Genomic DNA, 47,813 nt, shown 5'->3' on the forward strand with positions numbered 1-47,813 from the left:
ACCAATCCAGCGCGTGATAGCACCGCAGATGGTTGTTAGAGCGCGACAGTACAGCGTTTTATGAAATAAGTTCTAATTCCCTCTTTCATCCCACCATCTGGTAACCTTGCCACAAATCTCACGCTGTCGTAGAATGGAAAAAGTAACTGATTGAAGCCTACGGGCAAGGAACACACATCATATGGCTATTCGACGTATTCTGCGGATTGACGATGCTGAGGACCGTAAGATCCTCAAGATGCAATGTCGCCCGGTCAAGTCGCCAGATCGCAATCTCAAGCAACTGGTGGCCGACATGTTTGAGACCATGCGCGCTGCCCACGGAGTCGGGCTGGCCGCGCCCCAAATTGGCATTCCCATCCAGCTTTGTATTATTGAAATCCCTGCCGAATATGAGGAGCTTGCCGACGGCAGTGTGGTTGAAGTGGCACCAGCCGAACCATACGTGTTGATTAACCCGCGCATTGTCAAGATGAGCGGGGAAGAGGTTATGCGCGACGAAGGGTGCCTCAGTCTCCCCGGTTGGTACGGGATGGTGCCGCGTCAGACATGGGTGACGGTGGAATTTCAGGATCTAAACGGCAAGCATCATCGCTTGCGCCGTGCCGGTGATTTATTGGGTTGGGCCATTCAGCACGAAGTTGATCATCTCAACGGTATCCTCTTCACGGAACGGATCCGCGATCTGAGCACATTGCGTGATATTACGAAGGAGCGTGACGCGCAACCGGTTGACTAGGCTCCATAGCCGCGGTAATGTCACGTGACACTTGGCCCGGTCTAAACCGATATGCAAACACCTGATCTGGTACAGACTGCGCTCTTCTTTGCTACCCAAGCTCACAACGGCCAGGTGCGCCCTGGCAGCACCTGGCCGTACCTCGTGCATCTATGCGACGTTGCCCTGGAAGTGGCGACAACGCTGATGATTGAGCCAGGGCACGATACGACGCTGGCGCTTTGCTGTGCGCTTTTGCACGATGTGCTTGAGGATACTGATACTGACGAGGCAACATTGACTCAGTTCTTCGGTTCGGCGATCACGGCGGGAGTGCGGGCACTTACAAAAGACCTGACTCTCCCCCAGGCCGAACGGATGGCCGACAGCCTGCGCCGTATCCAGCAACAACCGCACGAGGTCTGGCTGGTGAAGCTGGCCGACCGGATCAGCAATCTATCAACACCACCGCCTGACCATTGGTCGAGGGAGCGGATCGCTGCGTATCGTGCCGAAGCTGAACTTATTCTCGCCGCCCTTGGTTCGGCCAGCCCACATCTGTCTGCACGACTCCGCAGTCGAATTGAACGGTATGGTGCATCCTCTGTAGTTCCGGATTGACAGTGAGAGCCATACAGTGGGAAAGGATGTCGTATGCGGATTGCTGTAGGGAGTGATGAACGGACTTACCTAACCGACGCGCTCATCACCGAGCTTAAACAGCGTGGTCATGATTTGATCTTGTTTGGGCCACTTGCCGGCACATCTGACCCGTGGCCCGATGTGGGGCGGGCAGTTGGTGAAGCTGTGGCCGCCGGGCAGGCCGATCAGGGTATCGTGTGCTGCTACACCGGTACCGGGGTGAGCATCGCCGCCAACAAAGTACCCGGTATCCGTGCAGCCCTCTGTCACGATGCACAGACGGCAGCAGGAGCGCGAAAATGGAACGATGCGAATGTGCTGGCACTGAGTCTGCGTACCACAACGCCTGAACTGGTGCGCGAAATTCTCGATGCCTGGTTCGCTACCGAATGCCCACCAGAGGAACAGGGCACTATTGACCGGCTACGAGCGTTCGATAAGTTATAAACTGCGCTCCCCTCTTGTTCTGAGAACCATGATCAACCAAGTAGCACCTGTACCTGTGGTATAGTACAAAAGGATGCACGTGACACGAGAAGACCCCGGTTGATGTACCGGGGTTTTTGTATGAATGAGGCAAGGAACAATGGAGCAGACGATGCAAGGAAAAACGGTGATTGTCACCGGTGCTAATTCGGGTATTGGTTACGTTACGGCACGCGAACTGGCTGCGATGGGAGCGCACGTGATCATGGTTTGCCGTTCACAGAGCAAGGGTGAAGCGGCCCGGCAACGGATCATGCAAGAAGCTAAAGGAGCACCAGAACCAGAGCTGGTACTGGCCGATTTTGCCTCACTGGCATCAGTACGCCGTGCTGCCGGTGACATTCTGGAGCGCTGCCCACGGATCGATGTCCTGGTTAACAATGCCGGTCTGTTTGTATCAGAACCCCTGGCCAGCGCCGACGGTTACGAAATGACCTTTGCCGTTAATCATCTGGCACCGTTCCTGCTCACCAACCTGTTGCTCGAACGGATCATCGCCAGTGCGCCGGCCCGTATCATCAACGTTTCTTCTTTCGCGCATGTCGCCGGCAGAATCGCAATCCCTCAGATCGCTTCTCCTCAGCGCCCCAACATTGCCCAGGCTTACAGTGACTCCAAGCTGTGCAACATTCTGTTCACAAACGAACTGGCCCGTCGCTTGCAGGGCAGTGGGGTGACTGCAAACAGCCTGCACCCCGGCGCAGTCGCCACCAATTTTGCCGCCGACGCTCGTGGCCTGTTTGCCTTCTTCTTCCGCCTTGCCCGCCCTTTCATGATCTCGCCGGAACAGGGAGCAGCGACCTCGATTTACCTGGCTTCATCACCTGAAGTTGTGGGGATCAGTGGGCAGTATTTTGTGCGCAAGAAGCCTGTCAAACCATCAGCAGCAGCGCAAGATACAGCCCTGGCGAAGAGGTTGTGGGAGTTCAGCGAACAACTGGTGCGCGAGAAGGTAGCAGCGTGATGGGATCGCATTAGACCGCACGATATTGCGCAGATTACCAGATCGCGGCAATAGCGCACAGAATAACGGGTTGGTGAAGGATTACTTTCACTCATACGAACGTTGTTCACCTTAGCCCAGACGCCTGGCGATCAGGCGATTCAACGATGTTTCAACAATTGGGGCAACGGTACACCCTGCGACCCACGCCTGCCGGTGCGTACGACAGATGGGAAAGCGTGGCTTCCCCACGTCAAACGACGCATCACGGGCAATCCGACCTCGAACACCGTATCCACGCCGGCGCGTGATACCACGGTGTGCCCGACGGCAACGCCGTTCTTATGTCCGCAGTCACTGCCGGTGTGATGGTATACTTGCGAGCGATGACTTCTATACAAACCAGATTGGATATTACCCAGAGCGACAGCGGAGTGTGAATGAGCGTAAGTTACCCATTTCCGGTACACAGGCAGAAGTGAGAGCTACGCTGTTGCCTGTCTGTCAAATGCGATGGTGTTTAATATTGCAGCCTTCTCCAATACGCTCCACTTCCAAACCGTTTGATATGGAACTATCAACAAAAAGCATGATGGCTTTGGTAACATGATAGTAATCATACTGATCTAAAATGAGCAAGGAATTTTTACCGCGCAGTTCAACATGGGTGATGGTCGATCCGCTTTATGACGTCGATACTAAACGCGGCCAAGCTATCTATATTTACAGATAGGGTTATGCCGGAATTTTATCAGCACGATCTGAAGCCGATATACCACGTCACGCTATGCTACAATAAACATCGCAGCGACCTCCGTTAAACCGGAAAGCATCATAGCCTATGCAGAGTCAACCTTACAACGTATTGGTCATTGATGATGATCCTAATGTGCGCGATATTCTAAGCAGTCTGCTCAAACGTGAACGCTGTGTCGTCCGCACTGCAGCATCAGGGCACAGCGGCATTGCAGCTACCAGGTCTGAGTTACCCGATCTCATCCTGCTTGATGTCATGATGCCCGATCTCGATGGGTTCAGTGTCTGCCGCATGTTGCGTGAAGATCCGCTGACGGCTGAAGTTCCCATTATTATGATTACCGCACTTGATGATCGGGCTTCGCGGCTGGAAGGGGTAAAAGCCGGGGCTGATGAGTTTTTATCCAAGCCGGTCGAATTGAGCGAGTTGCGCCTGCGGGTGCGCACGATGCAGCGGATCAACCGCTACCGCCGATTAATTGAAGAGCGAGAGCGCGCAGCAGCTCAGGAGCGTCTCCTGACCGAACAGGCCCGGCAGGCAGCCCAGGCGATTGCCGAAGCGTATGATCAAACCCTGATCGGCTGGTCACGTGCCCTTGATCTCCGGGACAAAGAGACAGAGGGGCATTCACAACGGGTCGCTCAACTTACGCTGGCTGTGGCACAGGCACTCAATATTCCCCCAGAAGAGCAGCTCAATATGTGGCGAGGTGCGATGCTCCATGATATTGGCAAAATTGGCGTACCTGACGCCATTTTGCACAAGCAGGGACCACTCACCGAAGAGGAATGGGAGATTATGCGTCGTCATACAACCTATGCCTACGAGTTACTCTACCCGATTGCTTACCTGCGCCCCGCACTGGACATTCCATACTGCCATCATGAAAAGTGGGATGGTACTGGCTACCCACGAGGCTTACGCGGCGAACAGATTCCATTGGCGGCCCGTATCTTTACACTGGTTGATGTTTGGGATGCGCTAACAAATGATCGACCGTATCGCAACGCATGGAGTCGTGAGCAAGCTTGGCAATACATTTATAATCAAAAGGGTAAACATTTTGATCCGCAACTGGTTGATCTTTTTCTCTCCATTGCTGCACCTGACTTGACGAAGGGAATGGAACGCCAGGTTTCCGGAGGGAAAGAAGATTAGCGGTTATCCCTTGACTTCAGGACAGAGCACACCACTGCTCACACCTTCTCTACTTTTCAGATGTGATGTGAAAGCCCCCATCCTACCCGCCCCGTTGGGGGCGGGAATTACCGGTGTGGGGCCTTTCCCGCATGCGCGAGTTTGTTCAAAGTTGCATTATAGCACCAGAAGCAGGCAAGATGTGCGGTTTCAGGTGGTAGACGAGCCGGATATGTGCACTTTCGGGGTATCTGCCGGTGCCACACGGGGGTAAAGCACGAGAGTCATTCCTGAATAGCGTGGATACGACTCCGATTACGCCAGGGTTGACATTCGCCGGTAGAGGCACGGCGTGCCGTGCCTCACTGAACTGATGTTGTTTACTGAGCCGGGGCAAGAAAATCGACGGCAACGTACCCTTCTAGGCCATCAGGGGTGCGTACCGGTCGCCAGACAAAATCAGCACCGACAACATCATCGCCGATCTGCTCAACGCGGGTACCATCAGGAAGCGTGGCAATCGGCTGATTATTGCGATTGGGTTGAGGACGGAGGAAGAGACCCTGACCGCCGGTATTGACAATCACAAAGAAACGCGGAGCGGGTGTTGGGGCTGCAGTAGGAGCTAAGGTGCCGGTACCACTTTGGGCATCAGTAGCAGTCGTAGGTTGTTCAAGTATAGGGGCAGTAGGAACACCTATGGGCGCTTCCCGACGATCACCCCGTAGCAGAGACAGCGACAAGATAAAAATCAGGACGATGAGAACAAGACCACCAATCAGGTACATCCAACCCCGTTGCTGTAACCACCGAATCAAAATCTGGGCAAAATTACCGCTGTATGTAGTACCACTGACAGCAGATGTCGGTCGCCAGCGCGGCGCAGACGCTGTTGCGTCCAGACGTTCAGTACGTGCTGTATCACGTCGCTGAGCTGCATCACCTGGTCGAGGTTCAGCACTTCTGGTCTGCCGTTCTGGATTTTCTCTCATGAACGTCTCCTCCATTTGCCTCATCGCCGACATATGATAGCACATCTTTGTCTGGCAACTCAGCCTGTCCGGCTGATCGATGCGCGGCAGGCTACGACGCTAGATCGTACAGTTGACGATCCAAATACTCCAGGAGCGGATGCAGGTAGGGGGTAACTCCTTTATAATCAAGGATCGCCGGATCGAGCTGTCGGAGGAGCTGAGCCATGGCAGCCGTCCACTGCGGATCGCTAGTCAGTTGTGCTAGCGATACCACGTAGGTACGCACTGTAAACAAGACTACCGGATGGCGAGCCATCCGAACAAGCGTCTGTCGCTCCACACGGTAAAAGACACGTTCACCGGCATTATCTGCAGTTACTGTGCTCTTTTGCCGATCGAGAGAACCGAGCCGCGGCGAAAGATCAAGATCGGGAAGCACCGCCAGTGACCAGTTACGCCGCCAGACCGGACGCTGCGGTTGCAGTCGACTTATCAATTGAACAGTTGATTGGGTCAGTTGCGCGATGAAACCGGGCACCGGCCCGTGAATAGCGGATAGCGGTAACCCCATCTTATCAGAGAGACACCAGCGGTTGGGAAAGCAGAGCTGACCGGCAATGAGTGGATGCCCAGAGGTTTCATTGACCGCTATCAGCAGCAAATCTTCCTGAACCTGGCGACCGAGCCAATCGATTGGCCATAGGCCAAGATCATTACCAATCCGAATTGATGACACCTGATTAGTCAGCCGATTTTCCCACTCCAGTTCTGAACCACGTCGTCGCAGCACGAACCAATCAGGATAGAAACGATGTAGCTCAGCTAATCCCCATTCCAGCAGTTCCCACTGTGCCGGCAGAGTCTCAGGGTATGCCTGCACGTAGTATGAGTGATCGGCAGCTAACAATGCCCGTTTCAGCATCAATTCAGCATGATAGTGATCAGGATCGACATGAAAAACCGGTGCGCCGTGCAGAGGGTATGCACCAACGCGCAACACCTGCGGCGAAGGAATAACGAAAGGATCAAACGGCCATGCTTCAATCATGATTTACCCCGGCAGCAGCCCAGGCAGCCAACGCTCGAATATGGTTAGGAGTAGTCCGGCAGCAACCACCGATCAGCCGTGCTCCCACAGTGTACCATTGCCTGGCCTGGGCCACAAAATCGTCAATCTCAGTCGTACCAATCCAACATTGCCCAACCGGATCATAGACTTCGCCCGAATTAGGATAGACCACTATCGGCTTGTCGGTAACAGCCCGTACAGCGCGGATGAGATCGGGAAGGAAGCGAGGAGCTGTACAGTTAACCCCAATTGCGGCCACCTGGGGATGGGCTGCAATCTCAGCAGCACATTCGGCAATTGGTTCTCCCTGAGCAGTGTGAGTACTATCGCGAGCACTGAAACTAATCCACGCGGTCAGGTGTGGGAATTCGGGCAGGAGTGCAACTAATGCCCGTGCTTCGTCGAGACAGGGAATCGTTTCACACGCAAAGAGATCGGGTTGGGCAGCTGCCAAAGCAGCCATGCGAGGTCGATGAAACTCAATCAATTCAGCTACAGATAAGCTGTAGTTGCCGCGATATTCCGAGCCATCGTGTAAAAATGCACCATACGGGCCTACCGAGGCTGCAACCAGTGGTCGTAGCCGCCCGCCTCGATTCGCCGGGTCAGCCCAAAACTGATCGCGTGCAGCTTGTGCCAATGTGACCGAGCGCTGTAAGAGCAAAATTGCCTGATCATGAGCGATTCCACGCGCCATAAAACCGGGAATCGTTGCCTGATAACTCGCAGTAATGGCAATATCAGCACCATCCGCAAAATAGTCGGCGTGCACAGCCTGAATCAACGATGGATTTTCGATCAACACCTTCGCCGACCAAAGCGGATCGGCAAGATCGCAACCACGCCGCTCCAGCTCCGTAGCCAATGCTCCATCGAGGATCAGGAGTGGGCGTTGGGCAAGGGCAGCAGTTATCGGATTTGGTGAACTCATCTTGAGCATCTCTTCGGCAAGGAACAAATTTCGTGAATCGCTTACTCCGCTGTAGCTTCGTTGCAAGATTGGTAGCGGCTCCAACCTGGTTAGTCAGACCAGCCCTACGCCGATAGTAAGCGCCTGGTCCAGGGTTCAGTTCGGGTTACAAGTCCTGCCCAACCGGATAACGAATGGTAAGTACATTACTTATCTTACCTGTGTAACACCAAATCTTGCTCAACAATGTGCATTTCTCAGATGTGAGCCTCGTGCTGAAACGCTACCAGGTGTAGCACCGGCAAGTCGTTAGTGGATTGTCGTTTGTGTGGCAGTAGGGGCTCCACTGTACTAACGCTGTCGTCCAGCAGTGTATCATTCAGATACAGCATCAAGGTGATAGTCGGCTAGTGCATCGCGAGCTCTACTTTAGTATAGCTATCTACCCTCATCATTCCAGGGTAAATGTTCAATCACAACGAGATAATGTCTGAGCAACGCCGAGGTTTAACTCCTTAACTTATCATACCACAAGACACTTATCTGGGGTAAAAGATGTTTTAAGAAGAGCAAGAAATAGTGAAGGAAGGATGGTGTACGAGAATTGTTGGGTAGTGAAGCTAGATTCACAGGTCACTGTCGTGAAACATGCCGTAATCCGTACAGCATACAAAACTTTACCACTTCATACCAGGCCATGGTAGCACAAAGAAACAGCCCCAACCAGTCATCCCGCCAGCCGCCGAGCTGAACGTAGCGGCGCCAAAACTCGCGGGTCGGCGCACCGATCAGATTACGCAGCCGCATCCGTTTACCATGCCGATACAGCGTCATTGCCTCGGCGAGCGCGTAGCGGGCCTGTTTTTGCCACAATTCATCAAGCCGTTCGATGTTGAGATGGAGCAGATGCCCACGCATTGTTCCGACGGTGCCGTTCAGCGTTGCCACTTCGTGTACTGCAACCTGCTCATCGTAATGAGCCGCATTGCGCCGCAGCAGGCGAAGCTGAAAATCCGGGTACCAGCCGCCACCACGCAGACGCCGACCAAAAAACAGGTTGTAGCGGGGAATCCGGTAACCGGCAAGGTCGGGCGGAGGGGTTGTCCGCTTCCATGTGGCAAGTTCGATGAATAGTTCCGGCGTCAGGCGCTCATCTGCATCAATGAAGAGTACCCAATCGCCTCGACACTGTCGTAGCGCGAGATTACGTTGGGCACTAAAGCCACGCCACGGCTCAATCAACACCCGACAACCGTGCTCTGCGGCAATCGCCGCGGTAGCGTCACGAGTCTGGGCATCCACGATAACGACTACATCATCGCTCAGGCCGGCGATGCTGCGCAGACAACCGGCAAGATGACGCTCTTCATCACGGGCAATGATGGCAATCGAAAGCAAGGGATGGTGCGGCATGATCAAAATAGTGTTGCCTGTTGCGGCCCACTCTCGTCGTCAGTCGGTAGGGTGCGGTCCGGGTAGGGCAGGCCAAGATGTTCGTAAGCCCGCCGGGTTGCAATCCTCCCTCGTGGGGTGCGCTGCAAGAAACCGAGTTGCAGCAAAAATGGTTCGTACACGTCTTCGATAGCATCAACCTCTTCGGCCAGGGCTGCGGCAAGGGTACTGAGACCGACCGGGCCACCGTTGAACAGTTCAATGATTGCCCGGAGCAGACGACGGTCATTCTCATCAAGGCCCAATTCGTCGATCTCAAGCTGGGCCAGCGCATCCCGCGCCACCTGAAGCGTGATCGCGCCATCGGCCACAACCTGGGCATAATCGCGTACCCGGCGCAAAATCCGGTTCGCAATCCGAGGTGTTCCTCTGGCGCGACGACCAATTTCGCGAGCACCTTCGGGGCTGATAGGAACGCCAAGAATGCGCGCTGAACGGCTAACAATTTCGGTCATCGCGTCATCAGAATAGAAGACCAGCCGATGCACAGCGACAAAACGGTCGCGCAGGGGTGAGGTGAGTAACGCCAAACGGGTGGTGGCACCGATCACGGTAAAGCGGGGCAGGTTAAGGCGCAAACTGCGGGCACCTGGCCCTTTGCCAACCACCAGATCGAGCGCAAAATCTTCCATCGCCGGATACAGTACCTCTTCAACGGCCCGATTCAAGCGATGTACCTCATCGATAAACAATACATCATTGGCCTGGAGATTGGTCAGGATAGCAGCCAGATCGCCGGCCCGTTCAATTGCCGGCCCACTGGTAATCTTGATTTTGGCACCCATCTCGTTGGCCACCACGTTCGCCAGCGATGTTTTGCCCAACCCCGGTGGGCCATAAAAGAGGGTGTGATCGAGCGACTCATTCCGCCCACGAGCCGCGGCGATGGCAATCCGCAGTTGCTCGACAACCTTCTCCTGGCCGATAAACTCGCTGAGGGTGCGGGGACGAAGGCTCTTTTCAACCTGTTGGTCGTCGCTATCTGAATGTGGATTGACCAGCCGCTCGGCGCTCATGGCCATCCTTTCCACCATTGTTCGCACAGGTGTACGCATCTCGCCACTGATTATAGCATAGCCCGGCGAGGCTGAAAGGAGAGAAGCGGGCAAGCGCCCGCTTCTCTCTGCAATTTGGCAGAGCCGTGGTAGAGGCGATGGCAATGCTAGAGCGTTTGGATGATGGACGTGGATTGAAGCTGGTCAATCCTCCCATCATAGCCAGCCGTTCAGGCAGCCACTGCCGCCTCTGCCAGAAGCACAGCCCGGACACGCTGACCGCGCAACGTTGTCCGATTAAGCGCCTGGAGCACCTGTTGGGCTGCCCGACGTGGTACTTCGACGACGCTTGTCCGGGCCCGAATTTCGATCTCGCCGATGCTGCGTCCGGGCAATCCGGACTCGTTTGCAATGGCGCCGACGATGTCAGCAGGGCGAATCTGATCGTTGCGCCCAAGGTTGATCTGCAAGCGTACCATCGTCCGCTCAGTACGCTCGCTGCGTGCGTCGGCTTTGGTGCGTGGCGAACGCGCAGATCGTTCCGAGCGTTCGCGCTGCGGACGCTCAGCAGGCGGTGGGTCGAGCCGGGTAATCGTATCAACCTGATCGGTCTGATTTTCGTTCAAGAGCAGTTTCAATGCAGCGGCAGCTACCGTGCGCAGATCACCTGTGGCCACCAGTTCATCGATCAGGGTGGTGTAGCCGGCAAGCGCAGGATCGGCCATCGCTGCCCGCAATTGATCGACCAGCGCCGAACGACGGCGGGCCGCCACATCGGCCAGTGTCGGCATCTGGCAGCGCTCGATCCGGGTGCGAGTCACCCGCTCGATAATCTGTAACATGCGGCGTTCGCGTGGGGTGATAAAGGTGATCGCCACCCCTTCGCGCCCGGCCCGTCCAGTACGACCAATCCGGTGTACGTAGCTTTCGGGGTCAGTGGGTACATCGTAGTTGATAACGTGACTCACCTCGGCGATGTCAAGACCGCGCGCCGCAACATCGGTTGCCACCAACACATCAAGTTGCCCTTCGCGGAAACGTCGCATCACCCGATCACGGGCGGCCTGGCTTAAATCGCCGTGCAGCGACTCGGCAGCGTAACCCCGTCCTTGCAGCCGTTCACCAATATCATCGGCCTCCTGGCGTGTTCGACAAAACACAATCGCCAACTGAGGCATTTCGGCATCGAGCACCCGGCAGAGAGCATCGAGCTTGTCACGGACCAGCACTTCGTAGTAAGCTTGCCGGATACGCGGGGTCGTCAATTGCTCGGCAGCAATGCTCACCCGCACCGGCTGGCGGGTATAACGCAGGGTTAAGTTTTGCACTGCCGGCGGCAACGTCGCCGAGAAGAGAGCGGTCTGCCGTTCCGTTGGGGTCAACTGCAAAATCGCCTCCAACTCCTCAGCGAAGCCCATATCGAGCATCTCATCAGCTTCGTCGAGCACCACCATACGCAGGTGATCAAAGCACAGACTGCCACGCTTGAGATGATCGAGCACCCGTCCTGGTGTCCCAACCACGACCTGCGTCCCCTGAGCCAGCCCGCGCAACTGGCGTTCAATGGGTTGGCCACCATAAATCGGTAATACGCGCAACGAACGGTGGCGACCATAGCGATGGATTGCCTCTGCCACCTGTACGGCCAGCTCGCGGGTAGGGGCCAGGACAAGCGCCTGCACCACCAGCGCGTCGGTGACACGTTCAATCATCGGCAACGCAAATGCTGCCGTCTTCCCGGTGCCGGTCTGGGCCTGAGCGATCACGTCGCGACCGGCAAGTAACAATGGAATGGACTGAGCCTGAATGGGTGTTGGTTCGTCGTAGCCAAGCCCGCTCAATGTGCCCACCAGCGCATCACTCAGGCCCAACTCAGCAAAAGTAGTCATGGTATCCCGTTTCACATATCGACATTACATCGTGACGAAGATACGCCACACAAGATAGTAATTATAGCATACATTTCTGATTTTGAAAGAACCTTTTTGAGCCGAGACAGCATACAATTTTAGGACCAACGGCTCCTTCACGGATCACCAGTGTGTGGTATCCTATAAATACTGGAAAGATTTTGCTTTCATCAAGCATTTACTCATATGATGCATACGATGCAGTAGGAGCGTAACATGACAGCGTCGGCTCGCATTCTTGTTGCCGAAGATGAACCAGATGTGGGCATGCTCCTGCGGGAAATTCTGGTAAGTGAAGGGTACGAGGTAGAACTGGTACCTAATGGCCACCTCCTGGTGGAACGCGCCCAGGAACATCCACCGGATTTGATTCTGGTTGACCTGCTCATGCCATTGATGGATGGCCTGGAAGCAATCCGCCAACTGCGTAACGACACCCGTACGTCACATCTGCCGATGCTCATCCTCACTGCACTTGGCGATTCGTCGCGCATTGTTGAAGGATTGGAGACCGGTGCGGATGACTATATTGTCAAACCTTATGAACGCGAAGTATTGCTGGCCCGTGTACGCTCACAATTGCGACGAGCATCGCAATTACCGGCCCGGAATCCGCTCACCGGCTTACCCGGCAATGTCTCCATTCAGGCCGAGATCAATCGTCAACTCCAGCAAGGGGCTAAATTTGCTCTGCTGTATATCGATCTCGATAATTTCAAAGCGTTCAATGATGTTTACGGGTTTGCGCGTGGGGATAAGGCGCTGCATCTCGTAGCCAGTGTCTTACAGGAACAGTGCCATCCGGGAGACTTTATCGGCCATATCGGTGGTGACGATTTTGTGGTGATTCACTTCGGTGCAGACCCTGAAACGTTATGTAAACGTATTATTCAAGTCTTCGATCAGCGTATTCGCACTCTGTACGACGAGGCCGATCTCCAACGAGGCTATCTGGTTGCCACAGATCGCTACGGTATTGTACGCCAGTTTGGAATTATTAGCCTTTCTATCGCAGTGGTAACTACCTACACGCGCACCTTTCGCAATTATGACGAAGTAGGGCGGGTTGCAGCGGAATTGAAACAGGCGGCCAAGCAGATTGCCGGCAGTGCGTATAAGATAGATCAACGAAGTGATGATGCAATCCCTCCCTCTCTTAATGACCGTCGCAGTAGTTCATCACCTGAAGCGCTTATCGTCTGTCATGATGATATTGTGCGCGCAGCAATTATTGCTACGCTCAATGTACATGGCTATCGCCTGCTCATTGCCGATAACGAGATCGCAGCCCAGGGATTACTCGCTCACAATCCCCATCCGGCGCTCATCGTGGCCGAGGTTCAGCGAGCCACACCAATTCAGATCTGGGAACAAGTGAATCACAATACAACACTGATTGCGTTGATCAACGATGACGAGGATGCAACCATCGCCCGGCAAGTTGGTGCGCGGTCTATTATTCGATTGAACGGCAGTCCTCTCAATCTCTCAGATCAGTTGCAGGCAGCATTGGCAACACTGACTCGATGATCCAATCGTTCTTCACTCCTAGAGTTCGCTACCACGTCAAAACATGGCTGCTTAGGGATGCACTCGCTACGTTTTCGGATGTTCTTGAACGATACTAAAACAGTCCCGTATAACTATCTGCGCTTGTAACCGCTTTTGCCGGCGATACCGACACCGATGCGTATGCCAAAAATCGAGCGCTGCCCTCAGTGCTCCGGCCAGTTCACCCAGGGTTTCGCGATGATCTACTCCGGTATAGGAAACTATGTAGTCAGCGAGGATACAACCGATAGGTCACAGATCGTTCCTGGTGACAGGTTAGCAACTATTAGACAGCCTGATCGTTGTAGCCCAGGCATATAAACTGAACACCATTCCCCTACAATAAACACTGCACGTGCAATCAGAATGTTGGTGTTAATCACACTCGCTCTTGCAAACACGCTGCATGTGGATGCACAGCTTCCACACCAAACATCACGACACGCGCATCACTAAAGTACCTCCTAACTACTCTTTGCAATAGTACAACTGCTTGCTCTGTTGTCATCAAGCGACAATGTGATAAAGTGGCGTGGAACTGACGGCAGACCACGAGTGCCGGGTACATGTGTGGTCCAGCGAGGCTAGCTGCAGCGCCGTGCTGCCACCAACCGAAACCACCGATGCGGAAGGTGAAGCCGTGGGGGCAAACGCCGGACGTCGTGCCTTGAGCACGACGTCTTGTTGGTTTGGTATATGCACGTGTTGGGACAAGGGAAGATACAGCGACGCGTTAGTCTACGTACCGCAACCAGATCGCCTTATCCCATAACGACGCACGGTATCGTATCTGAGCGGGCATGGTGGCACTTTGCCGTTAGCACAGCGTGATCATCACGACTAATGGCGACGGCTGTCGCCGAGAGTCAATCATTGCAACAGGGCAACAACTGCTCATTATTTCTCCGCCGCAGCAGAATAATGCCGAACAGTCCGAACAATCCTCCCCATTTCAGCAGAACTACCAGCGTGTGGAGAAGACCGAGAACGCCCATCAGCGCGAGAAAGCCTCCCAACTCCATCACAATACCTGACGGCATCCAGACTTCCCAAGATATCGATCAATGCTGACTGCGGCGTTTGCGGGTCGTAGCGCACCTTGACGGTATCACCGACACGGTACGACGACGGCTTACTGCCGGTGCTGCTCTCGAAGCGAGTGAGTTCTCCATCAACCGTGCGAAATTCCACGACCGGATAGAAGAACGTCTTGCGCTCACCACCTGAAGTTCTGGTGGCGGTGTCCGATTACTCTCCATATCCTCTCGCGTTTTTCGCTTGACACACACCCCGCTCCCTGTTAGCATAAACTACGTTTGCAGTCTTAATAACGTGCTGGGAGCGTCTGGGATGGATCTGTCCGAACTATTACGGCGCGGCGTTGCTGAGGTAATTGTTGAGAGCGAACTGCGCACTCGCTTGCAAAGTGGAACGCCACTGAGGCTAAAACAGGGCTTTGATCCCACCAAGCCCGATATGCACATCGGCCACGCTGTTGGTTTGCGAAAATTGCGTGCTTTCCAGGAACTGGGGCATCAGGTGGTGTTGATTGTCGGTGATTGGACGGCACAAATCGGCGATCCGAGTGGTCGCGACGAAACCCGTACCCGCCTGTCGGCTGCCGAGGTACGGGCCAACGCCGAGACCTACATGGAGCAGTTCTTCCGTGTTATTGATCGTCAACGTACCGAGGTGCGCTGGCAGAGTGAATGGTTTGGTCAATTCACGCTGGAGCATGCCCTCGATCTGGCCGGTCGCTTCACCCTGGCCCAAATGCTGGCCCACGAAACGTTCCGTAAGCGGTATGAAACCGGTGCGCCACTGACCATCCTCGAATTGATGTATCCGATGCTTCAGGCGTATGACTCGGTGGCGATCAAGGCCGATGTGGAATTCGGCGGTACCGACCAGAAATTCAATATCCTCGCCGGTCGTGAATTGATGGCGCAACTGGGTATGACGCCGCAACAGGTCTTCCTCGTGCCGCTCATTCCCGGCACCGATGGCCGTAAGATGTCGAAGACGTTTAATAACACGGTCGATATTCGGATGCCGCCATCGGAAATGTATGGTCGCATTATGTCAATGAGCGACGAGGTACTACCTCTCTATTTTGAAGTGCTGACCGATGTGCCGCTGGCAGAGATAGACGAGATGAAGCTGGCCATGGCCGCCGGACAGGTCAATCCACGCGATCTGAAGATGCGGCTGGCGCGTGAGATTGTGGCGCAGTTCCACGACCCGGCTGCTGCCGCTGCCGCCGAAGCCGCCTTCGTTCGTCAATTCGTTGAGCGCGAGATTCCCGAGGATATTCCAACATTTACCCTCACCGCACCGAGCGGGATAGTTGAGGTGTTGGTCGCCAGCGGTCTCGCCCCTAGCAAGAGTGAGGCGCGCCGCCTGATTGACGGTGGTGGCGTGCGGGTTGACGGTGAACGGGTTGAGGACTACGCCCTAACGCTGTCGCCCGGTGCTAATGTCGTGGTACAGGTTGGTCGCCGTAAGTTTGTGCGCGTTGTGTAGGGGCAGGTTGTTTATCCTGCCCCCTTTACTTCCGGGCATTGTCGTATACCACGTTGTATCAGCACGCTGTCGCGTGCGATGATAGCCCGAAACCCCGCATCAGTTGTGGCCCAATCTACAATGTCAACCTTCCAGGGTAAATCGGAATCGGCGAAATCTTCGACCAGGCCCGCCAGCACGTCAAGAGCAAGCGGCTCATCGGTCATAATGACCAGATCAAGATCGGAGTATCGTCACTGCTGGCGCTTCGGCAAGTAGTTCACCTGCGTGTTGACATACCATCAACGCTTTCGCACTGTCGTATGTGTGAGAAGTCATATGACGCAACAAGCGATAGCGAAACCAGGCTTCGACATCGGTGATGAGCCCCTTTTCGGCTGCTGTACGGATGAAGTTACGAAAATTACTGACATCAACCTCTTCTGGAAAAGCAGCATCCAGTTCAAGCCGCCGCCGTATCATCTTGATACACAATTCGTACACGAACTCAAAGTTTTGCACGACACCGGCCATGATTGTCTGCTGAACCTCCGCGCTCTGCGCATCGAACTACGACCGATCATTCACGACACGCAGTACAGTATCGAGAGATTGAATTGCTCGAGTCAGTGATGATAGGTCAAGTATCATTGCGATATTCCCCCGCGAAAACGCAAGGCTATTCGTCGCCTGTGGCACACCGGCGCAGGCCAACTCCCTACACTGGCTCAGCCTGCGTCGTCAGCACCACCAGCAGCATGCCCTGCCCAACCGAAACTCGTGCCGGCAGGTTATTGATGACATTGCTCACGCCGCGTGCCCGGTCATGGTAGAGCGTTCCATTCGTAAGCGGATAGGCCAGTCCCGCGGTCGTGATACCGTGGGCATCGCCGCCAAACGGCAGCAACGAGACGGTATCACCCACGAGGCCGGGGATGATACTCTCACGATCCACCAGCCAAATTTGTTGCGGAACGTCGAGCAGACGAACACGGCGGCCACGCAGCTCCGGCATCCCCAACAACATTACGTTCGCCAGCGATTGATCCCACCGTCCACCCAGTGCCCCGATCACGTCGATCCGGGTCGCACCCATGGCGGCTGCGGCCAGCAAGGCCAGTTCGAGATCGGTCTCGTCTTTGTCGGGGCGATGCCGTTCAATCACGACCCCTTGCGCCTGATACGCAGTCAGCGCTTCCGCAGTAATTGAGTCGAGATCACCAATGATCACGTGCGGCGTGTAGCCGCCGGCAAACAGGGCAGTACCGCCACCATCTGCGGCAATCAGCCGGTCGGCAAGCGTCAGCAACCGCTGGTACGGCGTAAGATCAATCGCCGGTGCATTTGCTACAATCACGGTGTACGTCATCACAAACCCCTGCTCAACAAGGCGGCTACCCCAAACCCGATAATCACCAACCCCGACACCAGATTGATCACCCGCAACACCGGCACGGTCACCCACCCGCGTACCAGTGCAACCCCACTGCTCAACAACGTCCACCAGAGCGCCGAGCCGAAGGCAACCCCGGCAACCAGCGTCATCCCGTTGAGCAAGTTACCGGCAGTAACCAGGCCCAGACCGGCAAAGATGACGGTGAAGATCAAGATGGTCGCCGGGTTGGTCAGTGTAAGAAAGAAGGTTGAGAGATATGCGCCAAGCAAGCCTCGCCGGGTGATGGTCGGTTGGGCAATGACCGGATCGGGTCGGGCAAGCATGATTGTCAGGCCGATCCAGATCAAGGCGATACCACCAGCAAGCTGAAGCAGGGAACTCAGCCCAAGCAGGATCAGGCTCATCGCCTGTAAACCCAGCGCAGCAATACTGCCGTAGAGCGCATCAGCCGTGGCAGCGCCTAATCCGCTGATGAAACCGGTCAATCGCCCGTCGGTTATCGTGCGCCTGATACAGAGCAAGCCAATCGGCCCAACCGGTGCCGCAATCGCCAGCCCAAACAAAAGACCGCGACCGAACAACTCAAGCATTGCAGGCATCCTCTCCGGTGCATGACATGATATGCGATCCATGCTGCTCTTGTTGGCGCAAAACCATGTATACTGAAGAAACGAGTTCATTATACCATGAGAGAAGAGGCTTGCTATGCCTGAACTGCGCCGTGTGGCCCTCTTTACGAATGAGTACCCACCGTATATCTATGGCGGAGCCGGTGTCCACGTCGAGTATCTGAGCCAGGCGCTTAGCCGGATGGTACCGGTTGAAGTTCGTTGCTTTGGCGACCAACACGTTGACACAGCCAACCTGAAGGTGCGGGGATATTCTCGCTGGGAAGAGGCACGCCAGAATACCGATCCCCGCTTTGCCGGTGCGGTCGACGCAGTTGCCCGCTCACTGGCGATGGCAAAAGATACGCTCGACGCCAGCGTGGTTCATTGTCATACCTGGTACACCGATCTGGCGGGTCTGTTCGCCAGCAAGCTATGGGGGATTCCCTACGTATTAACCATCCACTCGCTCGAACCATTGCGCCCCTGGAAGGTTGAACAACTGGGCAACGCCTACCATCTTAGCTCGTGGATCGAACGCACGGCGATTGAGCAGGCCCATGCCGTGATCGCCGTTTCCAAAGAGACCCGCGCCGATATTCTGCGCCTGTTCAATATAAATCCCGAGCGTGTCCATGTCATCTACAACGGGATCGATCTCAACGAGTACCGGAAAACCAGCGCAACCGATGCCCTTGAACGGTACGGCGTTGATCCAACCCGCCCCTTCGTGCTCTTCGTCGGACGGATTACGCGCCAGAAAGGGATTATCCATCTGGTGAATGCCATCCCTCACATTGACCCGACAGCGCAAATCGTGCTCTGCGCCGGCGCTCCTGATACGAAAGAGATCGGGATCGAGATGGAGGAACGGGTTGCCGCCGTGAGCACCCACCGTCCCGGTGTGATCTGGATTCGCGAGATGCTTCCCCGCCAGGATGTGATTCAATTCTACTCGCACGCCGCCGTCTTCTGTTGTCCGAGTGTGTACGAACCGTTTGGTATTATCAATCTTGAGGCGATGGCCTGTGAGACGGCTGTGGTGGCTTCGGCGGTCGGCGGTATCAAAGAGGTTGTCATTCCTGAAGAGACGGGGTTGCTGGTCGATCCCAATCTCAAGCCGGGCAGTTTCGATCCCGTCGATCCCGTCGCATTCTCGGCAGATCTGGCGGCTGCGATCAATCGTCTGCTGGCCAATCCCGACATGCGTCATCAGTTCAGTCAGGCCGGTCGGCGTCGGGTCGAACAGGTGTTTAGCTGGGACGCAATTGCCCGCCAGACGATTGAGTTGTATCAGGCGGTGATTGAGTCGTTCGCAGGTTAGGGGGAAGGGTAGGAGATAGGAAATAGGAAAGAGGAGGTAGGATGCAGAAGAGGGTGTATCCTGCTTCCAGGCTACCGGTATAGCAGCGGGGAGGGCTGCTGACCATCTGCGGTGCCATCACGCACTGGATTATGTACCTTGCTCGTTCGTTGTGCGCGGGTCGCGAAGTTTGGAGTGCGGCAGCCATGCTGCCGCACCAGCCGTGCTTCGTGCCGGGTGCGTGTTACGCTGTTGACCGTGCTAGTCAGGTGGATGCCACATCAGAACACGTTCCACGGCCAATGGTGCGTAGAAGCTACGCTACCGCACCAACCGTGCTCTTGACTGTCATCTCTGGTTAGCGTCCGGTCATCTATATCCTGACCGGTTTATCGTGTCGCAGGTATGGCGTGTGGTAGCCAGGCTACCGCGCCAACCGTACCCACGAGCGCCATCGCGGACGCAGTACCCGGTCGTGTGTCGCCGACCGGTAATGTGTAATAACTACTATCACCGGCTTTACCGACCAGCGCAGCAATCTCGCCAATGATCAACTCGCCTACACCACTCCACCCATCATACTGATCGTCAACCACAATCGCCTGCAATGCCAGTGGCGCATCGGGACGCCGATTTCCCTCACCAGAAACATACCCATACTGGAGCGCCCTATACCCGATTGGTGCCAATAAAACCTGATCCGCTTCCGGGCCAATCATCCCAACGGTCAGCGCGAAACGTTCACCCTCTGCGTCACGCACCCAGAGACGCAGATGATGCGCACTGCCATCGCCAGACAGGCGCACCATCAATGCTCTGGTATGGGCAGGCAGCGCAATTGGTTCGCGCAACTCAAAGGCGACGTAATCATTGGCGCGGGTGGTAAACCGATACGCAATATGCAAGCCGTCCTGTGCTTGCCGGATCGATCCATTTGGTTGAGCGGGACGTTGCCATGCTACCCGCTGATCAAGCAGGTGAATAGTCGTCACTGGCATAGCTGAGTCCACCGTGGGCATAGATGTAGCCAGATCGCGCAAGGCAGCCGCTACCGGTTTAGCACGACTAAAATCGGCCCGCCCGCTGCCATACGCAAACAAGCCATACGTGTTGTGCGGATCATCTTTCAGTGCGTACCAGAAAACATGGCTGACTCCGCCCTGCCAGAGGGCATAGTACGCCTGCGGCAAATAGGCCGCTTGTTGCGCAACATCAATTAGCGCCAGCGGATCGCGGTCGCTCGCCCCACTCGCCCAGCCAACTTCAGTTACCCACACCGGTTTCCAGCCGTATTTTGCGGCAATAGCTCTCACCCCATCAGCTACAGCGATCAGGTTGCCTTCTACCGGGTTCAGCGGATCGACATAGGGATGGATGGCAATCATATCAAAGGCATGCCAGCCCCCATAGGCTGCAATCGCCTGCAGAAAACTGGTATCAAACGGATTAATCCCTCCCAGCAGAATCGACGCTGTTGGATCAATTGCCCGGATCGTCCGTGCTGTTGCGATCAGCAGGCGCGTATATTGCTCAGGATCAGGAGCCGGTCGCCAAAACAACGCTTGATCCGGCTCATTCCAGACCTGCCAGTGTTTCACAACGTGCCGGTAACGTTGCACAACCGCTGCCACATACGCCACAAATGCAGCCTCGTCTGGGGCAGCAAACGAGATCTGGTTGGGATGATCGGTAGGATCGGGCGTGGCCCATCCGACTGCCGGCCCCAACACAGCCAGTACCTGCAAGCGCTGCCGGTGCAATGCCAAGAGTGCGGCATCGCTGAATGTCCAATCCCAGGTAGCGGGATCGGGCTGAATCCGGTGCCAGTGTAAATCTTCGCGCACCCATTGCACACCGAGATCGGCCAGAATTGCCGCCGGAATTGGCATTGTAGCCGCATCGGGGTAACGGGTAGTGAGATGGCTGTTAATCCCAACTGCACGCAACTCCGCCAGGGCGCGGATTGCAAATGGTTGTGTAACCCGATCCTGCAGGATGAGCGCGTCAGCACACAACGACCCAGCAACCAGGCACAGCAATACCAGACGACAGGGGCCGGTCAATTGTCGCATAAAAGGTCTCAACAATAACGTTTGGGATGCTGCCAGACGGTAGTCCTGTTACATCATACCAGTTGCGCACAACTCGAACACAACCACCCGTCGGACTACGGTACCATATCCTCACGCGAAATTCGATAACGGGTCATCTTACGCCAGAGGGTGGCCCGACTGATCCCCAACAACGCGGCTGCCCGGCCTAACCGCCCGCCCGCTGCCCGACCGGCCCGTAAGATGGCGTCTCGTTCACTCAACTCCTGGGTCTCGGCCAGACGTGGGCTGTCGGAGATGAGTAACGGTGTGGTGTGGCGGGCAATGGCCGGGGGCAAATCCGACACCGTGAGCACACTCTTGGCGTTCGTCTGTACCATCTGCTCCAGCACCACTTCCAGTTCACGGACATTCCCCGGCCACGGATACGTCCGCAACGCAGCTAACGCATCTGGATCGAGCGCCACTTGTCGCCCGAACTGTTCACTCAACCGCCGGATCATATGATTGGCCAGCAGGATAATATCGTCGCCACGCTGCCGCAGCGGCGGAATATCAACAACAAACGCACTCAGGCGGGCGTACAGATCGGCGCGAAAACGTCCCTCCGCCACAAGTTGCTCAAGACTATGACCGGTGGTAATCACCCGCACATCAACCGGTATCGGACGCGCTCCACCGGTACGGATCACCCGTCCCATCTCTATCACCCGCAGCAGACTGGTCTGCTGATCGAACGAGAGGGCATCGATAGCTTCGAGATACAATACGCCTCCATGGGCCAGCTCCAGCTTCCCAGGGCGCCCAGGCTGACTATCCGCCCCCTCCACCCCAAACAACTCGCTATCAATCAACTGGCGAGGAATTGCCGCACACGAGACGCGAATGAACGGGCCACCGGCGCGACTACTGGCATTGTGGATCGCCTGGGCAAAAATCTCCTTGCCGACACCGGCTTCACCTCGCAACAAAATGGCCCCTCGACCGGCAGCCGCCAGCCGTGCTTGGCGCATTGCCTGCCGCATACTCTCACTCTGACCAACAATATCACGAAACGTAAATGTCGCCCGTGCCCCGACCACTTGTTGGACGAGTTGACGCACACTTTCAGTTGGCCGCAACGTGATCACACTGCCCAGGTAGCGACGGCTGCGATCCCATACCGGGCGCACCCCACAGATAACCGCCTGTGCTCCGGTCGGTGTTTGCCAGATCACCTCTTGCTCTTCGAGCGTGCTGAGCTGCTGGAGCGCAGCCGCAATCGCGGGTGGCGGTGAAATCACACTGGTCAGCGGGCGCCCGGCAGCCGAGCGAACATTGATGCCCAGAATACCGGCGACACGCCGACTCAAGCGCCGGATTTCCCCGTTAGGACCAACAAAGATCAACCCTTCGTTGATCGTATCAAGCGTCGCGTAGAGTTCGGTAAGTTGATCGTTCGCTTCGTTCAGTAACCGTTCAGCACGTAATTGACTATGAAATGCCTGCGCTGCCGCGATAACCATTCCAAGCGCATACGGATGCCGCTCTTCGACCAGGCTGAGGATGGCTAGCGCACCTAATGCCCGACCATCAGGGCTAAAAATCGGTGCCGCAGCCAGCGCAAACGATTGTAACCACTGACAGTAGTGGTCATCACCGGCGGTCTGACAGGGTAGAGCTTCGCGCAAAGCCAGATCAACCGCATTAGTACCGGCATACTCCTCGGCCAGCGTGATCCCATATCCAATCCCATACTGCTGCGCCTGCACCATAATGGCGCTATCCCCGGCCATATCGATGATCGTTCCCTGATCATCGCAAATGACCACCACAAAACCGGGATGGTCACTAAGTTGATACAAATCTTCTATTGACGAACGAACCAGGGCCTGCAGATGGCTCCACCCACTCAGATTAACCATCCCGGTTTGCGGTGCACACGTTGGGTCTAGCCCACGTGCCTGACAACGTGCCCACGAACGCTGAATCGGTGGGATGGATGGTGTCGCCATGGATAACCTCGTGCTACTATCCGGTTATCAATATTATAGTCATTTTTGCCTGTACATCATCCACGACGGTGTGCTATCGCTCACGCAGCAACAATACAATGAATGACTGTATCTTCTCGTGTGCTCAGCGTCGCCCTGCTCTGGGAGCGATCCCCGGTATCGTTGTAAGACAAGATACGTCTGACAGACCGACGATTTGGCGAGCCGGCGGAATAAAACGCTGCTTCAATGCCGGAAAGTGCTGATCTTGTGGTAGATTCTACTACTCCTGCAAGTACAAGTTGCAGATACTGCCGGATTCGCATATCATAGGCACTCGAAGCGATTGTATTCGAGGTTACGCATGCAAACAACGCTCAATCAGATACCAACACCACTAGCCATCGGGCTTATCATTCTTGGACTTATCATCATTCTGATGGTCGTCATCCTGATTCGTCGCCGTCGTTCTGCTCAGCAATCGACACCTGAACTGGAACTTCCCCCGGCAACGCCGATTGATTACACAGCGGTACCACTGGAAGAGCCACAAAGCTGGCAAGATCGACTGCGTAATCTCTCCCTGGCAGCCAAAATCCTTTTTGTGCTGATCCCGGTATTGCTCTGTCTGGGAATTGGGATACTGGTATCGAGCTTAAATAACGATCAGACTGCCAGCCCACCACCAACACCCACACCTTCACCGGTACCGGTCACCATCACGATAGAAGATGCAGCAATTGTCCGTGCCGATCCGCTGACCATCGGGGTGCGAGTGCGTAGTACCGGCCTGCCTGATGACAGTGAGTTGCAAGTCGAACTACGCGCCGACGGACAACCACTGCGCTGGATCGATCCTGCTCAGACCATTCGTATTCGCCGCGACCGGGGTGATTTGCGCACCGCAAAGATTCCTGATAGCGATCCAACACCACGTGGACAACGCTATACCGTCGTCGTCAGCACGCCAGACGGTAGCGTAAGTGCTGAGGCCGAGCTGGAGGTGCTGGCAAACTTCGAGGCCGCCTTCTATGGGGAAACAGGTGGCGTGGCAGAGGCACCTTCACCTACCGTATCACCAACGGCCACTCAGCCTCCGGCAGCGCAGACAACCCCAACTCCACTGCCGTCGCCAACGGCAATCCCAACCCCGACGTTGCCTACCGGTCAACCGGTCGCTGTCACAAATGGTGGTAATGTGCGGAGTCTGCCCTACACAGGCATTAATAACGTGATCGGCGGAATCAACGCCGGTGAACAAGTCCAAATCCTGGCCCGCACTCCCAACGCACGATGGTATTACGTGCGTACTGTGCGCGATGAGATCGGTTGGGTCAGCGCAACCCTCATTGCCGTCACTGACCTGATCGCTGCCGAAACACCGGTTGCCAATGTGGTGACGGTCTTTGTCAGCGGTCTGCTCTACCTGGCTGCCGATCCGGCCAGTGCGCAAATTGATCGGGTTGAGATCAACGAGGTGGTCGAGTTGTTTGAGCGCACCGCCGACGGCACATGGTATCGAGTACGCAATATTCGTGACCGTGAGGGTTGGGTACAGGCCAGCCTGCTCGGCATTCCCGACGATGTTGCAGCGCAGGTACCGGTGACACAATGACAGGCATTGAACTACAACAACCCATTACCGACGTGCCACTCCTCTTCTTCGATGTTGAGACGACCGGGCTTGAGCTTCAGGCCGGTCATCGCATCTGCGAAGTGGCCATGCTCCGCTGGGAGCATGGCCAGGAGGTGGGCAGGATTAATACGTTAATTAATCCCGAACGCGAACTCGATCCGCAGGCAGCCCAAATTAACGGTCTTCAGCCGGCAGATCTGAACAATGCGCCTTTATTTACCGATATTGCGCCCCAGATTGTGCAGATCAGCCAGAACGCGGTACGTATTGCCCACAACCTTCCCTTCGACGAGTCTTTTTTGAATATGGAACTGTGTCGAGCCGGTTATCCACCCTTTACCGGCCCAGCGCTCGACACCCTCGAACTGGCCCGGCGCCTCGGTATCCGTCGCGGTTCACTGAGCCTGGCCGCACTAGCCACGACGTTCGGCCTGCCGGCACCCACCCATCGGGCAATGGATGATGTGCTGACATTACGCGCACTCTTTGATCGTTTTGTTAATGAAATGGTCAGCCTCGGTGTCATAACCCTGGGTGAAGTTCTCCGTTTCGCACGTGGTCTGCTCCCCGATGACCCTGAACCGGAAGCCCCACCGCCACTGGCTGCTGCACTGGCTACCGGGTCTACCTTACGCATCAGGTACACGTCTAACAGCAATTCCCATCCCCTCGAACGCCGCATCCGCCCCATTGAGCTGGTTGTCGAACCTAACGGCATTAGTGTGCGCGCCTTTTGCTATTTGCGAAACGATATTCGTCATTTTCTCCTCTCACGCATTAGCGCGTATCTGCCTGACACGCAGCCAGAGTGACCAGCTCAAATGGACAAATCACATGTTTTTTCAGAATCAGTCCAAAGAGGGGGTTGACTCTGATACTCCAACAGTGCTATAGTAGCCTTAGTTACGTCTAATGGGGTGCCACGTTTGCGTCCCTCTATCGCGGTGACAGCTTGGGGTTTGAGGGCCTTCTCTCAACCCCATTCCTTTGCCGAAGCAACAGGGAGTACGCGACGTGTAAGGCCCGGCGTTTCAGTAGTGTCGCTGTGGCCTTTCAATATTCCTGAAGACGAAAAAATCGATTGCAGCAGCCCGCCGTCTCATCAACGGCCTAGTGATGGTCGTCACGCCAGCCTGACGCCATCAACAGAGTACTGGTTGAACGATGTTGAGCAAAGCTACACCGGAGTCAGAGGCAATGATCGAGCAATTGCTCGCCGCAGCTCGTGTGCGTGGCTACATCACCCACGCCGACATTCTTGCTACTTTTCCAAACCCAGAGCACGACATTGCTGAGATCGATCAGCTTTATGCGATGCTGCAAGCTGAGGGGATCAAAGTAATCGAGTCAAGTGATGAACTCGATGGCCCGACCGATTTTGAACCCGATCCAGATGCTGATCTCATTGCTGATTTGCCCGATTTGGGTGATATTGCATTTGATGACCCGGTTCGCATGTACTTACAAGAGATCGGGCAGGTACCGTTGCTGACTGCCGAACAAGAGGTTGAACTGGCAAAAGCAATGGAAGCAGGTGCTGCTGCTCGCCAGCGCCTTGATCGCGAAGAATACACCTCGGCCCGCGAACGGTTCGAGCTTGAACGGGCAGTCCAGCAGGGACAGGATGCCCGCCATCATCTCATTCAGGCTAATCTGCGCCTGGTCGTCAGTATTGCCAAGAAGTACACGTCCTACGGCCTGACGATGATGGATCTCGTCCAAGAGGGAAATATTGGCCTGATGCGGGCAGTTGAGAAATTTGATTACAAAAAGGGGCATAAGTTCAGTACTTACGCAACGTGGTGGATCCGTCAGGCGATCACGCGTGCGATTGCCGATCAGAGCCGCACAATCCGTCTCCCCGTCCATATGGGTGAGGCGATTAGTCAGGTTAAGCGCACGTCTCATCGCCTCCAGCAGACGATGCAGCGTGAGCCGACTCCGGAAGAGATCGCCGATGCAATGGGTATTTCCGCCGGTAAAGTACGCCGCACGCTTGAGGCGAGCATGCATCCCCTTTCACTTGAGATGCCGGTCGGGCAAGAGGGTGAAGGACGGATGGGCGATTTTATTGAGGATGATCGTATTTCCACTCCCGCCGAAGCGGCTGCTGCCTCATTACTGCGCGAGCAGCTCGAAGAGGTTTTGATGAAGCTGCCCGAACGCGAGCGGAAGATTATTCAATTGCGCTACGGCCTCAAAGACGGTCGTTACCGCACGCTCGAAGAGGTGGGTATCGAGTTTGGGATTACCCGCGAGCGCATTCGCCAGATTGAAGCAGTTGCCCTGCGCAAGCTCCGCCATCCCCATCTCGGTAAGAAGCTCCGCGGCTATCTGGATTAAGCTCTTTATCGCTTGTGTGTCAGCCTTGATAGCCCCCGTGCAATCGTCACGGGGGCTAGTGTGTGCCTGTGACAGTTATGCAACGCCTCGATGAAGCACAACGTCCGCTCGATGTCGCGATGGTCGTGATCGCTGCCCTCAGCTGGGGAACGATTGGAGTCGCTGTTGGTTGGCTCTACCGCTTAACAGAAACCAATTCCCTCTCGATTGGCTTTTTACGATTGCTCCTCTCAGCACCGGTGCTCCTGATAACAGCTCGCCTCCTGGCTGGACAACAGGCATTCTGTATTCAATCCCGCCATCGCTGGACACTGGGGCTAATCGGCGGGGCATTTGCCGGCTATCAGGTCGCCTATTTTGCTGCCATTCCCTACCTCGGCGTGGCAGCGGCTGTGCTGATTAACATTTGCAGCGCACCGATCTTTACCGCGCTCCTGGCGCGTGCGTTCCTCGGCGAGCGACTACGACCTGCGACCTGGCTGGCAATTGGCGGTGCCGTAGTCGGTGCCGGTCTCCTGGTTGGTGGTGCGCCCCAGGTGGAATCTACCATCGATCTGCTGATCGGGACGGCACTGGCCCTCACTGCCGGCTTCTCATACAGTCTGGTCGTACTTGGCGCACGCCTAATTGCCGCCGATTATCATCCGGTTGTACCGGTCGCCCTATCCTTTACCCTGGGTGCCATCCTGCTGCTGCCGGCAGCTCTCTCCACCGGCCTGGTGGTTGATTATCCTGTCCAGGGCTGGCTGGTACTGATCTACCTCAGCATCGTACCCACAGCTATCGCGTATGCGCTATATGTGCGCGGCATGCGCAGTGTACGCGCAACCACCGCGGCGACCATTACACTCCTCGAACCACTTGGCTCAGCTCTGCTGGCTATTCTCCTCCTCGGCGAACGCTTTACCACTACCGGTATTGTCGGAGCCATCCTTCTCATTGCCAGCATCGCCATCATTGCGCGCAAATAGGGGCGAAGTACGCTTCGCCCCTATCCCCTGTACGGTTATGCCTCTTCACTCCGAACAATCCGCCGCTCATCACTGGTAGCACCATTGTTTGATGCCAGGAAGGTCTTGAGCATATCAATCGGCAGCGGGAAGACAATCGTACTATTCTTCTCGGTAGCAATCTCGGTCAACGTCTGCAAATAGCGCAGCTGCAACGTCGTTGGTTCGCTAGCCAGCACTCGCGCCGCCTCAGCCAGTGTGCGCGACGCCTGCAACTCACCATCGGCGTGGATCAGCTTGGCCCGCTTCTCACGCTCGGCCTCAGCTTGGCGTGCCATCGCCCGCTGCATGTTCTGCGGCAGCTCCACGTCCTTCACTTCTACAATCGTCACCTTAATTCCCCACGGCTCGGTCTGCTCGTCAATAATCTGCTGTAACTTCTGATTAATCTTTTCGCGTTGCGCCAGCAATTCATCGAGTTCGACCTGACCAACGACACTGCGGAGCGTCGTCTGCGCGATTTGCATCGTCGCCCGGATGTAGTCCATTACCTTTGTTACCGCCCAGTTCGGATTGATCACCTGAAAATAGAGTACCGCATTCACCTTAATCGTGACGTTGTCAAGTGTAATCACCTCCTGAACCGGCACGTCCATGGTGATTACCCGCATATCCACCCGTACCATCCGCTCGAACACCGGAATCACGAAGAAGATGCCTGGCCCTCGCGGCCCCATCAACCGACCAAGCCGGAAGATCACCCCACGCTCATATTCAGGCACAATTTTGATCGCCGACAACAGAATCATCAGGGCAATAAAGGCAAGCACTGCCAGACAGGCCAGTAAAAAGAACGTTGCACCTCCCATAGTCCTGCTCCTTTCTATCGAAATCTTGTGATAAGAGTCATGGCACGCCACACTCACAATTCTGGCAGTGAAGATTCGCCGCTATCAATCCGCCGCACTGTCAATCGTAGAGCGTAGATACCGGTGACGCGCACAAATTCACCTTCCTCAGCAGTTCCATTTTCACATACCGCCCGCCAGAGCGCACCTTCCACGAAGACCATACCTTCTGGATCAAGCCGTTTGCGTACCTCTGCTATCCGACCGATCAGACCTTCTTGACCGGTCATAACCGGACGATTCCGGGAGCGTAACGCCAGCCAGACTCCACTAATCGCAAAGATTGCAATCAATACTGCCACTAGAATGACCGCCCATAAGGCTACCGTAACCCCAGGTGCCTGTGCTTGATCGAAGAGTGTTAATGAGCTGGCGATCATAATGCCCACCCCAATGACTGTCAACGTACCATGCGATGGCACAAAGAGATCCGCCGCTACCAGACCAAAGGCGACAAGAATACCCAACACACTGAGCCACTGCACCGGCAAGGCAATCATGCCCACAATCGCGCCGGCCAGCAAGATCACACCTAAACCAGCCAGAATACCGACAGTTGGACTGAGAAACTCTGCATAAACAGCCAGCCCGGCCATAATCAACAGGATAAAGACAACGGTCGGGTTGGCCAGAACCAGCAAAACTGCCTCGATAAGATTCACTTCGACGACCCGTGGCCGTCCCCCAAGCGTTGCCAGTATGACCTGAGAGCCATCGGCGAGGGTAATGACACGCCCTTCCAGACGCAGCAGGAGCTCGTCTACATCACGCGCAACAATATCGATAATCGGTGGTGAACCCTCGATAGCCTGCGCTGCGGTTGCGATAAATCCACTGCGTAAGGCGGCATCAGCCCAACTCACATCCCGTTGACGGGATGCACCCCATTCCTCAAACTGCTGTAACTGCTCGTTAAGCAAAAGTTCCTGGGTCGTTTCGCTCACCCCCATTGCAGGGACGAACAACGGGGCTGCAATCCCAAACCGGCTATCGGGAGCCATTGCTGCGACATGCGCCGCTGCCAGTAGCCAGGTACCGGCAACACCGGCATCGTGACCGGCCGGACTGATAAACACAACAACCGGCACCTTCGCTTCCGCGATCTCTCCGGCGAGCGTGCGTGCCTCTTGTGCTACAGCACCACGAGGAGTAAGCTGGACAATCAGCGCCTGGGCATTCGCCGCTTCAGCCTCACGCAGCGCACGACGAAGATACCCGGCAGCATAGCTGCTCAGAACGCCATCGTACTCGACGAAATAAATCGGTTGTACCGATTGAGCTCTAATACCAGTTGCTAGCAGTATCCATAGCAGCCCAACGAACATCAGCCGGTATAGCCAGGTGATCAATCCTCGATTAGTGGCGTTGCCATGACGATATAAGCAACCTTGCCTGAAACAGTATCTCATATAGGCGTACAAACCTGATCTAAACGCGATATTGCCATCATACCGCGTCTATCGTTAACCGGCAAGCAAGGACAGCACTCAAGGCCGGTATACACGTTGTCGGAGATTGCAGATATAGACGTTTCCGCTTTCAGACTGGATTACCCGTGACGCATCTTTGGAGTGCGGAAGCGTGGCTTGCGCATCTACCATACCATGGTCAGATGCAAGTTGCAGCACGGAACTGCCGGTACGTAACCCTGGTGGGGCAAACAGCTAGCCTGCCCTACTATCGAGCACGTTATTACTACACTGGAGAAGTATAGGTCATACATGGCGACAATCCGTCACCTACTCAGCACCCTGCACATCTTCGCTCCGCCCAACAAACCGCTTGATCCGGCGTTCGACCTCTGAGCGTGGCAACAACACGCGCCGACCACACGTCTCACAGCGCAGACCGATGTCGGCACCCAGCCGCACGATCCGCCAGGTATCACCACCACAGGCGTGTGGCTTCCGTAACTGCACAACATCGTTAAGCGCAAACGGCATGGGTTTCATCTCACCGTCCGTCGCCCATCTTCTTCGCTTCAGCCCACCAAACCATCATTTCAGCCAGTGAACAATCCTGCAATGCACGCCCGCCTTGCGCAGCCATCTGCTCAACGAACTGAAAGCGTTGTTTGTAGCGCATAGCTGCGTCGCGCAAAGCTATCTCGGCATCCAGCTTTAACCAGTGCGCCAGCGTTGCTAGCGCAAAGAGCAGATCGCCTAACTCGACCTGTTGCGCCGCCGGATCAGCAGCAATTCGCAATTCATGCAACTCTTCAGTGACTTTGGCCCACACCTGATCGAGATCTTGCCACGTGAACCCTGCGCGGATGGCTTTACGTGAAAATTCCTGCGCCATCATCAGCGCCGGCAGCGCCACCGGTACGCCATCGAGTGCACTGTTGCGCACCTTGCCCTTCGCCGCCTGCTCTTGCGCTTTGAGCTGATACCAGTTGCGCAATACCTGTTCAGGACCATCAACCTCAGTTGTAGCAAAGACGTGCGGATGGCGGAATACCAGCTTATCGGCCACCGTCTGAATGACATCTTCCAGGGTGAACGTACCCGCCTGCCGGGCCATCTCGCTATGCACGAAGACCTGCAAGAGCACATCCCCCAACTCTTCACAGAGTTCCGTCATATTACCGGTATCCAGCGCCTCAACCGCTTCGTAGACCTCGGCGATGAGGTGTTGCCGCAGGCTTTGATGAGTCTGACGCACATCCCACGGGCAGCCATCGGGACCGAGCAAACGACTGACAACCCATTGCAGACGCTCAAAACCACGTCGATCATCAGCCAGCGGTAGAGCCGGAACCACGAGTGCAACCATTTGCGCATCGGACAGGCTCACCGTTGGCAGATCACGCAACTGGCAGGAATGCACAGTATCACCCGGTACGGCAATGATCGTCAACGGATGGTGATCGGGATAACGCTCACCAAGCACCGCTGCTAACAGACCAACGTCAAAGGACACAGCCGATCCCCAGATTAATGCCGGGGTATGGCACACCAGCGGATAGGGCAGGCGCGGCGGTTGATACCTGCCCAATTTCTGTTCTTCCACCCAGGGCGATACCTTCTGCGCAGCAGGCGACGGTGGCGATTGTAACACCGTATCGATGGTAAAAACCTGCATTGATGCCGGATCGATCAAACGATGTGCTATCGCCACGTCAAGTAGTGTCGAGAAGGCATTGTTCATGGTGTTTCCGGGAAAGGTATTGGCAACGTATTGGGATCAAAACCGGCAGCAATCTGCAACTCACCACTCAGTTCAGCTTGCCGGCGTAGATCCTCGTACCAGGGCACAAATGTCTCTTGATAAAACTGGCCGGCGTTGCGCCGCATACGCAGCTCGTCGAAGGATGAAAATGGACGCTGACTCTCGCGCTCCAATACCTCAACAATATGAAAACCAAAATCGGTTTGCACAATGTGAGGCGTATAAAGTGGCAATGAGAAGATCGCTTCTTCAAACGGGGGCACAAACTCACCACGCGGTGTCCATCCCAAATCACCGCCATTCGCCGCCGATCCGGAGTCTCGTGAACGTTCAGCGGCCAGCGTCGCAAAATCGGCACCGGCCTGCAATTCGGCCAGCGTTGCCTGCGCCGTAGCCTCATCGGCAACCAGAATATGGCGTGCCCGCGCCATATCGGCGCGTGTGTTGCGGGCGATCACTGTAAAGACGATCTGCTCACGCGCCAACACGTTGCGCAAATCCTGCACCTCAGCCGGATCAGCCTCAGTCGGCAGGCGGGCAGCAATTTCAGCATCGAGTGCTGCCGGATCAACTCCGATTCCATGCTGACGTGCATACTGCAACAGCAACTCATTCTGGATCATCTGCTCGAAAATCTGGCGACGCAGATCATTCTCAACCACAATCTGTTCAACCTGCTCACGTGTTTGACCGCTGGCCAGTGCATTCGCTACCCCATCACCAATCGCCCGCTTGATCTCAGCATTGACATCGGCAACGGTGAAGACTTGTGCACCCAGCCGGAACGCGACCGGTGAATCGACCGTTTCCCACTGCTGACCCTGAACGGCACTCTGACACCCGGCCAGCACCAGAAGCGCAAACAACCATAGCAGACGACGCATCGACGGCTTCTCCCCTTACACAGCACACATGCTTACCAGATAGATAACCGCTCAGGCAGCTCTCTTCGCAAAAATACGAGGCGAATGTCTATTCGCCTCGTTTATCCGCATAATCCTACCGCTCACGCTCGCTACCCGTTTCATTGAGCGACAGGATAGCCATGAAGGCTTCCTGGGGAATCTCCACACTCCCCACCATCTTCATACGTTTCTTGCCCTCTTTCTGCTTTTCGAGCAGCTTCCGTTTGCGCGTAACGTCACCACCGTAACACTTCGCCAGCACATCCTTGCGCAGGGCACGGATCGTCTCGCGGGCGATCACCTTCGAGCCAATCGCGGCCTGGATCGGCACCTCGAACATCTGGCGCGGGATCAACTGCCGTAGCCGTTCCACCAGATCACGACCACGCTGGTAGGCAAAATCGCGATGCACAATCAGCGAGAGGGCATCAACCGGTTGCCCGTTGACCAGAATATCCAGCTTCACCAGGTCAGCTTCCTGATAGCCGGCCAGATGATAATCGAGTGAGGCGTAACCTTGCGTGCGGCTCTTCAGTTGATCGTAGAAATCGATCACGATCTCGGCCAGGGGCATCCGATATTTCAAGAGCACCCGTGTCGGGTCAAGATAATCCATACTGATGAACGTTCCGCGTCGGGTCGTCACCAGCTCCATAATCGTCCCGATATAGCGCACCGGTGCGATCACACTAATCTCGACCACCGGCTCCTCAATCGCTTCAACCCGCGACTGATCGGGCATCTCCGATGGGTTGGCGACGGTCACAATCTCACCATCAGAAAGCAAAACCTGGTATTCGACCGAGGGTGCGGTGATCAGCAGATCGAGCTTATACTCGCGTTCAAGCCGTTCACGCACAATCTCCATGTGCAAAAGGCCGAGAAACCCGCAGCGGAACCCAAATCCCAGCGCCGCCGAGCTTTCCGGCTGAAACGAGAGCGCCGCATCGTTCAGTTTCAGACGTTCGAGCGCTTCACGCAACTCAGGATAGGCATTCGAGTCGATGGGATAGAGACCGGCGAAGACCATTGGCTTGGCCGGACGATAACCGGGTAGCGGCTCGGCAGCCGGGGCGTCGGCCAGGGTAATCGTATCGCCCACCTGACAATCGGCCACGCTCTTCAAGCCGGTGGCAATATAGCCCACTTCACCGGCAACCAGTTCATTCAGCGGAGTCATGGCCGGGCGGAAGATGCCGAGTTCGAGGGTTTCGGCCTGGGCACCGGTGCCCATAAAGCGCACCCGATCACGACTGGTGAAGGCACCATCAACAACCCGAACATAGGCAATAACACCTTTGTACGGATCGTAGTGCGAGTCAAAGATGAGCGCCCGTGCCGGCTGCTGGCGCTGACCACGTGGCGGTGGAATGCGGCAGACAATCGCCTCCAGAATCTCGGCAATCCCGATACCTTCCTTCGCCGAAGCCATGATCGCATCCTCGGCGGGAATCCCAATCACCGTCTCAATCTCCTGCGCCACCTCTTCGGGATGCGCACCGGGCAGATCGATCTTGTTGACGACCGGAATAATCACCAGATCATTTTCCAGCGCCAGATAGGTATTGGCGAGAGTCTGCGCTTCAATCCCCTGCGAAGCATCAACAACCAGCAACGCCCCCTCGCACGCTGCCAGCGAGCGGTTGACTTCGTAGCTAAAATCCACGTGACCAGGAGTATCAATCAGGTTAAGCTGGTAAAGCTGACCATCGGCTGCGCGATACTCCATTCGTACCGGCTTTAACTTGATCGTGATCCCTTTTTCGCGTTCCAAATCGAGCGAGTCAAGCAGTTGCTCGCGCTGTTCACGCTCGCTAATCGTGCGCGTTGCTTCAAGTAAGCGATCACTCAGCGTTGTTTTGCCGTGATCGACGTGGGCAATGATACTGAAATTACGGATGTGCAGTTGATCTGACATGTGTACTTCAATCGGCGGCAATACCGCAAATATCCCTTCGTTTCTGCTATGCAGTATACCATAGACACGGCCTTGCTGTTGGGTATGGCGACACACCCAACTTTCTCAAGGTGAGCGATAAGGATTGAGCCGACGATCCTGATCCTCTCTAGAACTTATTTCATAAAAGCTGTGCTGTCGTGCTCCCAGACGGTCGCCCAGGCGTAGGAACACTTGCCAATCGCTAAAACAGCATATCCTGCTCCCAGGCTGACGGTATGGTAGTGAGGAAGGCTGACGACCCTTGCCGGTGCCATCACGCGCTGGATTGAGTGCCTTACCCGATTTTCATGCGCGTGGCGCAGCGTTTGGAGTGCGGCAGCCATGCTGCCGCGCCAGCCGTACTTTGTGCCCGGCGCGTGGTACGCGGTTGAACTGGCTGGTCACGGAGATGCCGTTTGTGATCGTCACAATCGTAGAGTCTGTCAGTCATTGATGAGATAACTTCTCAATGTTTTTTGAAACAGGTTTTAGCCCGGCATAGCGACGACATCCTGCCGATCAGGGCAACCTCATACCACCCGTCGTCTCACCAGCCTCGTCCAAAGCCAGGCTCCAACCGTAACATCACGCTGTTCAAAGCTCACGATTGCCAGCAAATAGAATACCAGCGCTGCACCGCTCAGTACGAGCAAATCACTCGCTGCCGGCCCACCGTCTAGTGCATCAGGTGTTGAAGGGCGATAGTGAAATGGCGACAATGGCTGCAACCACTCCAGATCAGGCGACATACCAACCAGGTTGTAGCCAAGAAAACTCACCACCAGCACAACCGCTGCCAGCGCCAGCGCCACCCGTCGCGAGGGGGTCACCGTGCCCAACCACAGACTGATCATTTGGAAGAGAAAAACCAATGGCCAGTGCGCGATGACCGCACGAAAGAGGTCGCCGGCATCGAGATTAGTGGTGAGCTGAGAACGAATCGCCAGAAAGACCAGCGTGGCGGCGATGCCGGCTATCGTTAACACAACCAGGGCAATGGCTGCCAGTTCCAACACCTTCGCCGTCACCAGTTGCCGGCGTGCCAGCGGCAGCGCCATTTGCAATTCGAGCGTACCGGCATCTTCTTCACCTGCCAGCACACCGGTGCCGGTGACAATGGCTAACACTCCGATCAGGACACTAAAAAAGTGGAAGATGGTTGAGCCAATATACCCCTCAAAGGTAGCCATGCTGAGATTACCAAATGCCCGGTACAGTTCAATCGCCTGCAAATCGAGGTTACGCATTTCAGCAGGCAAAGCTGGATAAAACGCCAGGTAGACACTGAAAAAGACCAGCAGGCCACTGCCCCAGCCGATCAACAGCATACGCCGCATACGCAATTCATGCCAAAACAGGCTGAGCATGGTTTTCTCCTTGTCCACCGTAGTAGGCCAGAAAGACCTCTTCCAGCGTAAGCGGGATCGTCTCCAGTTCGATCACTGCTTGCTCGGCGGCGATCCGTAGCACATCCGCCAGTCCTGATCGCACTTCAATCGTGATGTCGTTGCCGCTGTGCGCCAGTATCGTGACACCGGGCAAGGAAAACACGGTAGATGGCAATTGATGGGCAAAGCGCAGCCGTATGCGATGCACCTGTTGCCGTTGCAGCAGTGTGTCGATGCGCTCTACCGTCACCAGTCGACCCTCACGAATAATTCCTACCCGGTCACACACCGCCTGGACTTCAGGCAAGACATGCGAAGAAAAGAAGACGGTGCGTCCCTCACTCCGTGCGGCCCGTACCAGCTCAATCACTGCCTGCTGCGCCAGCGGATCAAGCCCACCAGTTGGTTCATCGAGGATCAGCAAGCGTGGGCGAAACATAAAAGCGGCAATTAGCCCCACTTTCTGCTTATTTCCACGTGAATAGGTGCGCAGCGGACGATCCAGGTCTAATTCGAGTTGATCACACAGTTGTTTCAGATAGGCCGGCTCAACGACCCGTCCACGCACTGCATCGAGCATCGCCAGATACTGATGAGCAGTCTGCTGGGGTGGCAGATTCAGCTCACCGGGGAGATACCCCACCTGCCGGCGAATGGCCGGCCCGTGCCGCCGGCAATCCTGACCAAAGATAAGCGCTCGACCGCGTACCGGCCTGATGAGATCGAGGAGCACTCGCAGGGTAGTCGTCTTGCCGGCCCCATTCGGACCAAGAAAGCCGAACACCTCACCCGCCTCAACTGCCAGATCAAGCCCTTCAATACCACGCCGCCGCCCATAGTAGACCGTAAGGTCGTGGAGTTCAATAACCGGCATCGTCATGTGCGTTCTCCTTGTTTTCAGCAACACGGTGAGGAAGGAAAAGAGGAGTGGGAGCAGACTCTTACACCCCGACCACGCAGTTACGCCCTTGCCGTTTCGCAGCGTACAATGCCTGATCGGCGCGATCAATCAAGCGCTCAATCGTGGTATCAGTTGGCTGGCGTTCAGCCACGCCGACACTGATCGTTGCTGTGACAATGCCCCTATCGGTGTGAACCTGTAAATCGGCAATCGTCATCCGTAATCGCTCAGCCAGCATAAGTGCAGAAGTGAGATTCGTGTTCGGTAATAACAGAATAAATTCCTCTCCCCCAAAACGACCGATGCTATCGGCAGTGCGTATCTGGTGCGCTACCGTTTGAGCAACCGCCCGTAAAACCTGATCACCAACCAGATGACCATAGCGGTCATTAATCTGCTTAAAGTAATCAACATCGAGCATACACATCGTCAGTGGTCGTTCATAACGGGTAGCAATCGCAAACTCGTGGCGGGCCAGCTCGTAGAAATGGCTCCGATTATACACGCCGGTAAGCCAGTCAATCCGCGCCAACTCAGCTTCACGGGCCAATGCTCGTTGGAGTTCGCGATTGGCAGCTTCGAGAGCTTTGCGCACCTGGGCCAGCGCCAGGTGGGTGCGCACCCGTGCCAGTACTTCGAGAGGTTGAAACGGCTTTGCAATATAATCCACCCCGCCACACTCAAAAGCCCGCACTTTATCTTCAACGTCATCCAGTGCGCTAACGAAGATCACCGGTATCTGTGCTGTTTCCTCATCCGCTTTCAATTGCTGGCAAACCTCGTAACCATCCATATCCGGCATCCGAATATCAAGCAAGACGAGATCAGGGCGAATGGTGCGGATAGCCGTTAAGGCCACTGTCCCCTGGGTAACCGGGCGCACATCGTAAGACTGCGCACTCAGAAGCTGGGTGAGCAACAGCAGATTCATTGGGGTGTCATCAACGACGAGAATGACAGGTGAACGATTACTGGTCATGGATGAATAGTATAGACATTTTTAACCTGCATACACTATACAACACGAACTACCGTTTGAGAAGAAACCAACCGGTCAAGCCACTGTCGCACTGCCTCGTAATCGAACGCCTCGATCCAGTTGCGGAGCTGCCGCGCATCATCAGGACGTTGCGCCTCAATCATTGCCACTAATTCCTGCAACCGCTGAAAATGTGCGACCTGGACAGCCTGACGCAACGCCTGACACCACGCCGGGTGATACCCCTGATCGTGAATTGCTGTTTCCGGTATCTCATGCATCGCTGCACTGCCATACTCAAACTGCACATGCAGATGTTGTTCGATCAGTCGGACAACCTCGTGCTCAGGAAACGGCTTCGCCAGAAATTCATCGCAACCGGCAGCCAGCACACTCGCTGCCGTTTCACCCAGCACATGGGCCGATAGTGCAATAATCACCGGTTGTAGTAATCCTGGTTCAGTCACACAGATCGCGCGAATCTGCCGCGCCACCGTCAACCCATCCACCCGCGGCATCCGCAGATCAAGCCAGATCATATGTGGTTGCCACTCACGCCAGACAGCCAGCGTCTGCTCACCATCAGTGGCCGATTGAACCGCAAAACCCAGTCGTCGCAACAACGAGATCAGTAGTAGGGCATGGGCAGGTTGATCATCGGCCACCAGCATGCGGTAGACCGGCTGATCGGCACGCACCTGAATTGCGCGCTTGACCGGCTCTGCCGGCAATGCAAATGATGAGGTGATTGGGGTACGCAATGGCAATGTGAGCGTAAATCGAGCACCCTGCCCCTCGCCCGCACTGTACACCGAGAGATCACCGCCGATCAAACGGGCAAACTCATAACTGATACTCAACCCCAAACCAACCCCAGTATCTGAAGACGCATTGACCGTCTGTTTTCCTTGAAAGAATGGCCGAAAGAGGTACGGTTGCTCAAGGGGCGAAATGCCAACACCGGTATCTTCTACAACAAAATACATCTGTTGTTTATCAGTATCAGCTCGTAGACAAACTCTGCCACCATGAGTAAACTTGATCGCATTTCCCAGTAAATTGATCAAAATATGGCGAATCTTGGCCTCGTCGCTCACAATCATCGGCGGAACTTGCTCTTCACAGGTAACGATAAGTTGTAATTGTTTCGCTTCTGCTTGTGGATTAAACAACGCATGAAGATCGGCCAGTAATCGCCGCACATCGAGCGGATTTGGCGTATAGGTGTAGCGTCCGGATTCAATCTTCGCCAGATCAAGCACTTCGTTGATCAGATGCAAGAGGTGCTCGCTGTTCCGATTGATAATTGCCAGATACTCATGCTGAGTCGCCGTTAAATTATCATCACGGCTCATCAACTGGGCAAAGCCAAGCACAGCGTGCAGCGGAGTCCGTAACTCATGACTGACATTCGCCAGAAACGCACTCTTAGCCCGATTGGCCGCCTCGGCCTGCTGGCGAGCCAGGCGCAACTCTATCTCGGTCTGCTTGCGTGCAGTAATATCACGCGCTACACCCAGCACCATCAATTGACCTTCTTCATCGCGCACAAACGAGGTGACAATTTCGGCCTGTACTATCTGCCCATCACGGTGAATCAGATCGATCTCGGCTGTCCAGGGTGACGCGTTCGTCAGTTCCCCTTCCCACTCGTGAAGCATGTAATCGAGCGCTGTCTTGACATGCTGTATCGAATCTGTCTTCAGAAAAGTTGACAATGGCAGATCAAGCGCTTCGGCTGCCGAATAGCCGATCAGTTTTTCTATCGATGGGCTGAAAAAGGTGAACTGCGATTTGAATGGATCGTACAGCCAGATTACATCGGTTGTGTTCTCGGCAATCAGACGGTAGCGAGCATCACTACGCCGCAATGCCTCTTCTATCTGCTTTCGTTCGCTGATGTCATGGACAATGCTAATCGCGTGCGGTACACCTCTGATCATTACCACTTGCGATGAAAGGAGGCAGGTGCGAAAGGTACCATCACGACGACGAAAATCAAATTCCATGCCGGTACAGGCACCCTCACGACGCATGATCTCAGCCCATCGCTGACGATCCTCTGGTGAACGCCAGATGTTGAGCGTGAGCGCATCTTTGCCGATTGCCTCGTCCGCGCTGTACCCACTAATCGTCGTGAAGCCGTGATTGACCTTCACGAATACACCATCTGTCAACCGCGACAAGAGCACGGCATCGGGTTGCGCTGCAAAAATCTGCTCAAGTTGCTGCACTGCTTCACGCTGTCTGTTGACCAGCTCCTGGTTGATCAGCAAAATCAGACCGAATGTCCATAATGTGGTCGTTGCTATCGCAACCAGGTAGGTGGCAGTTTGCCATGGCGGTGAAACTGTTAACCAGTCTGATTCTGTTACCGAGGCAACTGCACGCAATGCGAAAAAGGTGCTGTTAACGAGAAAGACTATCGCCAGAAACAGCACGACCGGCCGTGTATCGGTTTGTAACTCGCGCAGTAGCCGCTGGGCAATCAGTAAGGAGAGCAGAGCAACCAAAACTGAAAACAGGATGCGACGGAGCAGTGGTGCATCACCGGTGAACGCCAGCATCAGATTGGCGGCAACGATTAGGCCACCGGCCAGCCAGAACCATCGCCGACCACCAATATCACCGAAGAAGCGGCACACGCCGTAATAGAACAAGATCATGCCGATCCCCACCAGCGTATTGCTGATTGCGTACAATTCCAGAGGTAGTAAGACGACATCGCGCAACGTGGTCAGGCTCAGGCCTGCGGCCAGTACTCCCATACCGGCCGCCCACCAGACTGGCCCAGCCCTGTCTCGGTTTGCCAGTGCCAGTCCGGTAAGCGCGGCACTTTGCAGAAGGTTGGCGAGATTAAGAACAATGGATAAGGTTAGGAGATCAACAGACATGTATCACTCCACCCGCTTGGCTAAGAGTTATGATTGCATTATGTCATTGTATGACAGAATCCAATCGGCTGCATGCCCTTTTCGCTCTTATCCACGACCACCCGCCAGCCGTGCCGCTGCCGGCGAACGCCGTAGCATCGCCATCGCCCAAATCCCGATGGCCGGGCCAACTGCCAGCCCGACAAAGGCCCACCGCCAGCCAACCAGATTTACCAGTGGTGGGATGAGCCAGATGGTGATCAGGGTGAGCAGAAACCCCAGACTGGTCTGCAACATCAGCGCCGTGCCGGTGCGGCCTGGTGGCGAGAGTTCGCTTACCGCTGCCGAGAATTGGGCCGAGTCGGCAACAATCGTTAATCCCCATACCATCGCCAGCACAGCAACCACCCATGGCTCACCGCCAAAGGTAAAGCCTATCGCGAGTGCGCAACTGCCACTCACCGCCATTGCTGCTATCGTGATGGTCGTTCGCCCGATCCGGTCGGCAAGCAGACCTGCCAGCACACTCCCCAGCCCACCTATTGCAATCGCGGCAAAGGCTACCAGACCCGCCCACGACGCCGCGATACCACGCTCCTCGAAGCTGGCCAGCAGGAAAAGCGGCAACCATGTCCACGCCGCATACAGCTCCCACATATGGCCCAGATACCCCAGATTCGCCAGCAACACCGGCCGTTCACGCACCACGTCCACCACCTGCGACCAACTGAAACGCGGTGCCGTTGTGCGTAGTGGCCCTTCACGTACCATGAGCGCAACGATCAGCCCACCCACAACTGCCAGACCGGCAGCCATCAACAACGTCCGCCGCCAGTCATCAATCCCACCCATAACATTCAGCAGGTGCGGCGAGGCCGAACCGACAGTCAGTGCTCCGACCAACACCCCGATTGCCAGCCCACGCCCCCGTTGTGTCCATGTCGCCATGATTTTCATCCCAACCGGATACACTCCAGCCAGTGCCATGCCCGTCAAAAAACGCAGTGGTAACGCCAGTAGAGGGCCATTAGCCCACCACGCAATCAACGCCGTACACAACGCCGCCAGCAAGGCTGAACCGCCAAAAAACCGGTGGGTCGGCCAGCGATCAGCCAATCCCAGGACTGCTGAGATAAATGCGCCAAAGGCAAAGCCCAACTGCACCGACATCGTGAGCCACGCGCGAACCGTATCGTTCAAAGCCCATTCGGCAGTCAATGCCGGAATAACTGCCGAAGCGGAAAACCACGTCCCTTTCGCCAACAGTACCGCAACTGCCAGCACTGTTACCACAAACCCTGCTTGACGAGATGGGATGGGAATTGTTGTCATCTGTTCACTCCGTAAATACAACGACAATGCACGGTTAGCAAAGAATGACCCTATCTTACCGATTGCAACAATTACAAGTGCTATACTGACTTCTGTACATCCCCTACAGCGCTCAACTATGACACTGATGTTCACTCCCTACATAGACAATGCCAGGCGAGTGAAGCAACGAATACAAGGGAGGGTTGCGATGACTCAGCAAGAGCCTACCCGACAAGCACTACTAACGTTACGCGCTCGCATTGAAGCCTTGCACCAGTACCGGCAGCGCCTGGAACAGGGCGGTGGCCCAGACCGTATCGCACGCCAGCATCAAGCCGGTAAACTGACCGCCCGCGAGCGTATCCACCTGCTGATTGAACCGGAAACGTTTCAGGAACTCTTCCTCTTTGCCCGTCACCGCTGTACCGCCTTTGGCATGGCCGACAAGGAGATGCCGGCTGAAGGCGTCATCACCGGTTGTGGCAGTGTTGATGGTCGCCAGGTCTTTGTTGCCGCTCAGGACTTTACCGTTGCCGGCGGCTCGGTCGGCGAAATGCATGCCGATAAGATCTGTCAGACGATGGATCTCGCGTTCAAATGCGGTTCGCCGTTCATCACCATCAACGATAGCGGCGGTGCTCGCATCCAGGAGGGCATTGATGCCCTCAGTGGCTATGGTCGCATCTTCTACCGCAACGTCCTGCTCTCCGGAGTAGTGCCACAAATCGCCATTATCGCCGGGCCATGCGCGGGCGGTGCCGCCTATTCGCCGGCTTTAATGGACTTCATCATCATGGTGCGGGGCAGCGAGATGTTCATCACCGGCCCGGAAGTACTCAAACAAGTGACCGGCGAACATGTAACCGGTGAAGAACTCGGTGGCCCTGAAGCTCAAGTACGCAGCGGCGTTGCCCATTTCATCGCTGAGAACGATGTGGAAGCAATTGCGATCTGCAAGCAACTGCTGGGTTTCCTACCGGCGAACAACCTCGAAGACCCACCTGATCGCGGTGACGGTGAATTGCGCCTGTTCAGCGATCCGGTGCTCGACACCATCATCCCCGCTGATCCACGTGAACCATACGATGTCATTCCCATCATCAAGCGGATCGTTGATGATGGGGACTTTCTCGAAGTCCAGCGTGGCTTCGCCGACAACGCCGTGATCGGGTTTGCCCGTATCGACGGCAGTACCGTTGGGATTGTTGCCAATCAGCCGATGGTGATGGCAGGAGTACTCGATATTGACGCTTCGGATAAGATAGCGCGTTTTGTCCGTTTTTGCAACGCCTTCAACATTCCACTCATCACATTTATCGATGTCCCAGGCTTCCTGCCCGGCGTTGCCCAGGAACGCGGCGGCATCATTCGGCACGGCGCGAAGATGCTCTTCGCCTACTCCGCCGCAACCACACCGAAAATATCAATCATCCTGCGCAAAGCCTACGGCGGCGCCTACCTGGCCATGTGCGGCAAAGACCTGGGCGCGGATCGGATAGCCGCCTGGCCAGGTGCCGAAATCGCGGTCATGGGGCCAGAGGGCGCGGTCAACATCATCTACCGCGATCAGATCAAGCAGGCGGATGACCCGGCTGCGGCGCGCACCGAATTTGTACGCCAGTACCGGGCTGAGTTTGCCTCACCCTACGTCGGTGCTGGTCGCAACCTGATCGATAGCATCATTGCCCCCAGCGAAACCCGCCGCTACCTCAGCCTGGCCCTGGCATCGCTGCGCACCAAACGCGAGCTACGTCCGCAAAAGAAGCACGGCCTGGTTCCGCTATAAATCGCAAAGGAGAGCCTAATGATCGATCCTAACGCCAATCCACTCCTGACCGGCTTGCAGATTGCGATTACCGGTATAAGCATCGTCTTCATCGTGTTGGTGATCGTGGCTCTGGTCTTAGGCATACTCAATACCACGCAACGTCTCTTCCGCTCAACCACGCCAGATACTATCACACCGCCATCCATACCAGAGAGGAATCCTGTCGCTGCCGATCAACTTGATCCCCAACTCATTGCCATCCTGACCGCAGCGGCGGTGACGGCACTTGACCGGCCGGTACGCATCTTGCGTGTGCGCTACTACCGACAACTATCGGTGAACTGGGCACGGCTGGGACGAATCAGCGTGATGGCTAATCGCCAGTTACGCCGATAAACGCGCATCAGTCGTTGCAAGATATTCGCTTACCAGACATTGAGTTCAAGAAGGCCGAAGCTGGATGACGGAGAGCATATGAAACGATTACGCATCACTGTCAACGGTATCACCTACGAGGTTGAAGTCGAGGTATTAGCCGACGACGATGACGAGCCGGTGTTACATGCTCCAACCAGTGTGAATACCGTACCACCACCAAAATCGTCGACGCGCACCGACTCTGCACCGACGCCAACCTCACCAAACCCAACCGGTCCAGGCGTGCTGGTATCACCTATTGCCGGCATCGTGGCTGAAATCAAGGTAAATGTCGGCGATCAGGTAAAGGAAAACGATCCACTGGTCGTGATCGAAGCAATGAAGATGAATTCTAACGTTAGCTCACCAATTGCCGGCACCATCCGTGCCATCAATGTGAAAGTCGGCGACTCGGTGCGTCAGGGTCAACCACTGCTGGAGTTTGCCTGATGGAATGGCTGATTGGTTTTTTTGAAGCGAGCGGGATTGCCCATCTAGCGTGGGGCAATCTGTTGATGATCGTCGTCGGCTGTGTGTTCGTCTACCTGGCGATTGCCCGCACCTTCGAGCCACTCCTCCTGGTACCGATTGGATTCGGCATCATTCTCGGCAATATGCCATTTGAATCGGGCATGGGGCAGGGTGTCTACGACCAGGGCAGTGTCTTGAACTACATTTACTTTGGGGTCATCACCGGCATCTTCCCACCCCTCATCTTTCTTGGCATCGGCGCAATGACCGACTTCTCGGCCCTGATTGCCCAGCCGCGCCTGATCTTGCTCGGTGCTGCTGCTCAGCTCGGTATCTTCTTCACGCTCTTAATGGCTGTCTTACTGGGACAGTATCTCCCGTTCCTCGATCTGGCCGACGCTAACGATCCTCTTCGTTTGCTGCGGGCTGCGGCAGCAATTGGGATCATCGGCGGAGCCGACGGGCCAACAGCTATTTTCATTGCCTCTCGGCTTGCACCTGATCTCCTCGGCGCGATTGCCGTCTCTGCCTACTCGTACATGGCCCTGGTGCCGGTCATTCAACCACCGATTATGCGCCTGCTCACCACCCGCGAAGAGCGTCTGATCCGCATGCCACCACCCGCCGAGGTCAGCCGAACGCAGCGTATCCTGTTCCCGATCATTGGCCTGATCGTCTGTGTGCTCATCGTCCCGGATACATTACCGCTGCTTGGCATGCTCTTCTTCGGTAATCTCCTCAAAGAGAGCGGTGTCACCGAACGACTGGCCAAAACAGCACGCAGCGCCCTGATCGATAGCGTGACCATTATGCTCGGTCTGACCGTCGGTGCCAGTACGCAGGCCAGCAACTTTCTCACCCCACGATCTATCGCTATCTTTGCCCTTGGTGCCTGCGCATTTGCCATCTCGACAGCAAGTGGTGTCTTGTTCGCCAAATGTTACAATCTCTTTACCCGTAACAAAATCAATCCGCTGATCGGCGCGGCTGGCGTGTCAGCCGTCCCAATGTCGGCACGAGTTGCGCATACCATTGCGCAGGCAGAGGATCGGCACAACTTCTTAATCTGGCAGGCAATGTGTCCAAACGTTGCCGGCGTGATCGGATCGGCAGTGGCGGCAGGAGTCATGCTGGTCATTTTACGCTGACCATTCCCAGCACCCGGCGTGCCAGTTGCGGCCATTCAGGCAAGAGCCGCAGAGCGGTACACAGCATGACCAAATCAACACTTCCGTCCTGAATGGCCGCATCGGCCAGCCACGGATCACTCAATTGCCCGGAGCCAATCACAACCGCTTCACTGGCGATACGATGGATACTCGCAACCAGGGGGAGAGTCCAGCCCGGAAAGCGTGCGACATCAGGCGAATAACGATTAATCGTCACATCGAGAAATTGCGCACCGGCAGCAATAGCCCGCCGGGCAATCAGGCGGGCATCCTGGTGGGTCAAGCCATCCGCCACCAGCTCCGCTGCCGGCATACGCAACCCAATCCACATGTGACGACCATAGTTTCGGCGAATCTGTTCAATGATTGTCAGTAACGGCAGAATACGTTCGGTGATCGGTATCTGCCTACCATTATCCGCTTGCCAATTTGACGCAATGATCGTCGCTAACAATCCACCATCGGCAACCGAGATGAATACACCATCTGCACCGGCGGCTAATGCACGCCAGGCGCCCTGGACGTAGCTCTCAACGAGCATGGACGTTGCTATGCCGGCAAGTGGAACTTCCAGCAAAAAGACAATCCGGCTCCCAAACGCATGGGCTGCGGCTGAAAGCCGCCGGAGTGCAGGAACAAAACAATCATGCCAGATACCGAGATGACTCGTCGGTGTTGATGGCGCACAAATAAGCATCGGTTCAGTAACAATCAGACCTACCCCGGCCTTTGCTCGTCGCTCGTAATAACTGACCAGAGCGCTATGGCAAAAACCATCAGAACCGGCCAGCCCACTCAATGCTGGCGCCATCACAATCCGATTATGCAACTGCCGACCGGCAACCTGTAGCGGTGTAAAGAGATCGGCCATATATTGACGCTCACTGCTTACATGTATGGGTGCCTGAAGATGACGCCATGCGTTTGCCACCAGCCCCGAATGACCGGCACGCTACTATCGTAATCGTTCGCATTGCGTGTAGTATAACGTGAGTTGAGGATATCGAATGTGAACGTTGGCAGGCACGTAGCGTTGGGGAGATAAAATTGGAGGTAGAACTTAAAATTTCACCAAAGCTGTGCTATCGTGCTCCCAGCCTGTCGCACAAGCGCATGAACGCTTACCAATCACTAACAACAGCCTACCCTGCTCCTGACCCATTGGCAGAGCGCAGCTCCGGTCGTACCATCTCGCGCTGAATTGGTTGCCTTACCCGCTCGTTATGCCCGTGTCGCGACGTTTGGAGTGCGACAGCCATGCTGCCGCGCCAACCGTGCTCGCGATCTGGCACGTGTCAGATCGT

The 47,813-nt window shown here is 55.5% G+C and carries 40 protein-coding genes and 2 pseudogenes; 16 read left to right on the forward strand and 26 right to left on the reverse strand.

The features are described 5' to 3' along the window. Positions 1-181: 181 nt before the first annotated feature. From def to VAE55_RS05635, 5 genes are all read left to right on the forward strand, one after another. The gene (gene def, locus VAE55_RS05615; protein WP_322814819.1) at positions 182-739 is read left to right on the forward strand and encodes a peptide deformylase; all 558 of its coding nucleotides are present in this window, start codon (positions 182-184) and stop codon (positions 737-739) included. 51 nt (positions 740-790) lie between these two features. Then, positions 791-1,339: an HD domain-containing protein gene (locus tag VAE55_RS05620; RefSeq protein WP_322814820.1), complete on the forward strand. Its 549-nt coding sequence runs from the start codon at positions 791-793 to the stop codon at positions 1,337-1,339. A 33-nt stretch (positions 1,340-1,372) separates the two neighbouring features. After that, on the forward strand, positions 1,373-1,807 hold the full coding sequence (locus VAE55_RS05625; protein ID WP_322814821.1) for an RpiB/LacA/LacB family sugar-phosphate isomerase: 435 nt from the start codon (positions 1,373-1,375) through the stop codon (positions 1,805-1,807). A gap of 151 nt (positions 1,808-1,958) precedes the next feature. Then, the gene (locus VAE55_RS05630) at positions 1,959-2,810 is read left to right on the forward strand and encodes an SDR family oxidoreductase (RefSeq protein ID WP_322814822.1); all 852 of its coding nucleotides are present in this window, start codon (positions 1,959-1,961) and stop codon (positions 2,808-2,810) included. Between the two features lie 820 nt (positions 2,811-3,630). Next, positions 3,631-4,704 (forward strand): HD domain-containing phosphohydrolase, encoded by a 1,074-nt coding sequence (locus VAE55_RS05635; RefSeq protein ID WP_322814823.1) that lies wholly within the window; start codon positions 3,631-3,633, stop codon positions 4,702-4,704. Positions 4,705-5,063: 359 nt separating this feature from the next. Here VAE55_RS05635 and VAE55_RS05640 read toward each other — a convergent pair whose 3' ends face one another. The 6 genes from VAE55_RS05640 to VAE55_RS05665 form a co-directional block, all read right to left on the reverse strand. Beyond that, a complete protein-coding gene (locus tag VAE55_RS05640; RefSeq protein WP_322814824.1) occupies positions 5,064-5,675 on the reverse strand; it encodes an SH3 domain-containing protein in 612 nt (203 codons plus the stop codon). Between the two features lie 91 nt (positions 5,676-5,766). Further along, the gene (locus tag VAE55_RS05645; protein ID WP_322814825.1) at positions 5,767-6,705 is read right to left on the reverse strand and encodes a DUF3445 domain-containing protein; all 939 of its coding nucleotides are present in this window, start codon (positions 6,703-6,705) and stop codon (positions 5,767-5,769) included. Continuing rightward, positions 6,698-7,657, reverse strand: a complete 960-nt coding sequence (mmuM, locus tag VAE55_RS05650; protein ID WP_322814826.1) for a homocysteine S-methyltransferase — start codon at positions 7,655-7,657, stop codon at positions 6,698-6,700. Before mmuM ends, VAE55_RS05645 begins: the two co-directional genes overlap by 8 nt. 612 nt (positions 7,658-8,269) lie before the next feature. After that, positions 8,270-9,049, reverse strand: coding sequence for a glycosyltransferase family 2 protein (locus VAE55_RS05655; RefSeq protein WP_322814827.1), 780 nt, complete (start codon positions 9,047-9,049; stop codon positions 8,270-8,272). Between the two features lie 2 nt (positions 9,050-9,051). Further along, on the reverse strand, positions 9,052-10,104 hold the full coding sequence (gene ruvB / locus VAE55_RS05660; RefSeq protein WP_322814828.1) for a Holliday junction branch migration DNA helicase RuvB: 1,053 nt from the start codon (positions 10,102-10,104) through the stop codon (positions 9,052-9,054). Between the two features lie 209 nt (positions 10,105-10,313). After that, on the reverse strand, positions 10,314-11,972 hold the full coding sequence (locus VAE55_RS05665; RefSeq protein ID WP_322814829.1) for a DEAD/DEAH box helicase: 1,659 nt from the start codon (positions 11,970-11,972) through the stop codon (positions 10,314-10,316). Positions 11,973-12,209: 237 nt separating this feature from the next. Between VAE55_RS05665 and VAE55_RS05670 the strand changes: the two genes are divergently transcribed. Next, positions 12,210-13,523: a response regulator gene (locus VAE55_RS05670; RefSeq protein ID WP_322814830.1), complete on the forward strand. Its 1,314-nt coding sequence runs from the start codon at positions 12,210-12,212 to the stop codon at positions 13,521-13,523. An 887-nt stretch (positions 13,524-14,410) separates the two neighbouring features. Here the strand turns inward: VAE55_RS05670 and VAE55_RS05675 are convergent. Next, entirely contained in the window at positions 14,411-14,584 is a 174-nt protein-coding gene (locus VAE55_RS05675; RefSeq protein WP_322814831.1) for a hypothetical protein, read from the reverse strand. A gap of 22 nt (positions 14,585-14,606) precedes the next feature. Continuing rightward, positions 14,607-14,735 (reverse strand): annotated as a pseudogene (locus tag VAE55_RS19105) (DUF3592 domain-containing protein); the annotation flags it as partial. A gap of 144 nt (positions 14,736-14,879) precedes the next feature. Here VAE55_RS19105 and tyrS point away from each other — a divergent pair. Then, complete coding sequence (gene tyrS / locus VAE55_RS05680; protein WP_416181170.1) at positions 14,880-16,067, forward strand: tyrosine--tRNA ligase; 1,188 nt, start codon at positions 14,880-14,882, stop codon at positions 16,065-16,067. A gap of 11 nt (positions 16,068-16,078) precedes the next feature. Here tyrS and VAE55_RS05685 read toward each other — a convergent pair whose 3' ends face one another. The 4 genes and pseudogenes from VAE55_RS05685 to VAE55_RS05700 all read right to left on the reverse strand — a co-directional run bounded on the left by VAE55_RS05685 (position 16,079) and on the right by VAE55_RS05700 (position 18,032). Next, entirely contained in the window at positions 16,079-16,273 is a 195-nt protein-coding gene (locus VAE55_RS05685; protein WP_322814833.1) for a hypothetical protein, read from the reverse strand. A gap of 10 nt (positions 16,274-16,283) precedes the next feature. Next, a pseudogene (locus VAE55_RS05690) lies at positions 16,284-16,592 on the reverse strand (HI0074 family nucleotidyltransferase substrate-binding subunit); the annotation flags it as partial. Between the two features lie 172 nt (positions 16,593-16,764). Next, complete coding sequence (locus tag VAE55_RS05695; RefSeq protein ID WP_322814834.1) at positions 16,765-17,415, reverse strand: thiamine diphosphokinase; 651 nt, start codon at positions 17,413-17,415, stop codon at positions 16,765-16,767. After that, positions 17,415-18,032, reverse strand: a complete 618-nt coding sequence (locus VAE55_RS05700) for a LysE/ArgO family amino acid transporter (RefSeq protein ID WP_322814835.1) — start codon at positions 18,030-18,032, stop codon at positions 17,415-17,417. The genes VAE55_RS05695 and VAE55_RS05700 overlap by 1 nt, the downstream gene beginning before the upstream one ends. Before the next feature lie 115 nt (positions 18,033-18,147). Between VAE55_RS05700 and glgA the strand changes: the two genes are divergently transcribed. Then, entirely contained in the window at positions 18,148-19,374 is a 1,227-nt protein-coding gene (gene glgA, locus VAE55_RS05705) for a glycogen synthase (protein WP_322814836.1), read from the forward strand. A gap of 368 nt (positions 19,375-19,742) precedes the next feature. Here glgA and VAE55_RS05710 read toward each other — a convergent pair whose 3' ends face one another. After that, on the reverse strand, positions 19,743-21,425 hold the full coding sequence (locus VAE55_RS05710) for a glycosyl hydrolase (RefSeq protein WP_322814837.1): 1,683 nt from the start codon (positions 21,423-21,425) through the stop codon (positions 19,743-19,745). Positions 21,426-21,520: 95 nt separating this feature from the next. After that, positions 21,521-23,398 carry a sigma-54-dependent Fis family transcriptional regulator gene (locus tag VAE55_RS05715; protein WP_322814838.1) on the reverse strand — a complete coding sequence of 626 codons (1,878 nt, stop codon included), beginning with the start codon at positions 23,396-23,398 and terminating at the stop codon, positions 21,521-21,523. Between the two features lie 343 nt (positions 23,399-23,741). On the opposite strand from VAE55_RS05715, the gene VAE55_RS05720 reads away from it, so the two are divergent. From VAE55_RS05720 to VAE55_RS05735, 4 genes are all read left to right on the forward strand, one after another. Next, positions 23,742-24,992 (forward strand): SH3 domain-containing protein, encoded by a 1,251-nt coding sequence (locus VAE55_RS05720; RefSeq protein ID WP_322814839.1) that lies wholly within the window; start codon positions 23,742-23,744, stop codon positions 24,990-24,992. Further along, positions 24,989-25,825 carry a PolC-type DNA polymerase III gene (locus VAE55_RS05725; RefSeq protein WP_322814840.1) on the forward strand — a complete coding sequence of 279 codons (837 nt, stop codon included), beginning with the start codon at positions 24,989-24,991 and terminating at the stop codon, positions 25,823-25,825. The genes VAE55_RS05720 and VAE55_RS05725 overlap by 4 nt, the downstream gene beginning before the upstream one ends. Positions 25,826-26,210: 385 nt before the next feature. Further along, entirely contained in the window at positions 26,211-27,356 is a 1,146-nt protein-coding gene (gene rpoD, locus VAE55_RS05730; protein WP_012258920.1) for an RNA polymerase sigma factor RpoD, read from the forward strand. 77 nt (positions 27,357-27,433) lie between these two features. Then, positions 27,434-28,327, forward strand: a complete 894-nt coding sequence (locus VAE55_RS05735) for a DMT family transporter (RefSeq protein WP_322814857.1) — start codon at positions 27,434-27,436, stop codon at positions 28,325-28,327. A 35-nt stretch (positions 28,328-28,362) separates the two neighbouring features. On the opposite strand, the gene VAE55_RS05740 is transcribed toward VAE55_RS05735, so the two are convergent. The 11 genes from VAE55_RS05740 to VAE55_RS05790 form a co-directional block, all read right to left on the reverse strand. Next, complete coding sequence (locus VAE55_RS05740; RefSeq protein ID WP_322814841.1) at positions 28,363-29,175, reverse strand: slipin family protein; 813 nt, start codon at positions 29,173-29,175, stop codon at positions 28,363-28,365. Between the two features lie 53 nt (positions 29,176-29,228). Then, complete coding sequence (locus VAE55_RS05745) at positions 29,229-30,563, reverse strand: NfeD family protein (RefSeq protein WP_322814842.1); 1,335 nt, start codon at positions 30,561-30,563, stop codon at positions 29,229-29,231. Between the two features lie 390 nt (positions 30,564-30,953). Then, entirely contained in the window at positions 30,954-31,166 is a 213-nt protein-coding gene (locus tag VAE55_RS05750; RefSeq protein WP_322814843.1) for a DUF951 domain-containing protein, read from the reverse strand. A 1-nt stretch (position 31,167) separates the two neighbouring features. Beyond that, a complete protein-coding gene (mazG, locus tag VAE55_RS05755) occupies positions 31,168-32,364 on the reverse strand; it encodes a nucleoside triphosphate pyrophosphohydrolase (RefSeq protein WP_322814844.1) in 1,197 nt (398 codons plus the stop codon). After that, the gene (locus VAE55_RS05760; protein WP_322814845.1) at positions 32,361-33,269 is read right to left on the reverse strand and encodes a peptidylprolyl isomerase; all 909 of its coding nucleotides are present in this window, start codon (positions 33,267-33,269) and stop codon (positions 32,361-32,363) included. The genes mazG and VAE55_RS05760 overlap by 4 nt, the downstream gene beginning before the upstream one ends. 115 nt (positions 33,270-33,384) lie before the next feature. Next, complete coding sequence (lepA, locus tag VAE55_RS05765) at positions 33,385-35,208, reverse strand: translation elongation factor 4 (RefSeq protein ID WP_322814846.1); 1,824 nt, start codon at positions 35,206-35,208, stop codon at positions 33,385-33,387. 551 nt (positions 35,209-35,759) lie between these two features. Next, positions 35,760-36,596: an ABC transporter permease gene (locus VAE55_RS05770; RefSeq protein WP_322814847.1), complete on the reverse strand. Its 837-nt coding sequence runs from the start codon at positions 36,594-36,596 to the stop codon at positions 35,760-35,762. Continuing rightward, positions 36,574-37,497, reverse strand: a complete 924-nt coding sequence (locus VAE55_RS05775; RefSeq protein WP_322814848.1) for an ABC transporter ATP-binding protein — start codon at positions 37,495-37,497, stop codon at positions 36,574-36,576. The genes VAE55_RS05770 and VAE55_RS05775 overlap by 23 nt, the downstream gene beginning before the upstream one ends. A 61-nt stretch (positions 37,498-37,558) precedes the next feature. Continuing rightward, positions 37,559-38,497: a diguanylate cyclase gene (locus tag VAE55_RS05780; RefSeq protein ID WP_322814849.1), complete on the reverse strand. Its 939-nt coding sequence runs from the start codon at positions 38,495-38,497 to the stop codon at positions 37,559-37,561. 35 nt (positions 38,498-38,532) lie between these two features. Further along, a complete protein-coding gene (locus VAE55_RS05785) occupies positions 38,533-41,391 on the reverse strand; it encodes a PAS domain S-box protein (protein ID WP_322814850.1) in 2,859 nt (952 codons plus the stop codon). 87 nt (positions 41,392-41,478) lie between these two features. After that, the gene (locus VAE55_RS05790) at positions 41,479-42,702 is read right to left on the reverse strand and encodes an MFS transporter (RefSeq protein WP_322814851.1); all 1,224 of its coding nucleotides are present in this window, start codon (positions 42,700-42,702) and stop codon (positions 41,479-41,481) included. Between the two features lie 190 nt (positions 42,703-42,892). Here VAE55_RS05790 and VAE55_RS05795 point away from each other — a divergent pair, with 190 nt between their 5' ends. The 4 genes from VAE55_RS05795 (at position 42,893) to VAE55_RS05810 (ending at position 46,488) form a co-directional block, all read left to right on the forward strand. Further along, entirely contained in the window at positions 42,893-44,470 is a 1,578-nt protein-coding gene (locus tag VAE55_RS05795) for an acyl-CoA carboxylase subunit beta (RefSeq protein ID WP_322814852.1), read from the forward strand. A gap of 18 nt (positions 44,471-44,488) precedes the next feature. Further along, entirely contained in the window at positions 44,489-44,848 is a 360-nt protein-coding gene (locus tag VAE55_RS05800) for an OadG family protein (RefSeq protein ID WP_322814853.1), read from the forward strand. A gap of 78 nt (positions 44,849-44,926) precedes the next feature. Next, complete coding sequence (locus VAE55_RS05805; RefSeq protein WP_322814854.1) at positions 44,927-45,319, forward strand: biotin/lipoyl-containing protein; 393 nt, start codon at positions 44,927-44,929, stop codon at positions 45,317-45,319. After that, complete coding sequence (locus VAE55_RS05810) at positions 45,319-46,488, forward strand: sodium ion-translocating decarboxylase subunit beta (RefSeq protein WP_322814855.1); 1,170 nt, start codon at positions 45,319-45,321, stop codon at positions 46,486-46,488. Before VAE55_RS05805 ends, VAE55_RS05810 begins: the two co-directional genes overlap by 1 nt. Here VAE55_RS05810 and VAE55_RS05815 read toward each other — a convergent pair. Continuing rightward, on the reverse strand, positions 46,475-47,380 hold the full coding sequence (locus VAE55_RS05815) for an NADH:flavin oxidoreductase (protein ID WP_322814856.1): 906 nt from the start codon (positions 47,378-47,380) through the stop codon (positions 46,475-46,477). The two genes, VAE55_RS05810 and VAE55_RS05815, sit on opposite strands and share 14 nt — an antisense overlap. Between the last annotated feature and the right edge of the window lie 433 nt (positions 47,381-47,813).

It is taken from the genome of Chloroflexus sp., assembly GCF_034432675.1.
Taxonomy (GTDB): domain Bacteria; phylum Chloroflexota; class Chloroflexia; order Chloroflexales; family Chloroflexaceae; genus Chloroflexus.

Coding starts and splice junctions, on each gene's coding strand:
- VAE55_RS05725 (WP_322814840.1), top strand. CDS start 24,989: ATGACAGGCATTGAACTACAACAACCCATTACCGACGTGCCACTCCTC.
- VAE55_RS05635 (WP_322814823.1), top strand. CDS start 3,631: ATGCAGAGTCAACCTTACAACGTATTGGTCATTGATGATGATCCTAAT.
- VAE55_RS05695 (WP_322814834.1), bottom strand. CDS start 17,415: ATGACGTACACCGTGATTGTAGCAAATGCACCGGCGATTGATCTTACG.
- VAE55_RS05785 (WP_322814850.1), bottom strand. CDS start 41,391: ATGTCTGTTGATCTCCTAACCTTATCCATTGTTCTTAATCTCGCCAAC.
- VAE55_RS05815 (WP_322814856.1), bottom strand. CDS start 47,380: ATGGCCGATCTCTTTACACCGCTACAGGTTGCCGGTCGGCAGTTGCAT.
- def (WP_322814819.1), top strand. CDS start 182: ATGGCTATTCGACGTATTCTGCGGATTGACGATGCTGAGGACCGTAAG.
- VAE55_RS05720 (WP_322814839.1), top strand. CDS start 23,742: ATGCAAACAACGCTCAATCAGATACCAACACCACTAGCCATCGGGCTT.
- lepA (WP_322814846.1), bottom strand. CDS start 35,208: ATGTCAGATCAACTGCACATCCGTAATTTCAGTATCATTGCCCACGTC.
- VAE55_RS05640 (WP_322814824.1), bottom strand. CDS start 5,675: ATGAGAGAAAATCCAGAACGGCAGACCAGAAGTGCTGAACCTCGACCA.
- VAE55_RS05805 (WP_322814854.1), top strand. CDS start 44,927: ATGAAACGATTACGCATCACTGTCAACGGTATCACCTACGAGGTTGAA.
- VAE55_RS05770 (WP_322814847.1), bottom strand. CDS start 36,596: ATGCTCAGCCTGTTTTGGCATGAATTGCGTATGCGGCGTATGCTGTTG.
- glgA (WP_322814836.1), top strand. CDS start 18,148: ATGCCTGAACTGCGCCGTGTGGCCCTCTTTACGAATGAGTACCCACCG.
- VAE55_RS05810 (WP_322814855.1), top strand. CDS start 45,319: ATGGAATGGCTGATTGGTTTTTTTGAAGCGAGCGGGATTGCCCATCTA.
- VAE55_RS05790 (WP_322814851.1), bottom strand. CDS start 42,702: ATGACAACAATTCCCATCCCATCTCGTCAAGCAGGGTTTGTGGTAACA.
- VAE55_RS05735 (WP_322814857.1), top strand. CDS start 27,434: ATGCAACGCCTCGATGAAGCACAACGTCCGCTCGATGTCGCGATGGTC.
- VAE55_RS05775 (WP_322814848.1), bottom strand. CDS start 37,497: ATGACGATGCCGGTTATTGAACTCCACGACCTTACGGTCTACTATGGG.
- VAE55_RS05645 (WP_322814825.1), bottom strand. CDS start 6,705: ATGATTGAAGCATGGCCGTTTGATCCTTTCGTTATTCCTTCGCCGCAG.
- VAE55_RS05625 (WP_322814821.1), top strand. CDS start 1,373: ATGCGGATTGCTGTAGGGAGTGATGAACGGACTTACCTAACCGACGCG.
- VAE55_RS05620 (WP_322814820.1), top strand. CDS start 791: ATGCAAACACCTGATCTGGTACAGACTGCGCTCTTCTTTGCTACCCAA.
- rpoD (WP_012258920.1), top strand. CDS start 26,211: ATGATCGAGCAATTGCTCGCCGCAGCTCGTGTGCGTGGCTACATCACC.
- VAE55_RS05780 (WP_322814849.1), bottom strand. CDS start 38,497: ATGACCAGTAATCGTTCACCTGTCATTCTCGTCGTTGATGACACCCCA.
- ruvB (WP_322814828.1), bottom strand. CDS start 10,104: ATGAGCGCCGAGCGGCTGGTCAATCCACATTCAGATAGCGACGACCAA.
- VAE55_RS05710 (WP_322814837.1), bottom strand. CDS start 21,425: ATGCGACAATTGACCGGCCCCTGTCGTCTGGTATTGCTGTGCCTGGTT.
- VAE55_RS05800 (WP_322814853.1), top strand. CDS start 44,489: ATGATCGATCCTAACGCCAATCCACTCCTGACCGGCTTGCAGATTGCG.
- VAE55_RS05630 (WP_322814822.1), top strand. CDS start 1,959: ATGCAAGGAAAAACGGTGATTGTCACCGGTGCTAATTCGGGTATTGGT.
- VAE55_RS05740 (WP_322814841.1), bottom strand. CDS start 29,175: ATGGGAGGTGCAACGTTCTTTTTACTGGCCTGTCTGGCAGTGCTTGCC.
- VAE55_RS05700 (WP_322814835.1), bottom strand. CDS start 18,032: ATGCTTGAGTTGTTCGGTCGCGGTCTTTTGTTTGGGCTGGCGATTGCG.
- VAE55_RS05795 (WP_322814852.1), top strand. CDS start 42,893: ATGACTCAGCAAGAGCCTACCCGACAAGCACTACTAACGTTACGCGCT.
- VAE55_RS05750 (WP_322814843.1), bottom strand. CDS start 31,166: ATGAAACCCATGCCGTTTGCGCTTAACGATGTTGTGCAGTTACGGAAG.
- VAE55_RS05760 (WP_322814845.1), bottom strand. CDS start 33,269: ATGCGTCGTCTGCTATGGTTGTTTGCGCTTCTGGTGCTGGCCGGGTGT.
- VAE55_RS05665 (WP_322814829.1), bottom strand. CDS start 11,972: ATGACTACTTTTGCTGAGTTGGGCCTGAGTGATGCGCTGGTGGGCACA.
- mazG (WP_322814844.1), bottom strand. CDS start 32,364: ATGAACAATGCCTTCTCGACACTACTTGACGTGGCGATAGCACATCGT.
- VAE55_RS05670 (WP_322814830.1), top strand. CDS start 12,210: ATGACAGCGTCGGCTCGCATTCTTGTTGCCGAAGATGAACCAGATGTG.
- VAE55_RS05715 (WP_322814838.1), bottom strand. CDS start 23,398: ATGGCGACACCATCCATCCCACCGATTCAGCGTTCGTGGGCACGTTGT.
- VAE55_RS05655 (WP_322814827.1), bottom strand. CDS start 9,049: ATGCCGCACCATCCCTTGCTTTCGATTGCCATCATTGCCCGTGATGAA.
- VAE55_RS05675 (WP_322814831.1), bottom strand. CDS start 14,584: ATGCCGTCAGGTATTGTGATGGAGTTGGGAGGCTTTCTCGCGCTGATG.
- mmuM (WP_322814826.1), bottom strand. CDS start 7,657: ATGAGTTCACCAAATCCGATAACTGCTGCCCTTGCCCAACGCCCACTC.
- VAE55_RS05685 (WP_322814833.1), bottom strand. CDS start 16,273: ATGACCGATGAGCCGCTTGCTCTTGACGTGCTGGCGGGCCTGGTCGAA.